49 protein-coding genes and 1 tRNA gene are annotated in these 55,167 nt (G+C 48.1%); 12 read left to right on the top strand and 38 right to left on the bottom strand.

All coding sequences use genetic code 11. From position 1 onward, the window contains the following. The 12 genes from AAGC78_RS02035 to AAGC78_RS01980 all read right to left on the bottom strand — a co-directional run. The coding region (locus AAGC78_RS02035) for a sialate O-acetylesterase (RefSeq protein WP_435782360.1) at positions 1–2,026 on the bottom strand (2,026 nt) is incomplete at its 3' end. Between the two features lie 188 nt (positions 2,027–2,214). Further along, positions 2,215–2,520, bottom strand: coding sequence for a DUF3144 domain-containing protein (locus tag AAGC78_RS02030; RefSeq protein ID WP_435782359.1), 306 nt, complete (start codon positions 2,518–2,520; stop codon positions 2,215–2,217). 93 nt (positions 2,521–2,613) lie between these two features. Further along, positions 2,614–5,457, bottom strand: coding sequence for an insulinase family protein (locus AAGC78_RS02025; RefSeq protein ID WP_435782358.1), 2,844 nt, complete (start codon positions 5,455–5,457; stop codon positions 2,614–2,616). Between the two features lie 176 nt (positions 5,458–5,633). After that, a complete protein-coding gene (locus tag AAGC78_RS02020; RefSeq protein WP_435782357.1) occupies positions 5,634–6,530 on the bottom strand; it encodes a hypothetical protein in 897 nt (298 codons plus the stop codon). A gap of 276 nt (positions 6,531–6,806) precedes the next feature. Further along, positions 6,807–7,736 (bottom strand): hypothetical protein, encoded by a 930-nt coding sequence (locus tag AAGC78_RS02015; protein ID WP_435782356.1) that lies wholly within the window; start codon positions 7,734–7,736, stop codon positions 6,807–6,809. Further along, a complete protein-coding gene (locus tag AAGC78_RS02010) occupies positions 7,736–8,614 on the bottom strand; it encodes an ABC transporter ATP-binding protein (protein ID WP_435782355.1) in 879 nt (292 codons plus the stop codon). The genes AAGC78_RS02015 and AAGC78_RS02010 overlap by 1 nt, the downstream gene beginning before the upstream one ends. Before the next feature lies 1 nt (position 8,615). Then, positions 8,616–8,978 carry a GntR family transcriptional regulator gene (locus AAGC78_RS02005; protein ID WP_435782354.1) on the bottom strand — a complete coding sequence of 121 codons (363 nt, stop codon included), beginning with the start codon at positions 8,976–8,978 and terminating at the stop codon, positions 8,616–8,618. Positions 8,979–9,064: 86 nt separating this feature from the next. Beyond that, a complete protein-coding gene (locus AAGC78_RS02000) occupies positions 9,065–9,751 on the bottom strand; it encodes a DUF4386 domain-containing protein (protein WP_435782353.1) in 687 nt (228 codons plus the stop codon). 15 nt (positions 9,752–9,766) lie between these two features. Continuing rightward, on the bottom strand, positions 9,767–10,174 hold the full coding sequence (locus AAGC78_RS01995) for a hypothetical protein (protein WP_435782352.1): 408 nt from the start codon (positions 10,172–10,174) through the stop codon (positions 9,767–9,769). Positions 10,175–10,353: 179 nt separating this feature from the next. Then, positions 10,354–13,371: a TonB-dependent receptor gene (locus AAGC78_RS01990; RefSeq protein WP_435782351.1), complete on the bottom strand. Its 3,018-nt coding sequence runs from the start codon at positions 13,369–13,371 to the stop codon at positions 10,354–10,356. A gap of 562 nt (positions 13,372–13,933) precedes the next feature. Continuing rightward, positions 13,934–14,704, bottom strand: a complete 771-nt coding sequence (locus AAGC78_RS01985) for a GIN domain-containing protein (protein ID WP_435782350.1) — start codon at positions 14,702–14,704, stop codon at positions 13,934–13,936. Between the two features lie 60 nt (positions 14,705–14,764). Beyond that, positions 14,765–15,568: a DUF2884 family protein gene (locus AAGC78_RS01980; protein ID WP_435782349.1), complete on the bottom strand. Its 804-nt coding sequence runs from the start codon at positions 15,566–15,568 to the stop codon at positions 14,765–14,767. A 252-nt stretch (positions 15,569–15,820) separates the two neighbouring features. On the opposite strand from AAGC78_RS01980, the gene AAGC78_RS01975 reads away from it, so the two are divergent. The 4 genes from AAGC78_RS01975 (at position 15,821) to AAGC78_RS01960 (ending at position 22,197) form a co-directional block, all read left to right on the top strand. Further along, positions 15,821–18,151, top strand: coding sequence for a Tex family protein (locus tag AAGC78_RS01975; RefSeq protein WP_435782348.1), 2,331 nt, complete (start codon positions 15,821–15,823; stop codon positions 18,149–18,151). Positions 18,152–18,311: 160 nt separating this feature from the next. Next, on the top strand, positions 18,312–18,653 hold the full coding sequence (locus AAGC78_RS01970) for a zinc ribbon domain-containing protein YjdM (protein ID WP_435782347.1): 342 nt from the start codon (positions 18,312–18,314) through the stop codon (positions 18,651–18,653). A 105-nt stretch (positions 18,654–18,758) separates the two neighbouring features. Continuing rightward, the gene (locus tag AAGC78_RS01965) at positions 18,759–21,614 is read left to right on the top strand and encodes a DUF748 domain-containing protein (RefSeq protein ID WP_435782346.1); all 2,856 of its coding nucleotides are present in this window, start codon (positions 18,759–18,761) and stop codon (positions 21,612–21,614) included. 139 nt (positions 21,615–21,753) lie between these two features. Then, positions 21,754–22,197 carry a hypothetical protein gene (locus AAGC78_RS01960; RefSeq protein ID WP_435782345.1) on the top strand — a complete coding sequence of 148 codons (444 nt, stop codon included), beginning with the start codon at positions 21,754–21,756 and terminating at the stop codon, positions 22,195–22,197. Between the two features lie 89 nt (positions 22,198–22,286). Here the strand turns inward: AAGC78_RS01960 and AAGC78_RS01955 are convergent, their stop codons facing one another. The 4 genes from AAGC78_RS01955 to AAGC78_RS01940 all read right to left on the bottom strand — a co-directional run bounded on the left by AAGC78_RS01955 (position 22,287) and on the right by AAGC78_RS01940 (position 24,741). Beyond that, complete coding sequence (locus AAGC78_RS01955; RefSeq protein ID WP_435782344.1) at positions 22,287–22,811, bottom strand: porin family protein; 525 nt, start codon at positions 22,809–22,811, stop codon at positions 22,287–22,289. A gap of 119 nt (positions 22,812–22,930) precedes the next feature. Continuing rightward, entirely contained in the window at positions 22,931–23,695 is a 765-nt protein-coding gene (locus AAGC78_RS01950) for a sulfite exporter TauE/SafE family protein (RefSeq protein ID WP_435782343.1), read from the bottom strand. A 107-nt stretch (positions 23,696–23,802) separates the two neighbouring features. Then, a complete protein-coding gene (locus tag AAGC78_RS01945; protein ID WP_435782342.1) occupies positions 23,803–24,333 on the bottom strand; it encodes a hypothetical protein in 531 nt (176 codons plus the stop codon). 102 nt (positions 24,334–24,435) lie between these two features. Beyond that, positions 24,436–24,741 carry a hypothetical protein gene (locus tag AAGC78_RS01940; protein ID WP_435782341.1) on the bottom strand — a complete coding sequence of 102 codons (306 nt, stop codon included), beginning with the start codon at positions 24,739–24,741 and terminating at the stop codon, positions 24,436–24,438. A 262-nt stretch (positions 24,742–25,003) separates the two neighbouring features. On the opposite strand from AAGC78_RS01940, the gene AAGC78_RS01935 reads away from it, so the two are divergent. Both AAGC78_RS01935 and AAGC78_RS01930 read left to right on the top strand, forming a co-directional pair. Continuing rightward, a complete protein-coding gene (locus AAGC78_RS01935) occupies positions 25,004–25,474 on the top strand; it encodes a nuclear transport factor 2 family protein (protein ID WP_435782340.1) in 471 nt (156 codons plus the stop codon). Between the two features lie 21 nt (positions 25,475–25,495). Beyond that, a complete protein-coding gene (locus tag AAGC78_RS01930) occupies positions 25,496–26,056 on the top strand; it encodes a glutathione S-transferase (RefSeq protein WP_435782339.1) in 561 nt (186 codons plus the stop codon). Between the two features lie 71 nt (positions 26,057–26,127). Here AAGC78_RS01930 and AAGC78_RS01925 read toward each other — a convergent pair whose 3' ends face one another. From AAGC78_RS01925 to AAGC78_RS01895, 7 genes are read right to left on the bottom strand one after another with little or no spacing between them, the layout of a single operon-like run. Then, positions 26,128–27,324 (bottom strand): ABC transporter permease, encoded by a 1,197-nt coding sequence (locus tag AAGC78_RS01925; protein ID WP_435782338.1) that lies wholly within the window; start codon positions 27,322–27,324, stop codon positions 26,128–26,130. Further along, positions 27,317–28,108, bottom strand: a complete 792-nt coding sequence (locus tag AAGC78_RS01920) for an ABC transporter ATP-binding protein (protein WP_435782337.1) — start codon at positions 28,106–28,108, stop codon at positions 27,317–27,319. The genes AAGC78_RS01925 and AAGC78_RS01920 overlap by 8 nt, the downstream gene beginning before the upstream one ends. Next, on the bottom strand, positions 28,105–29,661 hold the full coding sequence (locus AAGC78_RS01915; RefSeq protein ID WP_435782336.1) for an alpha/beta hydrolase: 1,557 nt from the start codon (positions 29,659–29,661) through the stop codon (positions 28,105–28,107). Before AAGC78_RS01915 ends, AAGC78_RS01920 begins: the two co-directional genes overlap by 4 nt. A 45-nt stretch (positions 29,662–29,706) precedes the next feature. Further along, positions 29,707–30,081, bottom strand: a complete 375-nt coding sequence (locus AAGC78_RS01910) for a GntR family transcriptional regulator (RefSeq protein WP_435782335.1) — start codon at positions 30,079–30,081, stop codon at positions 29,707–29,709. Continuing rightward, positions 30,081–31,493 carry a hypothetical protein gene (locus tag AAGC78_RS01905; RefSeq protein WP_435782334.1) on the bottom strand — a complete coding sequence of 471 codons (1,413 nt, stop codon included), beginning with the start codon at positions 31,491–31,493 and terminating at the stop codon, positions 30,081–30,083. The genes AAGC78_RS01910 and AAGC78_RS01905 overlap by 1 nt, the downstream gene beginning before the upstream one ends. Next, the gene (locus AAGC78_RS01900) at positions 31,490–32,365 is read right to left on the bottom strand and encodes an ABC transporter ATP-binding protein (RefSeq protein ID WP_435782333.1); all 876 of its coding nucleotides are present in this window, start codon (positions 32,363–32,365) and stop codon (positions 31,490–31,492) included. The genes AAGC78_RS01905 and AAGC78_RS01900 overlap by 4 nt, the downstream gene beginning before the upstream one ends. Positions 32,366–32,393: 28 nt before the next feature. Further along, the gene (locus AAGC78_RS01895; protein WP_435782332.1) at positions 32,394–33,272 is read right to left on the bottom strand and encodes a TraB/GumN family protein; all 879 of its coding nucleotides are present in this window, start codon (positions 33,270–33,272) and stop codon (positions 32,394–32,396) included. Positions 33,273–33,522: 250 nt separating this feature from the next. Here AAGC78_RS01895 and AAGC78_RS01890 point away from each other — a divergent pair, with 250 nt between their 5' ends. Both AAGC78_RS01890 and AAGC78_RS01885 read left to right on the top strand, forming a co-directional pair. Next, positions 33,523–34,101, top strand: coding sequence for a sigma-70 family RNA polymerase sigma factor (locus tag AAGC78_RS01890; protein ID WP_435782331.1), 579 nt, complete (start codon positions 33,523–33,525; stop codon positions 34,099–34,101). Then, the gene (locus AAGC78_RS01885; protein WP_435782330.1) at positions 34,098–34,766 is read left to right on the top strand and encodes a ChrR family anti-sigma-E factor; all 669 of its coding nucleotides are present in this window, start codon (positions 34,098–34,100) and stop codon (positions 34,764–34,766) included. Before AAGC78_RS01890 ends, AAGC78_RS01885 begins: the two co-directional genes overlap by 4 nt. A gap of 64 nt (positions 34,767–34,830) precedes the next feature. On the opposite strand, the gene pnp is transcribed toward AAGC78_RS01885, so the two are convergent. The 15 genes from pnp to bioB all read right to left on the bottom strand — a co-directional run bounded on the left by pnp (position 34,831) and on the right by bioB (position 51,268). After that, positions 34,831–36,948 carry a polyribonucleotide nucleotidyltransferase gene (gene pnp, locus AAGC78_RS01880; RefSeq protein ID WP_435782329.1) on the bottom strand — a complete coding sequence of 706 codons (2,118 nt, stop codon included), beginning with the start codon at positions 36,946–36,948 and terminating at the stop codon, positions 34,831–34,833. Positions 36,949–37,195: 247 nt separating this feature from the next. Beyond that, positions 37,196–37,465 carry a 30S ribosomal protein S15 gene (gene rpsO, locus AAGC78_RS01875; protein ID WP_133679621.1) on the bottom strand — a complete coding sequence of 90 codons (270 nt, stop codon included), beginning with the start codon at positions 37,463–37,465 and terminating at the stop codon, positions 37,196–37,198. 185 nt (positions 37,466–37,650) lie between these two features. Next, a complete protein-coding gene (gene truB / locus AAGC78_RS01870) occupies positions 37,651–38,640 on the bottom strand; it encodes a tRNA pseudouridine(55) synthase TruB (RefSeq protein ID WP_435782328.1) in 990 nt (329 codons plus the stop codon). Next, positions 38,640–39,059: a 30S ribosome-binding factor RbfA gene (rbfA, locus tag AAGC78_RS01865; protein ID WP_435782327.1), complete on the bottom strand. Its 420-nt coding sequence runs from the start codon at positions 39,057–39,059 to the stop codon at positions 38,640–38,642. Before rbfA ends, truB begins: the two co-directional genes overlap by 1 nt. 74 nt (positions 39,060–39,133) lie before the next feature. Continuing rightward, positions 39,134–41,905 (bottom strand): translation initiation factor IF-2, encoded by a 2,772-nt coding sequence (infB, locus tag AAGC78_RS01860; RefSeq protein ID WP_435782326.1) that lies wholly within the window; start codon positions 41,903–41,905, stop codon positions 39,134–39,136. Between the two features lie 60 nt (positions 41,906–41,965). Further along, positions 41,966–43,447: a transcription termination factor NusA gene (gene nusA / locus AAGC78_RS01855; protein ID WP_435782325.1), complete on the bottom strand. Its 1,482-nt coding sequence runs from the start codon at positions 43,445–43,447 to the stop codon at positions 41,966–41,968. Between the two features lie 114 nt (positions 43,448–43,561). Beyond that, entirely contained in the window at positions 43,562–44,056 is a 495-nt protein-coding gene (rimP, locus tag AAGC78_RS01850) for a ribosome maturation factor RimP (protein ID WP_435782324.1), read from the bottom strand. 301 nt (positions 44,057–44,357) lie between these two features. Next, positions 44,358–44,434, bottom strand: a tRNA-Met gene (locus tag AAGC78_RS01845). Positions 44,435–44,633: 199 nt separating this feature from the next. Next, a complete protein-coding gene (locus AAGC78_RS01840) occupies positions 44,634–45,566 on the bottom strand; it encodes a putative metalloprotease CJM1_0395 family protein (RefSeq protein WP_435782323.1) in 933 nt (310 codons plus the stop codon). 31 nt (positions 45,567–45,597) lie between these two features. Further along, entirely contained in the window at positions 45,598–45,840 is a 243-nt protein-coding gene (locus tag AAGC78_RS01835; RefSeq protein WP_435782322.1) for a hypothetical protein, read from the bottom strand. Between the two features lie 178 nt (positions 45,841–46,018). Beyond that, on the bottom strand, positions 46,019–46,642 hold the full coding sequence (locus AAGC78_RS01830) for a DUF2459 domain-containing protein (RefSeq protein WP_435782321.1): 624 nt from the start codon (positions 46,640–46,642) through the stop codon (positions 46,019–46,021). A gap of 94 nt (positions 46,643–46,736) precedes the next feature. Then, positions 46,737–47,432 carry a dethiobiotin synthase gene (gene bioD, locus AAGC78_RS01825; protein ID WP_435782320.1) on the bottom strand — a complete coding sequence of 232 codons (696 nt, stop codon included), beginning with the start codon at positions 47,430–47,432 and terminating at the stop codon, positions 46,737–46,739. Further along, on the bottom strand, positions 47,425–48,963 hold the full coding sequence (gene bioC, locus AAGC78_RS01820; protein WP_435782319.1) for a malonyl-ACP O-methyltransferase BioC: 1,539 nt from the start codon (positions 48,961–48,963) through the stop codon (positions 47,425–47,427). The genes bioD and bioC overlap by 8 nt, the downstream gene beginning before the upstream one ends. Then, positions 48,956–50,149, bottom strand: coding sequence for an 8-amino-7-oxononanoate synthase (gene bioF, locus AAGC78_RS01815; protein ID WP_435782318.1), 1,194 nt, complete (start codon positions 50,147–50,149; stop codon positions 48,956–48,958). Before bioF ends, bioC begins: the two co-directional genes overlap by 8 nt. A 60-nt stretch (positions 50,150–50,209) precedes the next feature. Then, a complete protein-coding gene (bioB, locus tag AAGC78_RS01810; protein ID WP_435782317.1) occupies positions 50,210–51,268 on the bottom strand; it encodes a biotin synthase BioB in 1,059 nt (352 codons plus the stop codon). 160 nt (positions 51,269–51,428) lie between these two features. Between bioB and AAGC78_RS01805 the strand changes: the two genes are divergently transcribed. The 4 genes from AAGC78_RS01805 to AAGC78_RS01790 form a co-directional block, all read left to right on the top strand. After that, entirely contained in the window at positions 51,429–52,154 is a 726-nt protein-coding gene (locus AAGC78_RS01805; RefSeq protein WP_435782316.1) for a ComF family protein, read from the top strand. A gap of 169 nt (positions 52,155–52,323) precedes the next feature. After that, positions 52,324–53,775, top strand: a complete 1,452-nt coding sequence (locus AAGC78_RS01800; protein WP_435782315.1) for a S1 family peptidase — start codon at positions 52,324–52,326, stop codon at positions 53,773–53,775. Beyond that, the gene (locus AAGC78_RS01795; RefSeq protein WP_435782314.1) at positions 53,772–54,830 is read left to right on the top strand and encodes an FHA domain-containing protein; all 1,059 of its coding nucleotides are present in this window, start codon (positions 53,772–53,774) and stop codon (positions 54,828–54,830) included. The genes AAGC78_RS01800 and AAGC78_RS01795 overlap by 4 nt, the downstream gene beginning before the upstream one ends. Positions 54,831–54,900: 70 nt before the next feature. After that, the coding region (locus AAGC78_RS01790) for a YbhB/YbcL family Raf kinase inhibitor-like protein (protein WP_435782313.1) at positions 54,901–55,167 on the top strand (267 nt) is incomplete at its 3' end.

Genomic DNA, 55,167 nt, shown 5'->3' with positions numbered 1-55,167 from the left:
CACTGGCCTCAAACGGCGATGCAGGCAGACCGGCGCTATTATACAGATTTGCCCCCTCAGGGTTATCAGCCCATGCATAACGCACCCATTTAGGCTCAGCAACCGAATCAGCCCGCACCACCAGCTTGTTCTTCTTCACTTCCGCCTTGGCCCAGACAAACTTTTTATCCGCACCAGCAACCGCAATCGGCTTCAACTCACCACCGCGAATATCCAACCCCTGCCCCACATCCGTAAATACCAACTCCAAAGCACCATCTTTTGCTTTGATTTTCTGCAATGTAGGTCCCGATGCAAGCAAAGACTTTTTCCCGAATGCCACCTTCATTGCTCCCAGCGCCAAACGCTCGCCCACAGCCTGCTTATTCAAGGGGTGAATATCATTCCACTCACCAACATCAATCGCCACCGCCATGGCCGTATTTTTTACCGCAAGCGCTTGCCGCTGCGCCTCACGCACTTGCGCCCACTTACTTTCAACTGGCTGTGAATTAGCAGGCAGGAAATTCGCTAATTGCACATAAATAAATGGCAGATTGGACTGCTTGAATTGCCCGCGCCAATCGCTAATTAAATCCTCCAATAGATAGCGATATTCCGAGGTCACCGCCGCACAGGTTTTATCAGCACATTGACCGGCGGGTTCACGATGCACGCCATCAGCATCTGCACGATCCACATTGGATTCGCCTTGATACCACAACACGCCTTTCACCTGCAGCGGCAATGCGGGAGCCAACTTCGCATTAAATAAAGAAGCCGGAATGTAATGCAAGGTAGTCGTTGGTAACATATTGCGCATGCGCGCTGCGACTTGATACTGCCATTCACCGCGCAACGAAATTTCTTCATCACCGGAATATCCGGCCCCAAACGCTGAATCACCGAGCATCAATGCATAGCGTTTATCTTCCACAAATCCGGGATCGCTGGAGTAACTTGTGAGACGGATAGCAATAGAGTTTTTGCCCGCTTTTAACAGGCCAGCAGGTACAGTATAAATACGCGGAGGATATTGATACCCCGTTTGCCCAACGGATTGTCCATTCACGAATACCTCATCACCATTAACGATTGCACCTAGCCAAAGCACTGCTTTTTTTGCAGCCTGCGCTTGCGTCAATTCAATCGTCTTACGCACCCAGACTGCGCCTTTGGTAAAATCACTGCCCTGCGCTTTCAGAAAACCAGGAACCTGTAACGTTTTCCACTGCGCAGTATCAAGCGTAGCTTGCGACCATTTATTTTTTAAACCAACGTCTGCCGCATTTAAATCGCTATACCACTGGTCACTGTTCGCTTTGTCTTTCACGATGGTATTTTTTACGTGGTTATCATCCTTAAACGGTTGGAGCTGCGCCAAATAATGCGGATATTTTTGCAGCGCAGACTCACTCATCCAGGCCTCAATTGGCGAGCCGCCAACAGGAATAGTAACCAGCCCAACCGGTACATTGGTTTGTGCATAAATTTTTTGCGCAAAGAAAAAACCTACCGCAGAAAAGTTCTCGAGATTATCCGGCGTAGCGGTTTTCCATTGCCCCTGAGTGTAGTCCTCAAGCGGTCCTTTAAATGCGTAAACCACAGGAACATTAAACTCGCGGATATTTGGCAGTCGGGTAGACTCGATCAAACCGGGATATTGGTACTTCACCCGCTTGAGCGGCAATTCCATATTGGATTGCCCCGCCGCAATCCACAGATCGCCGAGCAATATACCGGTGCGGGTAATTTGATTTTTACCGCTAACCTTTAATTCATAAGGGCCACCTGCCTTGCGCGCAGGAAAAGTTACTTTCCATTTGCCATCGACTGCAGATGTTGATTTCTCTTTGCCCGCAAAATTGACAGTAACTTTTTCCCCCTCATCCGCCCAGCCCCAAATCATAAGGGGTTTATCGCGCTGGAGAATCGCACCATCACTCAACAAGCGAGGCAGAGTTACATCGGCAAGCGCAGGGAGGGCAAGGAACGGCAAGCAAATAAGAAGTAATAATTGCTGATTGAATCGTCTGGAGTTTTTCATAGCAGATTAGCTTTTATCGTTATTAATCGGATTTGAGCAAAACAATATACTTGTATACTAGACAAAAAATAAACTCCTTTTTGACGAAAACCCATACGCTTTACAGTTATTTATTAAGCGCGGGAAATGCGAGTTAATAAAAAAAGCAGCCGTAGCTGCTTTTTTATTAACTCGATTCGAGAGGCTATCTACTCCTCTGGTAGCTCCCGGTTACCAATCAGGGTGGTGTAATTCTCGCTGTAGTCTTCCATATGCTCTTTCAAAAAGTCGCGATACCGACCAGACAGGTAATTAGTAGTACCTTCCACATCTTCCGCAAACTCATTTTTATCGAGCGAGCTTTGGGCAACAACATAGGCATTGAACCGTGCCGCTGCGTTCATCAATGCCGCACTGACAATCCCCGGATCAGCGTCATCACAGGCATCGTTAGCCTGATCGAGAAACTTTTCCACCAATCCCCAGAACAGATCGTCATCACTTTGTTCGCTCATGGCTCACCTACTCGCAATCTATAAGACCAGAAATAAGACGGTTATTTTAAACCAGTGAGCCCTCGCAAATACACAGCAAAGGCTCACTCTCACTTATTTTGCCGGCGCAAATGGCTTAGCTTTGAAGTTGGTACCGCGCAATTGCAGTAGTGCTTTGCCAGATTTGTCATTCAGCAGCAACTGTTGATAAATCTTGACCAGATCCTCTTTGGTCACTTTTTGCAGTGCTGCCAGATAGCGGTCGCGACCATCAAATTTATATTTGGCATTCCAAAACTCACCGGTATACAGGCCTGCTTCCGCGTAAAAATCCGTTGGCTTTTGCAATACGTTAGCGATCATTGCCTGTTTTGCCTGTTCAATTTCTGCCGCGTCCGTTGCCTTCAATGTAGCGAGATAATCTAGACGGAATTTATCCATGCGATTTTTTATTCCCGGCAAATCGGTATTGGAACTTTGCACTAACATAACAAAACCAGGAATATCGTCGACCGGATAATTAAAGCTGGTCACCACATAACCCAATTGCTCGTGGGTGCGCAGCTGCATAAAAAAGGCATTGCCAAACAACGCATTTAACACCGCCAGCTGTGCCTGCTCATCATCCGATTTTTTGTTACCAAACCAAGCTTGCAACACGGCGCTATCTGCTAATTCAACATCATCGCTAAAATTAGTTGCCTTACCTGGTGCAGGCGTTACGTAGCTATTGATCTTACGTTTTTCTGGTGTACGAGTACCCGGTAGTACCTTGGCAGCGGCGAGAGACATCTCTTTCACTTGCGCTTCGGTGTAATTACCCACCGCAAAAATGCGTAACAACGGATCGCGTTTTATTGCTGCGTGATAGGCCACTACATCTGCCTTGGAAATCTTTTGCGCAGCTGCGGCCAAATCTTTTTCCTGCCACTGCACAGTGCCAGTCAACCGCTTGGCATGACCAAACAATTGGCGATATACGTGATTCTTTTTGCTGTTAGCCAAGGCTTCCTGATAGCTATCCAAAGCCTCATGGAAGGCTTTATCGGTGATATCCAAAGCCACAAACTCTTCCAACATTTTTTGTAGCAACTGCGGATGCTTGGTGGTGTAGCCAGAAACAAACACTCCTTGGGAGTGGGCATCCATCACAGTGGTAGAAACACCAAGCGAAGCACGTGCAGCGCGATCCGATAAGGTCATAGTTTGCTTGTTGTAGATATCGTTTACCAAATGAGACAACACGATTTCTTTAGGTGATTTTTCAGCAAAGTCCACGTTGATCTGCACCGCAAATTGGCCTTTGTCTTCACGATAAAATTCCGGGTGTGTCAGATAAGCCTCAACACCTGGCTGGCTCACCACCTGATGTGGTTTTAAATAAAGGTTATCGACAATTGGCGCGGGCTTATCGGTAAATAAATCATTAAGCGGCGGCAAATTAAAAGTGTGCTTACTCGCCAGCGAATCCCAGCGAGCAAACTCTTCGGCTGTGATATCGCGGATAGAATATTTACCATCAAAGAAAGGAATGGGAGTATCGGCTTTCTCACCGGGACTCACATACCAGACACGCGCATTGCGCTCATCGAGCTGCGCAAGCAAATCGCTGATTGCTTTCGCATCGTAACGTTCGTACACATATCCGGCATTCAGTAGATTTTCAATCGGCAGATCGAATTGCAATGTAGTCAGTTCTACCGCTTGATCCAATGGCTCAGGTTTGGATGCATTCGCAAAATCTTTAGCGCGCATTGCCTGAAGCTCGCGGTAATAATTTGGATTCAATCCATCGCGCTTGATCAAATCAATGTAAGAAAAAATAGCGGCAAGAATTTCATCTTGTTGCTTCAAACCTGCATCGGTTAATTCTGCTTGTACACGCAAAATCCCATCGGGGCCATAACCTTCCGCATCAACGTAGGCGGTGACCATTTTCACCAACCCTTTACTACGCAATTGTTCACCCAAAGTGCCCTGCTCTTCCGAGGTAATTAAGTTGCGTACATATTCGTTAGGTTTCAAACGCCACTGCTGCTTGTTGGATTTCACAGGAAAATCTACATAGAGCACTTTTAAATCTTTGATAGGTTTGTAATGAATACTTTTGCCCATTTGCGCTTTGGTTAGACCCGGCACAGTAACTTCAGGCAAGGTGACATTTTTATTCGGGATAGATGAGAAATGTTTTTCAGCCAGCGCTTTTAATTCCGGCAGGGTTTGTTTTCCTACCAACGTTAGCTTCATGATATTGGCTGAATAGTAGCGATCATAAAATGCTTTCAGCTCATCCTGTAATACGGAGCCAGGTTTATCTTGCAATGTATCCAGATTCCCAATATTAAATTTTGCACTCGGGTTTTCCGGGTTTGCAGTAAAACCTTGCAACGCAAATAAATTCCAACCGTCCTGTGCTTTTTGCAGCGACCACTCGTTATTTACTGCATTGCGTTCCTTATCACTGAAATGCGGATCAAAGGTTGGCTTTTTAAAATAATCGCTAAAACGATCCAGCGCCTCATCAAATTTTCCGGCGTTGATTTGGAACAGATAATTGGTTTTATCATAAGCCGTAAAAGCGTTAGTCATACCGCCGTTGGCTTGGGTATATTTCATAAAGCCATCTGGCTCGGGAAATTTCTCGGTGCCTAAAAACAACATGTGCTCAAGATAGTGCGCCAACCCCAGTTGCTCTTTTGGATTGTGTGCGCTGCCAACACCAACCGCAATCGACGCGGCAGAATTCTCCAGAGTAGGATCAGAAACCAGCACGACCTGCAAACCATTGGGTAATAGCAGCGCCGCATATTGGCGATCATCATTCGGGCTTTTGATGATGGTGACTTGTTCGGGATTTTGTGCCACCGGTTTAGGGCTGGTAGTGGACTCGCAGCCCACCAAAGTGATTCCGCCTAGCAACAGTAAACTGAAAGCATAGGACGAGTAGCGCTTTAACATAGCGTAGTTCCCTTTAAGAGTTAGAGTTGGTTCTGATGTGGGGCAAAGCCTAGCAGAATTTGGCGTTATCCGCACAAGCTGACGCAGGGCGAATGCGAAGGATTAAAGCGGAATTAGCAAGAGCCGCCAGATCTGGCGATTATGACCGAATAAGCAGCGGGAGGTTCCGCTGTTGATTATTTAGCAGTAGGAGAAACTGCCACCGGGGTTACAGTAGAGGTGAAATGGCGCCGACTTTGCATCGTTGTGCCGGAGGTTGCTTCTTTTACATCACGCGTCGCCACAAGCAAATGACCAGCCTGCTGCTGATACTCAGTGTAACTTTCATTTTCAAATTGAAAGCTGATCACGATAAACACGCGACCCGATCCTTTCTCGATCATTTGGCTGGCTAGGGGTACGCCATTTTCGTCAACCCAAACCAACAAATGGTTTTTATATTTTTTAATGTATTTACGATATTTTTTATCAATCTTATCGTGCGGCATACTGAATTTTAATCGACGCACCTGTTTTCCATTTCGCTCATCGACTTTTTCTTCAATAAATTGAGAGCGAGCCAAAGCCAGCTCCAATTGTGCGGCAGGATAAAGCAGCTCACGCCACTCCCAATATTCAAATTGCCCTACTGCGTTGAGTGCCGAATTTTTTACATTTTCATCTTCAACCTTGGCCAGCTCTTCGGCGTGTAATTGTGCAATCAATTGGGGAGAATAAATAGCACGCAACCCATCAGCACCATCCTCAAGGCGTAAATTAATGACGCCTTCGTGCTCTATCAAATCGTCATGATCGCCACTGCTACCAACCAGCTTAAATTGCGCGTTAACCGCTATAGGTTTGGTTGACTGTAATTGCTTTAGCGCATTGCGAAGATCAGCTTGCCCATCCGCCAACACCCGAGGGGATAATATCAGCGCACAACAAACAATAACTTGCCCGCAACACACGGAAAAGCGTTTGATCATTGATATTCCCCTCTTCTTATCGAGCCATATGCGGATTAAGATGTCGCCCCGTCGTGGTAGCGCAATACTTCGACAACAAACAATACCTAATGTTGCAATACACACCAACTCAACACGAGGCAAGCCAGTCCTCATGAGTAAGCCGAAACGATTAAAAAGTCGCGATAATTAGCTAACGGACGTGCCACTAGAAAGGATTAAATATGACGCGACCATAATCCCATAACTGCACCAGAAATCCCCAGTGCCAATGCTTTAGTGCCCGGTATTGGCGTATCCGCTTGATAATTGCTTGTAATATCCCTCATATTTCTCTTCTTAAAGGTTTATTATTTTTTCCAAAATTAACTTCTATTAAAGGGTGATGAAATAAATGGGAGATTAAATTTCGTAGCGATTGTTGCGCAGCCATATCATCGCACCAAGCAAGACAGCCACAATCACACCATAGATAGCAACATCAGCAGAGTAGTTAAACGCAAAACTCACATAACCATTACCGGCATCGCCAAACGACATATGCATAACATCAGCAATAGTATGAAAGTAGGCTTTTACCAATTCATAAACATGAATATTGATTCCCATAAAACTGTTAAGAAAACGGTCGGCAAATAACAGGATCAACGGAATAAAAGTCGCCGCTAAAAAGGGCGATTTTTTAGTGTAGGCCGAAGTCAGCATTGCCCAGGCAAACACAGGCAGTATTAGCGGCACCAACCCGACACTTCCGAGAAAGTAACTGCCCAGCATTGATAGCGATTTCAACGCTGCAGCAAATTGACTCAGGTCACCTAGCCATGTGCAAACCACCAGTAGCAGCAACATGCTCGTTAGCGTATTCATCAACAAGGTCAACAGGGGGACACTCGCCGTTGCCACAACCAACTTAATCAAAACATTAAAAGATTCACTTACAGGCATGGAGCGCCAAAATAAAATATCGCGACTTTTGCGATCAGCAAACAAACATGATGAGCAGTAATACAGGGTTAAAAACACACTGACGGCAGTGAAAAACCACCACCCCATAAATTGCTGCAAGGCAATGATAAAACCAACTACTTTTTTACTTTCGAAATTGACTTTATATTCATTTGTTGATGGATCGAGCCTTAAAATTTCCTGAATCTGAGGATCAAGCACGTTGATACTTGAGCCCCTTGGCTGCGAAATGGATGGGTCGCTGATAACCGCCAACACCCAAAAACCGGCCACTAACAACACACAAACTAAAGGCAACAATAAAAATAGGCCACGATGCTCCCAGTATTCACGCTGCAACTGTACTGCCAAACGTGCTCCAAACATCACGCAATCTCCTTCGCTATATGTTGTGGTTTTATTTTTGCTACAAATAATTCACTTAAGCTCGGCGTAGTGATCTTACCCAACTGCGCCAGTGATTCACGCTGTTGCTCATTAGGTTCAAACAACATGCTGAAACCACCTAATAAGCGACGACTGTGAATCGGGTTGTGTACCAACGCATGCTCTTTGTAATTGGCGTCAACGTGCAGCTCCACATATTGCGCGGCGACTTGTTCCATACTTGCATCCAGCACAATATTGCCTTGGTTGATAAATACCAGATCCGTCAGGATAGTTTCGATTTCTTCTACTTGATGCGTGGTAATCAAAATAGTTTTTTGCGCATCGTAATAGTCATTTAGCAAGTTTTCATAAAACTGTTTGCGGTAGAGAATATCCAAGCCCAAAGTCGGCTCATCCAATACCAGCAATTCACTATCAATCGACATAATCAAGGCGAGATGTAGTTGAGTAACCATACCTTTGGAGAGCGATCTGACTTTATCGGTCAATGTAATGGAGGTCTCTGCGAGATATTTTAAACATTGGATGCGGCTAAAACGCGGATGTACACCTTCAGTATAAGCAATTAACTCTCGCACGCTAATCCACTGCGGCAAGGTAGCGGTATCGGCAATAAAAGAAACGCGCTCCAATAACTTTACTCGATCGCGCTGGGGATTCATGCCCAGCACTGTTAATTCACCATCTACCGGAGCCAGTCCCAAGATCCCCTTCAACAGAGTCGTTTTACCCGCACCATTAGGGCCAATTAAACCGACAACCTTTCCTGCTCCGATTTGCAAATCAATATTATCCAACGCGACTTTTTTGCCGTAGCGCTTGCTCACACTTTTTGCACTGATTAGGTAATCCACATTATTCTCCTTGTGCAGCCTGTAGGGCGGCGATCAATTCTTTTTTGCTAATGCCTAGCTGGCGCATACGCACCAATAATGCCGGCACTTCGGTGGAAATAAATTTCTCTTTTTCCATGTTGTGCAATTTTTGTTGCGCATCGGGCAATACATACATTCCCATTCCACGCCGCGCCTCTACCAAGCCCATATCCACTAACTCCTGATACGCCTTACTAACCGTAATGTGATTGATTTGATAATCACTGGCGACTTGCCGCACTGAGGGCAAGGTTTCACCTTCCTTAAATGTACCCGACAATATCAGCGCAACAATCTTTTCGCGCAGCTGTCGGTAGATAGGCTGATCATCATTCCAATTCATTTAAATTTACATCTCACGTTGCAACTTGCGGGTGTACGCTAATAATGTAAAACCAAAACCCATCAAAAAGATTAAGTTTTCGTTTATTAACTCACTTTTTCAAGAGCACTTCTGTTCAAGCCTCTTGCCAACAACCAACAGCCAAAGACAAGTTCAAACAGTGCACCGGGATACATAAGCAGCTTCATTTGTTCAGGGGGATTGGACACCATGATTTTTGTTAACCCAAAGATAACCATGGAGCCATAGGTAAAAAAGCCCCACAACAAAAGCCACTTGGGGAAGTATTTTGATACATAAAATAAATACAAAAAAATTAACGCACCAACGCCCATTAATACAAAAAGAATGTTCCACATTGCACCGCTAAGTTTCATAAACATCGCAGCAAGTGTACGCAATTGGTCAGCACCAAATGCAGGCCAGGCAGCATCGTCTTTCAGTAATATTAATGGCATTAAAATAACCATTCCCGCCACACACCCCAGAAGGCCTTCACCAAACCTAAAAAGAAATGCGAGCAATGCGATGTCTTTGTTCACAACCCTGGCTATTAAATAGGATGCCCAAGAGGCCGCAATAACCACGCAATACATTATTAAATCCAGCGCTTGGGCTATTCTGAAGCGGTCAACTGTATCGATAAAATTTTCAACATTATAAATGCCGGGTTTCAGCAAAAAGGTATTCATCAACCCAATTAATGTGTATGTCAAATATGCCAAACCTAAATATTTTACGTAGGTTTGGATATTTTTATTTAGGTCATCCATCTTGGCTTTTCCCGATTAAATTCTTATTAGACGATTTCGCGAGAAAACATAACGCCAAGGAATAACAAGCGGTGTTAACACAACTCCCATACCACAGGCAAACAAAACACCAGTGGCATATTCATCAAGCCCGCCGCCCAACCACACTGGCAGCGCAAATACCAACACCCATAAGGTTTTCCAAATCAATTCAAACAATAGAATCGGGAGCATTTGCAGCGGATAGCGTACGCCCACCAGGGAGAGCAAAGAAAAGGCAACCAATATAGATTGAATAACGGAATGCGGATCGGCCACTCGCACTTCCGGGGAGATGACCAATGGCCAAATCGTTAACCCCAATCCAACCGCAATCAATAAATACATAGCGCGCAACAAATGCAGCTGCCATTTCGCCACCGCATAACCACGATCATCAACCATCTTCCCACCCTCCTTAAGCTTATATTGGTAATGCCACACTGTTATAGACAACTATAACACCATAACAACTTAACGCAATCCCCCAAAATTGCGTCCGCCATAAATAAAAATGCCGCAGACATTTTCATGTCTGCGGCATTTTTTACCTTTAACCACTAATCCAATGCGATAACCCTGAATTAGAAAGTGGTACGAGCTCCCAAGGACCAACGCGCTTCGTAGATATTCTGGAAGGCTTTTTGGTCTTTGTGTTCCAGATAGGTTTGTTGGAACTCTTCAGTGATGTTGGCACCGTTCAAGTACAGATCCACGTTCTCGGTTACGCTCCAGGTGACGTTCAGGTCGAGCTGACCGTAATCATCCTGATACAGATTTTGATAACCAAGTTCGTAGCCACCACGCGCAATCAAACGCGGAGAACGGAAGTTGTAAGCAAGGCGCGCAGAGATGGTGTCATTCTCGAACCAGCCAACCAGGTTGTAGGTGTGCTTGGAGTTGTTCGGGAATGGCAGATCGCGTTCACCCTCACCAACACCATCCTGCGAACTTTCAGACAGGGTGTAGTTTACGTCCGCACCGAAGTTCGCCAGGAAGCCATCGGTGAAATCAGCAAACGCAACCTTGGCCGCCAATTCCAGACCTTCAACTTTTCCGCCTTCACCTTGTACGGGTGACGTGAATGGATGAGGACCTCGGTTAACGCCATCCTCATCCGGTTCGTCCATCATGACGCGACCTGAAGAGAGGAAGCTGTCGATGTTGATGTTAAACAATCCAGCGCTCAACACCGAGCTATTACCCACATACCACTCAATAGAGAGATCAGTGTTGTCCGCGCGCGTTGGATCAAGCTCGGGGTTGCCCGACAAGCTGCCGTAGAGTACGCGCATACACTGGCACTCTTCGTTAAATACGCGACCTACCGTTTTACCGCCACCCCATGAGAGCAGATTAAGTGGCTGCATAGTTTCACCGTAACCAAAACGCACTTTCAAATCATCGGTAAGATCGTAAGAAAGGTTCAGCGCTGGCAATACATCGGTATAGCTACGCTTGGTTATTTCGTCACCGATATCATAGCTGGCACCCGAGTGTGGAACCGATCCACCTACGATGTTTTGCTTCACATAGAGATCAGTTTCAACAACCTTCACACCCAAATTACCGGTGAGATCACCCGCCGCGAAATTCACCTGACCAAAATAGCTCAGCTCATCTAGGCCGACGTCATAGGAAGAACCTGGATGGATAACTTCACGCTGCGGCCCAAAAATGGTGGCCAGGAAGGCTTTGGTGTTATCGAAAATGCGCGGGTTTGCCACCCACACCCCCGGGATACCTTTGGCTGGGCCGAAATCATCCACCCAAATCACATCGTTGTATTGATCACTGCGCATTGGCGGCATCAATGAGTAATTTTCAAACTCGCCGTTGACCATCTCACCCTGCGGCAAATTGGGGTCACACTCGGCCGTGCCCGCGAATTGATCCACTGCGTTATACAAGGCTGAACAGCCTGTATCGGCGTAATCACTGAATAGGTCATAGACCTGGTGATCAACTTTACGCTCGCTGTAACGCGCACCGAAATCTACGCTGGTGATAAACGGCGCATCATCAAACGCGTAGTTCCATTTAGTGCTTAAAGTACTCAGCTCACCTTCATCGCGAGTGTTGCCTTCAGAGGCGAACGCACCCACATGATAGGAATCAATGCTCGCCATGTATTCCGCAACAGTTTTATTGCCCTGACCACCAGTCACAACCTGATCAAAGCCGCCAAATACCGGATGCTTGCCAGAGGCGTCGTAAGACAAAATAAAATCAGGGTCCTCGATACCACCAGGAGAGAAAGCAGCATAGCAACCACCAAGGTCACCGACGGCCACATCATTTTCACCGCAATATTTGGACGCAACCAAACCACCAGGCCCAGTGACCAATGAACCCTTGTCGATACTCAACATATCGCCTTCGGTGTAACCGTGAAGCATTTGCGCGGAAGCGGTTGCGTGAGTTGCACGCACTTGGCCGGTAAGCGCCTCACCGTTATCAAAATTCAATTCGATATTGGTGTTCTCTGACTCTTCAAGGTTTACGTTGGTTTGCGAGAAAGATTGCAAGCGATAAGGATTCACCTCAAACGCGTTAGCGGTGCGCCAGTTTTGCACCTCACCGTCATCGCCAATCATGGTGAATTCTTCATCCAGGAATTTTCCATCCGGCACGTACAAGTAATCGCTAAATGTTTGCCAGCGGTTGTTCATCGAGAAACCGGCGCGGCGGTTGTAACGCTCTTGATCGCTATAGAAATAATCAACAACCAATTCAATACCGTCAGTCAATTGCGCCTGGAAAGATGCATTTATACCATCGCGCTGACGCTCTTCCACTTTGTGGAATGCACCAAAACCTTGTGGAGAAACGTGATAAATATCAGCATTTACTGGTGGAGTTCCAGAATAATGATTGTTAAATGTTGCACCTATGCCGCCATTTTCAGATGAATCAAAATAACCATTGTAATTGGATGCGAGATTTTTCTCGGTGGTAACAGCACTCAACACAAATCCGAAGTCTGCATTATTCCAACCAATCAAACCACTTACGGTTGGATCTGATTCTTTGCTGATGGAGCCTTGGTCAACCTCTGCCGAACCGGAAAAAGTCCAACCTTGTTCAAGGTCAAATGGGCGACGGGTTTTTAATTCAACTGTACCGGCAATACCCAAGGTGGTGAGCGTCGCGAGCGGAGATTTGTATACATCTGCACCAGAGAATAATTGCGATGGCAAATCACCAAAATCTGCCCCCGAGCTGTCGATGGTCGTTGCGCTCAGATACGTCTCACCATTTAACGAGGTCGCCACGTTCGCGAGGCCGCGGATCTGTACCGGACCACCTTCCCCTGCCGTACGCTCCACCTGAATACCAGGGATACGCTGCAATGAATCAGAAATAGTTACATCGGGAAGCTTGCCAATATCCTGCGCGGAAATGCCATCCACTACAGATGCCGCATCACGCTTGGTGTTAACCGCACTAGCCTGAGCCGCACGCACACCTTGAACAACAACTTCTTCCAACTCTTCCTGGGCAAATGCGTGCCCACCCATAACCAGCAAAGTTGCTGCTGATCCATAAACTATGGCCGCTTTATTAGCGACTCTTATTGCACTGCGAAGCTTATTAAACATGAGGTGCCCCTTGAAATAAAAACAACCATAGATGAAATAAAATCACCGATAGACAACGTTGTCCGGCGTGCACAATAGAGATTCATCATTAATGCTGTCAAACGCAGAGGGGATGGCACCAAGACAATGCAAGGCAGAATTTTCTTCTGTAATTTCAGCAGGTTAAAACCTACAAATATTATTTTTTAATCAATAAAAATACATTTCATTAACGCAATTTACATATCTTAAAATTTACTCAATTTTTTAGCACCAATTGTGATCAAAATAATTCCATCGTTCACAATAGTGAACGCATGTGAGGCACGAAAAATAAACCCACCAACTCCATTTTTGTGCAAAATCAGCAATTCATGCACCACAATATTACTCACCACTGATTTAACATGATCAAAAATCAAATAGCACGGAGGAATGGGGCAAGAAAAAGACCAAAACAAAATGCTGCACATTTTCTCGTCAATTAAAAATGTGCAGCGTCATATTTTTAAACCAATAATTCCATTTCACTAAACTGTTATTGGTGCCCTTACTGCAACTGATGCAGTAAGTTTTAATTCACTTACTTGGCATTTACATGGCTGGCGCCGCTTGAATCCGTTTTTGCTTTTGGGTTGCCGTAATAATCAACACTGGATGCGCCACTTGCATTCGCATTCAACGTTTCAGTTACGGCAGCTTCAACATGGGATGCGCCGCTGGCTTCGAGGTCTGCATTTTTGGCAGTGAGTTTTTTGCCACGGAAATTACTGGCACCGCTTGCACTCACGCGCAGCTTTTGGCTGCTGCTAGCAGATTTGATATTAGTATTGGAAGCGCCGGATAAATCGAAATTTTGCGACTGACTATTTACGCTGTCGATGCGCACATTCGCTGCACCGGACAAATCTGCTTTAAAATCAGCTGCATTCAACTTGGTAAAATCAACATTACCTGCTCCGCTGACATTGAGATGGAATTTTTCTCCTTGCAGATCACCCACTTTCGCGTGTGAACCGCCAGATATTTCCAGATAATCCAATTGTTTTACGCGCAAAGTAACGCGCACCGGATCATTGCCGTGTCCAAACCAACCAAAAAAATTTCCTTCACTCTTCACCCACACACTCACACGATTACCGGTTTGATCCACCTTCACCCGTTTCATCACTTCTGCATCGGCTTCAACGCGCAAATATTCACTGCCATCCTGAATAATATCGACCGTGGTATTGCCACCAGATACAAACTCGGTAAAGTTTTTTACCGGGTAAGTTTTGGCAATGGTTTCAGCCAATGTAACCGGTGCAAGCAGCGAAACAAAAGCTATCGTTGTTACAGCGCGAATAAACATAACAATCTCCTGAATATCTAACTCAATAAATTAAAGAAAACCTATGAATACAGGTAATGATTAGTGATTATTTACTTGATGGGCCAGATGCATTTCCTGCTCACTTACCTTAATCACATTAAATGACTCAAGCTCGGTAATAGAACGTTTTAATTGCTCTTCAATGCTATCTATCTCCACCATCGCATTGCACAATTTTTCGCCGCGCGCTTCCATCTGTACTGCGCGCGCATTCATTTGCAATTCCATTTCTTCACCGAATCTTTCCATACGGCGCTCGAAGGCATCCATGTTGCCACCCGATGACAAAAACTCTTTGCCAACCGCCAACATCAAACTGCCAATTGATTCCTGCACTGAGGTTTCCACAATGCGTTCCAAGCGGGTTTCAAATTGTTTGCCCAACAAGTCAGTCGTGTTATCGCCTTCTTTGCGATTAAAACTGATCGCCGCACCCGAGTTAAAATGACGATTGATATCGCCCTTCAAATTGGTCAGCTCGGTCGTTAGCTGCGCAGAGACTTTATTTTTCTCCCCCAACAAACCATCAAAAACCAACACCACACCTTCAATCGCCAGATCAATCCCATCCAGCGCCAAGCCCTTCACTTCAGGAATTGCTGCGCGAATATGGTTTGCGTAATTTGCAACCAAGGATTGCTGCGCGCTGGTGAGCTTTTGTATTTTTCCTCTTACTTCCAGATGCTTGTCGTCAACGATTTTATAAATCGATCGATCATCCTCATAAAACTCGATGGCATTCTCAGTAATACGCAAGCCGCCATTCAGATCGAGATTGCACGAGTTGTGCGCGGCCGCAGAGCCGGCCATTAGCAATACCACCAAGCCTGTTAATAATTTCATGTCCAGCTCCCTTCCAGAGTTAAATGCGTTCGTGAAAAAACATCCGTTAATATCGATGAATCGCGGTATTCATCAGCTCAGTCACCGCGCCGTTATTGGGTCAGACGCAAGTGAGGCGGAAACAGATTCACCGAGGGCAAAATATTCTTTTTCCGCTCATAAACACCGGCTAAAAACAAGTCTGGCAGGCGCCCTCATTTTGGGGATAATGGTGCCCTTTCCGATTCAAGCCGCAACACGAGCATTTCTTCTATGACCAGCTTACCCAGTATTGCCAAACGCATTGCCGACGAATTAAACGTTCAGGAACAACAAGTTAGCGCCGCCGTAGGGCTGCTGGATGAAGGTGCGACCGTGCCCTTTATCTCCCGCTACCGTAAAGAAGTGACTGGCGGGCTGGACGATAGCCAAATGCGTACCCTGGAAGAGCGCCTGCGTTATCTGCGGGAATTGGAAGAGCGCCGCGCGGCGATCCTCAAATCTATCGCCGAACAGGACAAGCTCAGCCCGGAATTGGAGCGCGAAATCCAGATCGCCGATACCAAAAACCGTCTGGAAGACTTGTATCTCCCCTACAAACCCAAGCGTCGCACCAAGGGCCAAATTGCCCGCGAGGCAGGCCTTGAGCCATTGGCTGAAGCGCTGTTGGCTGATCCAACTCTCGCACCGGAAGTGGAAGCAGCAAAATACTTCAACGCCGAGCACAGCATTAATGATGCGAAATCTGCACTCGACGGTGCTAAATACATATTGATGGAAAAATTCAGTGAAGATGCTGAGTTGCTCGGTCGCCTGCGTCATTTCTTAACGCAAGAAGCCACCTTTACTGCACGCGTTGCCACCGGAAAAGAAACTGATACCTCACAAGAAGTACAAAAATTCCGCGATTATTTTGAACACGATGAACCACTTAAATCCGTTCCATCCCATCGCGCGCTGGCAATGTTCCGCGGGCGCAATGAAGGTGTACTGAGTATCACCATTAAAGTGGGCGATGAAGAATCCAAGGTAGGGCATCCCTGCGAAACCATGATCGCCGATCACTGGCAAGTGAAAGACAAAGGCCGCGCTGCTGATGGTTGGCTGGCTGAGGTAGTGCGTTGGACTTGGCGAGTAAAACTGCTCACCCATTTGGAAACTGATCTGCTCGGCGAGCTGCGTGAAAAAGCCGAAGAAGAAGCGATTAAAGTATTTGCATCCAATTTAAAAGATTTGCTGCTCGCAGCACCTGCAGGGCAAAAAGCCACTATCGGCCTCGACCCTGGTATGCGTACCGGAGTAAAAGTTGCCGTAGTTGATGCGACCGGTAAAGTGCTCGATCACTGTGTGATGTATCCAACTCCACCACTGAGTAAAATTGCAGAATCTGAAGCAATTTTGGTACACCTATGCAACAAACATAACGTCGGTTTGATTGCGATTGGTAACGGTACAGCATCGCGCGAAACTGAAAAATTTGCCAAAGATGTATTGAAAAGACACACCGATATTAAAGCCAGCACTGTGATTGTCAGCGAAGCAGGCGCATCGGTTTATTCAGCATCAGAATTTGCTGCAAAAGAATTTCCGGATCTGGATGTAACTATTCGCGGCGCGATTTCAATTGCACGCCGTCTGCAAGATCCACTCGCCGAATTGGTAAAAATCGATCCAAAATCTATTGGTGTCGGCCAATATCAGCACGACGTTTCCCAATCGCAATTGGCTCGTTCGCTCGACGCTGTAGTTGAGGATTGTGTGAACGCGGTGGGAGTGGAAGTTAATACCGCTTCGGCAGCGCTGCTTGCGCGCGTATCCGGATTGAACACCACCCTTGCGAATAATATCGTTGAGTTCCGCAACCAGAACGGTGTTTTTAGTTCGCGTGCTGCGCTGAAAAAAGTCCCACGTTTTGGCGAAAAAACCTTTGAACAGGCGGCGGGATTTTTGCGCGTCGCTGGCGGTGATAATCCTCTCGATGCCTCCGCGGTTCACCCGGAATCCTATTCCGTGGTAGAAAAAATCGCACAGAAAAACACCCGTGAACTTAAAGGCTTGATTGGCGACTCATCATTCCTGCGCGGATTAAAAGCGGCAGACTACACCGATGAAAAATTTGGTGTGCCTACTGTGACCGACATCATCAAAGAATTGGATAAACCCGGCCGCGACCCACGCCCGGAATTCAAGACTGCGCAATTCCAGGAAGGTGTGGAAGAAATTACCGATTTGGTTCCCGGTATGATTCTGGAAGGCACTGTCACCAACGTTACCAACTTCGGTGCGTTTGTGGATATCGGCGTGCATCAGGATGGTTTGGTACACATCTCCGCGCTCTCGCACAACTTTATTAAAGATCCGCGCGAAGCAGTAAAAGCGGGTGACATCGTCAAAGCCAAAGTGATGGAAGTAGATGTACCGCGCAAGCGTATCGCTCTGTCATTGCGTTTGGATGATACGCCGGGTGAGAAAGTAGAAGGAAAGAAAGGCGGCGAGCGTCCACAATCGCAAAACCAACAACGCGCCGCGCAGAAAAACAACCCGGCTCCATCAGCAATGGGCAGCATGGGCGCCCTGCTGCAACAGGCGATGAAAAAGAAATAGCAACACCACCTCTTTTACTCCCCCATCGACGGATGGGGGAGTAAAAGAACTCGTTTTTACCAGCTACAATTTATTACTGATCAACCTTCCGCAACACTTACCCTGTACACTTTCCGGCACACAGAAAGCGACACAATTCCTCTAATCAAAAGATGTATTTATGAGCACACTTCCCGCCTGCCCCAAATGTAAATCCGAATATACCTACGAAGACGGCGACTTAATTATTTGCCCGGAATGCGCACATGAATGGTCAAAAAATGCATCTGCGACAGAGAGTGAAGATGCCCTTATCGTGCGCGATGCCAACGGTAATTTGTTAGCCGATGGCGACTTTGTGACGCTGATAAAAGATCTGAAAGTTAAAGGCTCCTCCTCGGTGCTGAAAGTGGGAACCAAAGTAAAAATTAACCGTCTGGTAGAAGGCGACCACGACATCGACTGCAAAGTGGATGGCATAGGCGCAATGATGCTGAAGTCGGAATTTGTGAAAAAGGCCTAAGCTGAAAATTTAGCGCGCATGCCAGACAGATTAGCCTCGCACCACCAGTAAGTGTGCTAGATTCCCCATCTAGCACCGGAACAATCAAGCATTGAAGGAGATAGGATGAAAGCGTTCATCAGGCCGCTTTTCCAGCATCGGTTTATCCGCTTGGCCAGCTACACATATCTCGCTTACCTACTGGTTTGTGTATTGGTAATCAGCCCTCTGCTCACCTGGGGTTTAGGGAAGCTTTACCAGCAACAGACCGGACGCAACCTTGAACATGGGCTGGTCAGCCTCAACCCGTTTAACCTCGCAATTACCGCGCGCAATCTGCAGGACAATAACCCAGACGGCAGCCTGCTCTGGTCAACCGATCGCCTAACACTGAACCTTTCGCTCCTGCAATCACTCGCGCACCTATCCTACACCCTGGATGAGATAGCGATTGATAAGTTATTCCTGCATCCGCAAATTGTTAAAAACGGAAAGTGGAATTTTGAAGATATTTTACAACACCAAAAAACGCTCGCTTCGACCACAACAAAACCATCAACACCTGCCGAAAAACCAATTGCAGTAGCGATCAATAACATTGCACTCAGCTCGGCTACATTTGAGTTTAGCGACTTACAACAATCGACAGCATTTCACTCGCGCCTGGAAAATATTCAATTCACACTCAACAATTTTTCTACTGCCACCAATCAAAACCAAACCTACAATTTCCACGCAGGAAAAACCGAGACAGGCGAGCTGACGATTACCGGCCAGCTGCATGCAGACAATACCCAAGGCGAGTTATTGCTCTCCAATATCAACCTACTGCCGGTATGGCAATATTTTAAAAGCGATCTGAATTTCACATTGGAAGCAGCAAAACTCAATGGTAAAAGCCAATTTGATTTGCAATGGAAAGACAATTTCAATTGGTCGATTAAACAAGCCGAATTATCACTAACCAATACCAAATTACGCAGCGGCAAAAAAGACGCGCGCAATGCAGAGCTATCACTCGCGAAACTGCAAGTAAAAAATGTATCTGCAGCGAGCCGCAATCAATTAATTAGCATTGCCAACGTTCAGCTAGACGGATTGCAATTAGGCAGCTGGAATCAAGGCGGCGATACTGGTCTCGCACGCGCGTTCGCACTTAAGAACACAACACCATCAAGCGACGCCAGCCCACCTTGGGAGTTTGCAATAAACACCCTAACCGTCAATAACGCTGCCGTTGATTGGAAGGCGGGGGAATTAAATAATCACCCCTTTAAGGTTCGTAAGTTAAATCTATCAGCAAATAAAATTGATAGCCGCAGCACAACACCGGCTCCGCTAAAGGCCTCAGCAACTATTGACGAAACATCCACCTTATCAGTTGATGGCAGCTTCAATATGAATTCGCTGGATGGTGATTTCTCCTCCAGTTTACAGGCCTTTCCAATCGACACACTAAAACCACTGACCGCGCCCTACCTAAAAGCCGATATATTTACTGGCCAGATGGCAACTAATGCTGAATGGAAAGTTCGCAACGCAGAATTAGTACAAATTATCAGCCAGGGAACAGTTACGGATCTTAAGGTTGGACCACTCGCAGACGCCCAGGAAATATTAACCGGCAACAGCCTTACCTGGAGCGATGCGCAGATCGATATCGTTGAGCAAACTATTGATGTTCCACTACTCGAAGCGAGCGGATTAGATAGTCGATTTATTATCACCAGCGAAGGGAAAACCAATTTTGAAACGCTTATTCCAGTCACTGTTGCTACACCGGATGCCGCACAACTAACACCCGCAGCAGAGGAAAAGCCCTGGGCATTTGCCCTGCATAAATTTATTCTGAAAGAATCATCATTCCGCTTTCACGATGAATCCTTAATGCCTAACTTTGTCGCCGTGGTACAAAACTTTGGCGGCACCCTGAACGAACTCTCCTCCGACAATAGCAAACCAGCACAATTTAAATTCAATGGTGATGTGGATGGTTATGCACCGGTTAGCTTGCAAGGCAAAACTCAACCCTTTCTTGCACAGCCACAATTGGATGCCCAACTGAATTTTGAAAATATCGACCTGGGTAATTTCAGCGGTTACTCAAGCACTTATGCCGGCTGGAAAATTGAACGCGGTTTGCTGAGCGCTAATTTGCACTATCGCCTGAATAAAGGTTTGATTGTCGGTGACAACCATATTGAAATGGATCAACTGCAGTTGGGCGACCGCGTAGAAAACGCCAACACCATGGATGTACCTTTGCGCTTAGCCCTGGCATTAATTACGGATGCCAATGGCGTGGCCACCCTCGACATCAATGTCAGCGGCAACCCAAATGATCCCAACTTTGATATGGGCAAAATTGTGCGCGCGGCGTTTTCCAACACGCTGAATAAAATTATTAAATCCCCATTCAAGCTGCTCGCCAATCTTGTCGGAAGCAAAGAAGATTTAGGCTACTTGCCATTCAACTCTGGCTCACCTCGGTTACTTGCTACCGCTACCCGCAAACTCAATGCGCTAAATGAAGCGATGATCAAACGGCCAGAGTTGCGTATCGAATTGCGCGGTTTTTACGATCAGAAAACCGACTATCGCGGCATACAGGTGGAGCACATCAAGCCCATCTTGTTAGAGAGCGGGCTGAGCAACGCTGATATCAAAGCCAAGAACGAGCAATGGCAGGATGTTATTGATGAGCATTATAAAAAACTGGATATCGAACATAACCGCAACGCATCGGCAGATGAAAAATATGAGCGCTGGCTGCAAACAGTAGAGGTCACCGAGGACGATCTAGCCAAACTCGCCGCCGCCCGCAGCCTCAACGCCAAACAATTTCTGGTGCAACATTTAAAAATAGATAGCAGCCGCGTCCTGATCAACTCAAATCTGGATTGTAGCAAAGCAGAGATGTGTAGCCGCCGTATTGTGAAACTGGAATTATCTGATTCAAACCAAATGTTGCCATCACCCTAACCATTTCGTGTTTGGTCGGCAGGGCGAGGTTAATGGTTGATAGGCTAAAAATTAGTCGCGTGTTTTTGTATTTTGTGACGCAAGTCAGTAACATAAGCGCCAACTCCCAGGATTTACTTTGCTTACAGGAGAAAGCGTAATGGAATTAGGAGTAAAGGCAGTTGTTGGCGGCGCCGCACTATTCGTGCTAGGTGGTATATCGGTTTATCTTCTCACCAGTGCCCCATCCAATGCAGTACCACCAGAATCAGCATCAGAGACTGTATTAACTACATCATCCGCGCCAACAGTGGAAATCAACAGCAGCGCGACCAATGCAGAATCATTTTACGCAGCAGCAGAAGCACGTCGCGAACAACAGTTAATAGAGAAGTCTGAAGCAGATAGACTAACGAAACTAAGAAAGATCAAAGAGAACAGCACTGAATGTAAATTTTGGAAACAGCAGAACAAAACGTCCAGTGCAGCAGCGAAAATCGAGGAAAAAATCACCCAGTACTGCACACTACCAATCAGCAGCGCAAGCAGTGAGAGCAGTTCAAGTGCATCATCTGGAGAGGGGACAACTAACGTCGCTGGATAAGTGGACTTCGCAGAAGAGCAAAAAACGAACTATGTGATGGGTCTGGTTTCCAAAGCGGAAATCCAGACCAATCACAAGTGGTGCAGATATTAGAAGCGGTAATCTACATTAATGGATACACCACTTAACTCAATTCCCTCTTTATCACCATCATATTTAGAGTCGCCATTCAAAATCATGCGATACTCCAAGTTGAAATTCAGCTGAGGAGTGACCGAGAAACCCACACCTGCACCGTAAGAAAAACCATTCAAGTCAACAGTGTCGTCTTCACCTGACTCAGCATCCAGCTTAATCACACCAAAGGTGTAACCCAATAAAAGATAGGTTTTAGCTGTGTCATTTGAGCTTTCAGTGCGGTAGTACAAAGAGTTATAGATCAGATCAAGGCCATCCTCAGAACCGTACCCGAGCCGCGCCTCACCTCCGACGTAAGGGTTAAGTTTGTAGCCGCCAAGCAGCTCACCCGTAGTCCAATCAAGAGAACCACCGCCGTCAAAGCGCATTTTCACATCTGCTGCACCGCCGCCCAAATAGAAACCGCCTGTCGCGTTATCACCTGCAACCGCGACCATAGGTAAACTTAATGCAACAGCAGCTAACCAATTTTTCATTTTTGAATCCTTTAATAGATTGTTGTGTTCACGGTGATCCTGTCTACATCCCAAGTTGATCGCCCCGCAACTAGCGTCTGCATAATACCCAATTTGCACGCAAATTCCAGCCAACTGGTTCATCCGAACAAGCCCAACCCGCCTTCATAGGTTAGCTTGATACCCGCAAAAAACAAAAAACCGTAGCTAACCCAATAAAAAACCTTATCCGATACCCGATGATGTAAATACACGCCCAGCAATACCCCCAAAGGTGCAAACGGCAGAAGCGCCAGCGAGGTATAAAAAGAACCGCTGCTGATCTGACCAAGCCACACGTAAGGGATTAATTTAATAAAGTTGATGATGGCAAAAAATAAAATTGTTGTGCCCGCGAGTACAGACTTCGATAAATGCTGCGGCAATAAATAAATCGCGATGGGGGGACCGCCGGCATGGGCGATGTAACTCACATAACCGGCAATGCTGCCCCAAAAACTACCTGCAATTTTATTGGGCGCGCGCTGTTCCAGTTGCTCTAAAAAATGCTTACCCCATAAATAATGGGCAACAAAATAAATCGACAATAACCCAATGATCAAGCGCACCCAATCGGCGTTAGTCATTTCAAATGTCAGTGCACCAGCAATAGTCCCAAGCAAGGCTCCCGGCAACAGGATTTTTAAATTGAGTTTGTCCCAAGTGCCACGGAAGCTCCACAAGCTCACAGCATCCATACTGCACAAAATTGGCAATAAGATTGCGGCTGCAAGGCGAGGATCAATCATCAGCGCCAACAACGGAACGGCCAGGGTACCAAAACCACCGCCAAATCCACCTTTGGACATACCAACTAAAATCACTACAGGAATGGCAAGGAGATAAAAAGAGAGATCACTAATCATGAAAAATTACTGCGTAGGAAAAACAGCAGCATGATCATTTAGGCAGGATTTTTCCAGCGCTATCCTTGCGCATGGATAAAATTTTACGCGATTTCAGCAGAGGTGAATTATTCCAGAGTTACCGGATAATAATCGTATTCGCAGTAATTGGAGTTGATATCGCAAATCTCAATAAACAGATAAACCTTTTGCGGTACCTTGTTAATTAACGAATAAATATCAACCTCACGCGATGAACCTTCGCACGACATATAAAAATCATTCGTATATTCACACACCCAACCACCCGCTTGGTCACACGGGCGACCAGCACCGCAGGTTTGAGTATAGATTGGCAAGCTGCCCGCAATATTAGTGCGATCATTAATGCGCAAGGTAACGCGATAATCTTCAAGGCTATCTACATCCCAAAAAATTTCGTATAGGCCATCATATAAATACGGACTCAACGCCAGTGGAGGATGATTGGGATTTGCGGTATCGACATCGTAACTATCGATAATATCGAAAGCGCGTAATTCAGGAACAAAGTTATCGTGCGGGTCTTCCACCACCACAGTGCCGCCGCCCCCACCACCGCAAGCGGACAAGGAAATAGAGAGGATAAACACCAACGCAGCGGACAGCATCTTGATCATGGCGGAACTCCGTAGAGGATACGAAGTTCATGCTAGGATCAAACCACTGAATCCTGCCTGAATAATTCGCACAGCAATTAGAATTCGATGCAGCAGCGTTTGTTAATGACGCAAAGTAATCGGGGGCTTTAAATTTACTGAACCGTCGCCTTCCAATTGCGCGTGCTGGGTCGATTCTGCATTGCTGACAATGACAATCGATTCCATAAACAAAGGCCGCCGCACAAACCACAACTGCCAACCAAAACTTTCCAGGCTGTGTAGGGCGAGCAATTGGGATTCATTGAGGTAGCGCCCCAAGTCAATAGGCACTGCTTTTTGCGCGCCGCGCCGGTCATCAACAATGTGTTGCAAACGCTCGGCGAGACTGGATTTGAGGGGTAATTTTGTGGTTCTAAGTTCCCGCATACTGCAACTCCCTTGATTCGTTTAACCAACCCTAAGGCTATCGACATGAAAACATGTGACACCCTTCACACTCAGTGTCGCGAGAATTAGCACTATTGTCAAAAACCGTGTTGGAATATCCAGATTGGCCATCAGCATGCTTTTATATAATTAGCCTATATGGCTCACCAATTAGACGCTAGAATCACCCTATTACAACAAGCCTGACCTCGGCACACGCAACATAACTCGGTCGCCCTATCCACATACCAAGGGTTTTCCTATGAATCACACTGCACGCAAAAAACCATTTATCACCCGCCTTTTACTTATCGCCAGCCTGTGCATCAGTCCTGTGTCATTTGCAGACAACAAAGCTGATGTCCAACTCGTCAGCAAAAAAGTAGAGCAACTGAGCAAGGCCATGATCGATGCCGATGGCAAAGCACTTAAACAACTATCTTCGCCCTTATTGAGTTACGGCCATTCCGGTGGACACATTGAAGACCAGAGTGCGTTTATTGAAAAAATTGTCAGCGGAAAATCCGATTTCGTCACCATAGAGCTGGCCGACCAAACAATTGCTATCTCCGGCGATGTAGCACTGGTGCGCCACAATCTCAATGCCGATATTAAAGACGGTGGTGTGCCCAATAAAATTCACTTGGGTATATTGCTGGTATGGCAAAAACAAGCAGGAGAGTGGAAATTGCTCGCACGCCAAGCATTTAAATATCCACCGCAAGCGCAATAACAATTCACCCGGAACATCGTTATGAAACTTTACGGCAGCTACACATCACCTTTTGTTCGCCATGTACGTATTGTGTTATTGGAAACCAACCAAGCTTGCGACTTTGTTGAAACAGACCAAGCAAGTAGCGCAGTTAAGTCACCCACACAGCGCGTACCTTTTCTGGAGGATGGAGAAACATTTTTAACCGACTCAGCGTCGATTGTTAAATACTTGCGAGAAAAGGCAGGACAAACTTACTGCAACACCGCAAAAGAATTGGATGATGTCTGTTTGGTTAATACAGTGCTGGATACCACAGCAAACCTGTTTTTCATCAAGCGAGATGGAGTGGATGTGAATGCAATTCCCTATTTACAGCGTCAAGCTGCGCGCATTCACTCAACGTTAGCCGAATTAAACCAATCCGCCCTGCCGACAAGCGCGCCCTATAACGAGGCTCAGCTCAGATTGGCTTGCTATATTGGTTGGGCAAAGTTTCGTAACCTGGTGGACTTTTCTGTATTTGAAAATCTGGAAAAATTTTATAGCGGAATAAATCACTACGATCATTTTGTAGCGACAAAACCACCGCAAAGCTAAGCCATTTTTCATTTTGCAACATTCTGGATAATAAAAAAGGCGCCTGTGCGCCTTTTTTATTATCAACATCGCTACGAAACCCCGTAGACAATTTTAGGTTTGCGCAACTGTCGAATGGTGTAGATCAAAAAGCTGGCCACAATAACACCAGACACTAACCATACCTGCAAAAAATGCGTGACCGTAATTGTGCCACCCAATAATAAATCCTTAATCAATACCTGATGCCCCAACACCGGCACCCAACGGAACCACTCAGCATACGCACTTGGATTAAATAACGTGTAGAACAGCGGCACCATCGGAATAAATACCATCAACCCCATGTAGGTTTGTGCATCTTTAAAGCTGCGGGCAAATAATGAAATCAAAAACTGTAGCCCGGTTGCCAATAGTGCGAGCGATGCCAGCACAACAAAAACGCCCGCCAATTCCAGCGGAGAAACATCCACACGCAACCCCAGCTCCTTAAACGGAACATAGGCAAATGCACCAATCAACAGCACCACTTCAACCAGTAAAATAGTCAGTGTCAGAGAAAAACTATTCAGCCATTTACCCAATACTAGTGCAACTGAAGATACCGGTGTTATTAATAAGGATTCCAATGAGCGACGCTCGCGCTCGCCTGCGGTCATATCTGCACTGAAGCCGACGCTGCCCATAAACGCCGTGAGTATTAATAACATGGGCAAACTGGCCATTACAAAAAAGCCCATTTTTTCATCGCTGGCAACGTTGAGGTCGCGAATATAAACCGGATTGGCAACGCTGGGAGAAATACCGCGCGACAATAGTCGCAAACTCCCCATACGCGCATTCCAGCTCCAGATTTGCTGCCGCACAAAATGGATTGCACCTTGCAATTTATTATCCGTTGCATCAAAAACCAATGCGAGTTCAATTGACTCACCGGTTGAGAATTTTTCGCGCGCGTCATCTGGAATAATCAACGCATAACCCAACTGTCCCTGTTCAACTTGTTGATAGGCATCATCGCCTACTGCATCAACTTGCACGCCGCGCTCTTGCAGCCATTCAACCAAATGAGGCAACTGCTCTGCACCTACAACCGATAATTTGATAGGCTCATTATTGGTCGCCTTGGATTGATTGCTCATATGGATAATAAACATGGAGGACGCAACAAAAACCCCGACAAAATAAATTGGCATAAGCAATGTCATGCGCAGGCTTTTTTTATCGCGTAGCGAATCCCTCCACTCTTTGCGAAACACTATCGCAATTTTATTGAATAGCTCACCCATGTTGCAGCTCCTGTTGCGACTGAACCAGATTGACAAACGCATCCTCCAGATTATGTGACTTGCCCGCATCCAGAATTGCATCAAGATTGCCATCGGCTAAAATTTTTCCGTGCGAAATTACAATAAGCCGATCACACAAACCGCTAACCTCATGCATTAAATGACTGGAGAAAATAACACAGCGCCCTTGCTGTTTTAATTCGTGCAACAAACGCCGCACAGCGCGGGTGGTGATTACATCCAAACCATTGGTAGGCTCATCCAATAAAACATGTTGCGGTTGATGCACAATGGCGCGAGCCAATGCCGTCTTCATTCTTTCGCCTAGTGAGAACCCTTCCGCGCGACGTTCCGCAATGGATTCCATGCCCAACCAACCGATCAATTGATTGACAGAGTTTTCTAACACATCGCCTTTCAGCCCCTGCAATTCGCCGAAATAACGAATATTTTCGCGCGCGGTTAAACGTTTATACAACCCGGTATCATCAGGCAACACACCTAATTGCTGGCGCGCTGCATTAGGATTTTTACTGACTTGATGCTCGTTGACCCACACATCGCCCGCACTCGGTTGCAGCAAGCCGTATATCAAGCGCATCAAGGTTGATTTGCCTGCACCATTCAAGCCTAGCAATCCGGTGATCTCCCCATCATTCAGCGTGAAGCTGACATCATCTAACGCCGTAATAACTGAAGGTGTTGTATCTGATTTTTTTGAAAAGGCAAATCCGCTGCGTTTTTTTATCGCAAAGGTTTTACTGAGATGTTCCACTCGAATCATGGCTGCTCACTCCCTGTCGACAGCATATTATCTGCAGCCGAAGCCGGTGTTTTCTTTTGATTTGCCCCCAACACTAGCGGCAGCGGTTTTATATTATTTACGCAATCGGATTTCACATTCTGCATGGAAGCGCGTTCAATGAACTGCGCAATTAATTGCGGAACACAGCCTTCGGAAGAAATAGAATGGTTACCGCCAGCCGCGCTTAGCAAAGTCGCATTTGGTAAATGCGCCGCCACCTCTTTAGCCCATGCTTCAGGTGTAACCGGGTCGTGTTTTCCAGAGAGCAATAACGCAGGTATGCCACTTTTAATTGGTTGCCAATAATCAGCAGGTAATTCAGCTTTTGGCCAGAGCGCACAAACAGGTTGTATCTCTTTTACAAAGGAATAGCCCAAAAACGGTTTGCTCTGCTCAATATCAGTTTGCGAAACCAACGGCCAATCTTCATTGCAGATAACGCTGTAACGCATGCCCTCGGTAATATTCATCAATTCTGATTGCTCACCAGACAACGCAAATACCGCCGCCAGTAAACGATAATCTTCTTTTTCTGCATTGCTAATTGCACGCGGCAACAACACCGTCAAATCGCGCGAATAAAGCGACATAAAAATCAGTGATGAAAATATCCTCGGCGTTAGCTGGAGTGTTTCCGTTAATTGATTGCGTGGGTGTTCATAAGAAACACTGAGTGTTTCGCCTTTCTCTTGCAGTGACTTCAACCGCTGCAATACCAATTCTGCTTTTTGTACTATATCGCCATACTCTGCCGCGCAATCAGCTTGCGCCAGACACTCATTGCTCACTGCACTCAATGCCGCCATCGCATCGCGAGAAAAGTATTTAGGCAGGGCAATATTCACTGGCGCCACACCATCTAAAACAATCGTGCGCGCTTGCTGCGGAAACCGCCGTGCATACTCAAGTGCAACTCTCGTCCCGTAGGAGCCGCCCCAAAGATTAATCTTGCTGTAGCCTAATGCAGCACGCACCGCGTCCAAATCCTGCACTGCATAATTAGTGGTATAGAAAGCAGAATTATTGCGATACTTTTCTGCGCAACTTTTCATTAAGGACAAATATTTTTCGGTTTGTGCCGCTTCCGGTAAGGTCAACTCTTCAGGCTTGATTTGCTCACACGCCAACGGATTGGATTTGCCAGTGCCGCGTTGATCCACAAAAACCAGATCACGATTTTTACGCACATCCGCAAAAAAAGTATGTATTTGATTGGCCATATCAATTGAGGAACCGCCTGGGCCGCCCTGAATTAGAAAGAGCGGATCGGCATCTGCGACAGGACTAATGGCGGGCAAGCGCAAAATGGCCAAGCGAATATCAGCGCTATTTGGATCTGCGGGATTTTCTTTTACAGTTAACTCGCCACACTCCGCCCGATACACCAGCGGGGATTTACCCGTTTCAACAAAACCGGGGCAAGCCTTCATAATCGTATTTGTCGCAAGTTGATTTTCTGCTTGCGGACTACACGCCGGTAAAGCACCGAGCGCCGCAAGACCGGCACACCGGATTAACCAATATGTTTTCATCCTTAGTTCCTTAATTAACGCCATATCTATCGATAACGGTTAGATTTATTTATCGCCCAATAATTCGCGCAGATTCGCCAGCAGCACTTTATCGGGAATTTCTAATTGGCGAGCAGCAAGAATTAATTGTTCCAATTGCGGCTGCAAATGTTGCAAGCGCTCCTGCTCGGAATTTTGCGGCGCACTCTGCGCGGCAATTTGCATCGGTTTACCACGCTGCCGCACGAGTAAACCTTCCACTTCCAATAAACTGTAGGCTTTGGAGATCGTCATAGGATTTACTGCATGCGCCACTGCAAGTTCACGCACAGAAGGTAATTCATCGCCCGCTTTTAATTGGCCGCCGGCCACCATGCGGCGCACTTGTTCGACTAACTGACGATAAATGGGAATGCCCGACTGGGGATCTAATCTGAACATCAGTGAGCTCTCCGCGAAAAGTTTATTCTCAAACTCGCGGCCTGAGCGATGGGACGCAACGCCAGTCCGAACAATAGAAAGCCGAGGACAAGTATCATTACCAAACTCTCAGGAGACTGCCCATTTTTTTCCACCAACCACCAACAACAACCCGCCAGCATCAACTGTCCGATCACATATAAAAACACGGCAAAATTCCACCATTGAACGCTGCCATGCGTCCGGCAATACACCAGCCAAGCACATTGAAAGTAAAACCACCAAAAGCTCAACACCAATACAAAATAATAGGCGCCCCGTAACAATGATGATCTATCCAAATAAAGATCCGGATAGATCAATTGCACCACCAAGAATCCTGCTACACAGAACAATAGCGCGTCCAGTAACAAGACTTGCAGATAACGCCGCTCAATCGCTTTAAATAGCGCAGCACGACTGCCAGGAAAATAGAGCCAGGTACGCCCGAGGTTGTGATACATCCACATGATGAACCCCAAGCCAGCACCGCCCAGAAATCCCCACACACAAATAACAGCCGCCACTTGAGCTAGATCCTGAAGTACATTCGAAATACCAAAGATACGGCATAGCGAAAAAACCAGCATCAAGATCACTAACGCAACTAACCAGTTAACCAAGCGCGCTAACCGACTGCCCGCACCTCCCATCAACAAATAGATATAAGCATCTTGCGGCGATGCATTTTTTGCGGGGAAAAACCTTAGCCAGCGTTGCGCTACACCTACCAAAATTCCCTGACCACCCGAAGCGTTTTGACTGCGCTGCTGCAAGGTTTCCCATGTAGCGACCATAAAGGGATTGCTGATTCGTTTCTCAGGCAGCCACCGCAACCACCAACGGATATATACCCACCATGCTATTACCGCAACGCAGCTGTAACACCACAAGGGAATCCAGAGCGGCCATATCAATCGGTAAAATCCCCAACTGAATAACCACAGCAGCAATAATCCATATTGTGGCGAGAAAACCAGACTGGCAATAAAACCAAACGACAACAAAGAGCAGAGCGTCCAACTGCCTATTACGCTGGCAGCAAGTGCTTCCCCTTTCATAAATTGCAACAAGGTCAGTGCTACGGATATCAAAATTATTATCGCGAAATGGATAACCAGCGCGCGCTGCCGCACATTGGGTAATAAATTGAGACTGCGATTAGACGCTAGCACCAACAGCTGCCCATGAATAACTAATGCGGCATTAAAAAACCAGATACCAAACAAAACAGGCGCGGGAATCCAAAACCACGCATAACCCAATACACTTCCCACTGCGCCCAACAACACGCAGCCAAGGCTACCGATAAGTATCCAGAACTGGTAACGCGCAGGCATCGTCAGCAAACGGAACAACTGCCAATATGCACTCACTATCCGCGGGGCACTCATGGATTTAACTCCATGAAAATATCCTCCAGCCCCAAATATTCCACATCCACTTTCGCGTTATGGATAGCAGCTAACTGTGGCACCAAGGATTCTTGCCACGAATTGAATACCAACTGCGCTTGCTTACCCTGAATTTTTTGTCGGCAGAGACCGGGATACTCCAGTCGCGGCGGTAAGGTTTCAGACGCATGGAGATAGACACGCGCGAAGGATTCTTTGAGCGCATCCAACTCGCCTTGATAAGCCAATGCTCCGTCGCGCATCATCCACACCTGATTAGCCACTCGCTCTACATCGCCGACGATGTGAGTAGAAAAAATCACCGAGCGCGAGCTATCTGCAGCTATATCCACCAGTTGCTGTAAAAATTGACGGCGAGCAATGGGATCAAGACTTGCGACAGGTTCATCCAGTACCAGAAGCTCGGGATCATGGGCAATCGCCAGGAGAATGGAGAGTTTTTGGCGCTGCCCCAACGACATCTTTCCTACAATACTATCCATAGGAATAAGCCACTCAGCTATCAGCTTATCAACCAACATCTGATTCCAATTGGGGTAATACGCCTTAAACAACGCAAGGTGCTCCCACCCATTCAGGCTCTGCATTAATTCATCTTGCTGCGGCACAAAACCAAGGCGCGGTTTTGTAGCGCAATCAATATCAGTCGCGGCAACACCCCAGAGTTTTGCATCACCCGCAGTGGGAAAACCAAACCCCAAAATAGTTTCCAACAAGGTGGTTTTGCCTGCGCCATTTTTACCAAGTAATGCAACTACTTGACCGGGCAATACTTGCGCGCTAATCCCTTTTAATACCGTGACGCCACCTAAATTACGCTGTACATTGTTTAACGATACCGGCGCTGTCATAGAAATCCCTCGCAAAAAAACCTAAAAATTATTTTATTAATTGATACGCTTTTATTTTGTAACCACGCTTTTCCAATTGCGCGAGCAAACCTTCTTCACTACTGAGATGTAGGCTACCGACCAATACCAATTCAATCTCGGGGGATTGGAACATTTTTTCAATTTTGGGTAGCCAAGCTTGATTGCGGGCAATAAGCAAATTCTCATAAATTTCCGGAGCTTCTTTGCGCATATCGGCGGCCATTTCTTTATCTAATTTTTCCAATTCACCGGCACGCCAATAATTCACCGACTTACCCAATACCTGATCCATTTTGCGTATATCGCGCAGCGTCGATTTGATCACCAGATTTGCATCCATATCGGCAAGCGATACTAATTGCCCTAACACTTCACTCGTTGTTTCCAACTCTTGCGTTGCTTTTCCATCGAGGATGGCTTTTTGATAAAAAAATGTATCGACGCCCTGTGCTACGCCATAGCCTTTGCGCTGCATCTCGGTCATCGATAACGACAGGCTGACAAACATCGCTTTAAACACACTCATCTGCTCAAGCGGAAACTGGCTTTGCTGCGCAACGGCCTGCAACTCTTGCCAGAGTTTTGGTTGCAAATCCTGGGATAATTTTTTGCCATCGCTATACATAAACGCCTGCGCCATTTGCTGACCAAATTCAGGCGAACTCGCCTTTTTCATATCGGTTTCCAGCACGAGCACATCTGATTTTTCATATGCCTGCTCAAATTCTGCAGGTAGTGGATAGTCGCTAGCGCGCAACACATGGATGGTGCCGCCAAGATAAATCTTTTGCGCCCCCTTGCTGACTTCATAAAGGCTGGTATCTGCATTGGCAGCAACACTGGCGAAAGCCAACAACGCGACGATGATGTTAAAGCGAGATCCCATAGTGAATTCCCTGTTATGGATAAACTTGGACTAGTTTAAATTGATGTGTATTACTACACTAATACACAAAGGTGAATCTGGCAAGCTCCGAGCGGATCTTTAGGGGTATCGATAAAGACATCTACACGCCATTACCCAGCCAATACTGATCCAGACGAAGCTAAATAACGTAAAAGGAGGCTATAGACTGTCAAAAACTAACCAGTAGGCGATAATGAGACTTCACTTGACGACGAAAAAGGCTGTGTCAATGACTGACTCTACCGCCGCACCTGATATGCCGGATTGGGGTGCATTGCTAGCACGAGTCGCCGAGAGCGACGATAAACTGGCTTTCCGTGCGATATACCAGCACTTTGCGCCGCGCATCAAAGCCTATGCAATCAATCAGGGGTTTAGCCAACACGCTGAAGTGCTGGTGCAGGAAGTGATGACCAGTGTGTGGCGCAATGCCGACAAATATTCAGAATCGCTTGCGTCTGTGTCCACCTGGATTTTCACCATCACCCGTAACCAACGTATCGACCTGTTGCGCAAATTGAATCGCAGCCGCGCGGAGATAGTGATCGAGACCGAAGACCTGTGGCAGATCCCCACTGAAGATACGACCATTTTTTCTATCCAGAATTTATCGACCGAAAAATTTGTGAAAGCCGCGCTCGATAAATTGCCGGAAGAGCAGATGATCGCATTGCGCAAAGTGTATTACGAAGGAAAAACCCACGAAGAAGTTGCAGAGGAATTGGACATTCCGCTGGGTACAGTGAAGGGGCGCTTGCGTCTGTCATTACAGAAATTACGCGTGATGTTTGAGGCAAAAGAAATATGAACGGCAGCCATCCTGATGAAATGACACTGATGGATTACGCCGCGGGCAGCTTAAGCATCCCGCAGGCATTGGCAGTCTCTGTGCATATGTGTTTTTGTCACGAGTGCCGCAGTCTTGTGAAAAATTTTAACCATCTCGGTGGCGCACTACTGGAAACACTCAAACCTGCCAGTGCCGATGACAGCGTTTTTGATGCGCTAATGGCATCGCTGGAAGCACGACCATCAGCAGCAAGAGCAAAGAAAAATACCACACACCTTGAAGAAAAAAGTGTGCCTCATTTTACCAATCCATTATTGCGTTATTTACCAACCTCCATCGACAAGCTGCCATGGCAACGCCAAACAAAAGAAATCGGTCAATTTGATTTAACTCCGCTGGTCAATGTGAAAGGCTTTCGCGTTGCGCTGCAAAAAATCAAAGCCGGTGCAAAAATTCCTACACACACTCACAAAGGCATTGAATATACAGTGCTGTTAAGCGGTGCATTCTCCGACGAAATGGGTGTTTACCAAGCAGGTGATTTTATCGCACGCGATGCAAGCCATCACCACAGCCCGGTCGCACTGCAAAATGAAGATTGTATTTGTCTAACCGTGTTGAGCGCGCCGCTGAAATTTACCGGCTGGTATAGGATTTTAAATCCGTTTATGTCGTGGCGATAAGTATTTTTCCATAAACAAAAACGCCCGCATAAGCGGGCGTTTTTTATTGCGTAGCTAACTGAAATTATTCTTCAGCTGCAGGTGCTGCACCTGACTCTTCTGCCAAAGCTTCTTTGATAGAGAGTTTGATACGGCCGCGTTGGTCTACATCGAGGCATTTTACTTTAACAACCTGACCTTCTTTCAAATAATCGCTCACGCTGTTTACGCGCTCGTCAGCAATTTGAGAGATGTGTACCAAGCCATCTTTGCCTGGCAGGAAGTTTACGAATGCGCCGAAGTCTACGATACGCACAACAGTACCTTCGTAGATTGCACCGATTTCTGCTTCCGCAACTATACCTTGTACGCGCAAAATTGCCGCGTTAAGTGCTTCTGCGTTGTCGGCATAAATCTTCACGGTACCGTCATCATCGATATCGATTGAAGATTGGGTTTCTTCAGTAATTGCACGAATAGTCGCGCCGCCTTTACCGATGATGTCGCGAATCTTGTCAGGATGGATTTTGATGGTTTCAAAACGCGGTGCATTTTCGCTAACTACTGAACGCGAAGTGGCGAGCACTTTGTTCATCTCGGCGAGAATGTGCAAACGCGCAGCCAGAGCTTGCTCCAGTGCGATTTCCATAATCTCTTCGGTGATACCTTCGATTTTGATATCCATTTGCAGTGCAGTTACACCGCTAGTGGTACCAGCAACTTTAAAGTCCATATCGCCGAGGTGATCTTCGTCGCCGAGGATGTCGGTCAATACTGCAAAGCCGTTAGCCTCTTTCACCAAGCCCATTGCGATACCCGCAACTGGCGCTTTGAGTGGAACACCGGCATCCATCAACGCCAATGAAGAACCACACACAGACGCCATTGAGCTTGAACCGTTTGATTCAGTAATTTCGCTCACTACACGCAGTGTGTAAGGGAAATCCGCTTCAGCAGGAAGAACAGCTGCAACACCGCGACGAGCCAAACGGCCGTGACCGATTTCGCGACGACCGGTTGCCCCCATACGACCACACTCACCTACCGAAAATGGTGGGAAGTTGTAGTGCAGCATGAATGCATCTTTTTTGGAGCCTTCGAGGAAGTCGATGATTTGTGCATCGCGCGCGTTACCCAAAGTCGCAACTACAAGAGCTTGAGTTTCACCACGGGTAAACAATGCAGAACCGTGGGCTTTGCCCAACACGCCAACTTCAACTTGAATTGGACGAACGGTTTTGTTGTCGCGGCCATCGATACGTGGCTCGCCCGCTACGATGCGCGAACGCACCAAACGGTATTCAACCATGCCGAATTCTGCTTTGATTTCATCAGCAGAGAAGCCAGTCGCTTCAGTTGCCAATTCTGCAACTGCTTGATTGCGCAATTCGCCCAGACGGTCGTAACGCTTGGCTTTATCGGTGATGCGGTAAGCCATACCGATTGAATCGCCAAAATCTTTTACCAATGCATCAGTCAATGCGCTGTTCGCTGGAGCTGGCTGCCAATCCCAACGCGGCTTGCCCGCATCGCGCGCCAATTCAGCACAAGCTTGCACAACGGCTTGCATTTCTTGATGAGCATAAAGTACTGCGCCGAGCATGATGTCTTCCGGCAATTCTTTTGCTTCAGATTCCACCATCAACACAGCGTCTTTAGTACCAGCAACAACCATGTCCAACTCGGAAGTGGCAAGTTGCTCGTAGCTTGGGTTGAGGATGTAACCTTCTTCCTGGGTGTAGGCAACACGTGCGCCACCAACAGGACCATTAAATGGAATACCGGAAATTGCCAAAGCAGCAGAAGTACCGATCATTGCAACGATATCGGGATCGTATTGTTTGTCGGTTGATACAACGGTACAAACAACTTGTACTTCGTTGAGGAAGCCTTCCGGGAACAGTGGACGAATTGGACGATCGATCAAACGAGAGGTCAGGGTTTCTTTTTCAGAAGGACGGCCTTCACGCTTCAAATAACCACCGGGGATACGGCCAGCGGCGTAGCTTTTTTCCTGGTAATGCACAGACAGCGGAAAGAAATCCTGTCCGGCTTTAGCTTCTTTGGAACCCACTACAGTACAAAGTACGCTGACTTCGCCCATGGTGGCCAATACTGCGCCGGTTGCTTGACGAGCAATGCGGCCAGTTTCGAGGGTTACGGTTTGGTTGCCGTATTGAAATTTCTTAATTATCGGATTCACTCTTTTATCCTTTGTATTCACTAAAAATCAATTGCGTTAATTGTTACGCGTCTTAAGTTTGTTTGTTTTTATCGATGCAGAATCTATACGGGATCAATAAAAATCAGTACAAACGATGCATCCTGCCCGAGCGCCAACTTTTTCTCTCATCAGCGCAAATCCCTACTTTCTTTCTGCAATTAAAAACTAAAAGCAACTTTTCTCACGGGGAGAAAAAAAGTGCCCGCAGAGCGGGCACTGGACAAACTTAACGGCGCAGACCTAATTTTTGAATCAGAGCAACGTAACGAGAAGCGTCTTTACCTTTTAGGTAGTCCAACAATTTACGACGCGCGTTTACCATACGGATCAAACCGCGGCGAGAATGGTGGTCAGCCTTGTGGTCAGCGAAGTGGCCTTGCAGCTTGTTGATGTTGATAGTCAACAAAGCAACTTGGACTTCGGGTGAGCCAGTGTCACCTTCAGCTTGTTTGTATTCGTTTACGATTGCAGCTTTTTCAGAAGCACTCAGTGCCATGATGTTTTCCTCAGTTAATATGCGATTCAATTACAGCCCGCCCGTGCATATTTACAGGTGGGTTGTTGCGGTGATTATCCAGTCCTTGAAGAACGATGGATGTCATCCGCGGCTTTTTACCCGGGCAAGCATAGCTTACGGATAAATTCTTGCGGCTTATTGCTCGTCTCTTACTGTTCGCCTATTTACTGCTCAGTAGACGAGCGGTTCGCCAAAATTCGTTTGGGAGCCACGCCACCTTCATCGGTGATAGTTCCCAGCCCCAAAAATGCACGGGGTGATTGTTCGGTTTCTGCACAAAAGACGCGCACAATAGCACCTTGCTCACCAAATCGGTAGACCTTGGACACCATCACCGGGTTGCCCAAGCGGAAGTAATAAGCACTATTGGCAGGTAGCTCTACGGCGGGCAAGCTGGCGACGGGGGCATCGGCGCTGAGCAAATAAGTATCCAGCGCTGCGTAGGCCGCTTCGTCACCTTCAGCTGCTTGCACATCGGCAAAGCGCGCCTCAAGTTCCTCGAAGGTCACGCATTGGGTTTCACTGAATAACCCGGCCAATGAGCGATGCAAAGTTTTAACGTGGCCGCCGCAGCCCAAAGCAACACCCAAATCTACCGCGATAGAACGGATGTAAGTGCCTTTGGTGCAGCGGATGTCTAATTCGACTTCAGCCGCTTCACCCGCACGGAAGGCGAGGATATCAATGCTATGGATAGTCACCGGACGCGGTGCGCGCTCCACCTCAACGCCCTGACGCGCCATCTTGTAGAGCGGCTGACCATTGAGCTTGAGCGCGGAATACATGGGTGGAACTTGCAAGATATCGCCGATCAGCGGCTTGAGTGCCGCTTCGACTTGCGCAAGCGTGATACCCGCCGTGGATTTTTGCTCAAGGATTTCGCCGTCGGCATCGCAGGTATCAGTAGTCGCACCCAAGCGAATACAGGTGCGATAGCCTTTGTCAGCATCGAGCAAAAACTGCGAGAACTTGGTCGCCTCACCAAAACACAGCGGCAATACACCGGTTGCCAATGGATCAAGCGCGCCGGTATGACCGGCCTTTTCCACAAAGAACAAACGCTTGGCGCGCTGCAATGCGTGGTTGGAGGTCATGCCGGCAGGTTTGTGCAACAACAATACACCGTCAACGGGACGGCCTTTTCTACGCGCCATCAGTGCTGCTCGCCCTTGGGATCATCTTCTGCAGAAGGCTCATCGTCGTGCTGATGCAGACTGTCTTCTTTTAGTGCGCGCTCAATCAAGGTCGACAATGCCTGGCCTTTGACCGAGGTTTTGTCGTAGATAAACTGCAGCTTGGGCACAGTGCGCATGCTCAATTCTTTAGCTAAAAAGGTACGCAAAAAGCCGCTCGCCTTATTCAGGATCGCCGCCGCTGCAACACTTTCTTTTTCATCATCAACGCCGACAAAGGTCACATAGACTTTGGCATAGGCCATGTCACGGGTGACGGTGACTTCATTGATATTGACCAAACCAATACGCGGATCGCGGACTTCATTGGGAATCACCTGCCCCAGCAAACGCTGGATAGCATCGGATACGCGGTCTGAACGGGTAAATTCTCTTGGCATGCGCCACTCAACCTCTTAAAAATAACAAAGCCCCACTCCCATGACAGGAGTGGGGCGCAGGTATTGCGCCTCGCTTAGAGCTGGCGCGCGACCTCTTTCACTTCGTAAACTTCGATCTGATCACCGACTTTAACGTCGTAGTTCTTCACGCCGATACCACACTCGAAACCGTTGCGAACTTCACTTACGTCGTCTTTGAAGCGACGCAGGGATTCAAGCTCACCGGTGAAGATCACCACGTTATCGCGCAATACGCGGATCGGCTTGTTACGCGAAACAGTACCTTCAATCACCATACAACCAGCAACCTGGCCGAACTTCGGCGAGTTGAACACTTCACGCACGTTAGCGATACCAACGATGGTTTCAACACGCTCTGGGTCAAGCATACCGCTGAGCGCCGCTTTCACTTCGTCCAGCAATTGGTAAATGATGCTGTAGTAGCGGATATCTACGCCTTCGCCTTCCGCCAAACGGCGGGTCGCGCTATCGGCACGCACGTTAAAGCCAACAATGATCGCGCCGGTAGTAATCGCCAGATTCACGTCATTTTCGGTGATGCCGCCAATGCCGGAAGAGATAATGTTCACTTGCACTTCATCGTTACCGATGTCGTTGAGTGACGCCATAATCGCTTCAAGCGAGCCGCGCACGTCCGCCTTCACAACCACGGTCAACGTCTTCTTCTGACCAGCTTCCATATTGGAGAACATGTTTTCCAACTTGGATGCCTGGAAGCGCGCCAATTTCTCTTTACGCTCTTTCTCGGCACGGAACTGGGCAACTTCGCGCGCTTTACGCTCGTCGGTCAGAACCACAAAGTCATCGCCAGCGCTAGGTGCAGTATCCAGACCCAGAATTTCTACCGGAGTAGATGGGCCAGCTTCATGCACTTGCTGTCCGCGCTCGTTGCTCATCGCACGCACACGGCCATAGCTTTGGCCAGCAAGGATCAAATCGCCCTGCTTCAAAGTACCTTGTTGAACAAGGATGGTAGCAACTGTACCGCGGCCTTTATCAACACGCGCTTCAATCACCACACCTTTCGCTGCCGCGTTAGGCACAGCGGTCAATTCCAATACTTCTGCCTGCAATGAAATCGCCTCAAGCAATTCATCAATACCTTGGCCGGTATGGGCAGATACCTGGATAAACTGGGTATCACCACCGTAAGCTTCAGGAATTACACCTTTCGCCACCAGCTCGTTAGTAACACGATCAGGATCAGCAGAGTGCTTATCGCACTTGTTGATCGCGACTACGATAGGCACTTCCGCCGCACGTGCGTGGAGGATCGCCTCTTCGGTTTGCGGCATTACACCGTCATCCGCAGCGACTACCAGAATTACCACGTCGGTTGCTTTCGCGCCGCGGGCACGCATTGCGGTAAACGCGGCGTGACCTGGAGTATCGAGGAAGGTAATTTCACCGCGTGAGGTTGTCACACGATAAGCACCGATATGCTGGGTAATACCACCGGCTTCGCCAGCGGCCACTTTAGCTTCGCGGATGTAATCGAGCAGCGAGGTTTTACCGTGATCAACGTGACCCATTACGGTTACAACCGGCGCGCGATGCACCAAATCACCTTCGGTTTCCAGCGAGCGCTCCAACGCATGCTCGATGTCGTTTTCGCTAACCAATACTGCCTGATGCCCCATCTCTTCAACCAGCAACACCGCAGTGTCCTGATCGATAGATTCGTTCATCGACGCCATTACACCCATCTTCATCAAGCGCTTGATCACTTCGCCCACTTTAACGGTGAGACGCTGTGCCAATTCAGAAACAGCAATAGTCTCTGGAATATTCACTTCATGAACAATTTTGGTGGTCGGCTTTTTAAAGGCGTGTTTGTTGTGCTTTTTGTGGCTCGCACGCAAGTGGCTGCGACGCGCTAATACATCGCTGTCTTCACCATCTTCTGCAACGAAATCCAGCAAATCGACTTTAGGCGATTTTTTAGAGCCAGGCGCGCCTTTCTTAACGGCTTTGCCAGCACCACGCTTGTTACGTGAATCCTGATCATCGCCATCATCTTCATCGCGCTTGTGGGTTTTCTTATGGCCGTGGCCATGTTTGGTATCTTCTTTGTCTGCAGGCGGAGCAATAACCGCAACCGCAGGCTTACCTTTCACCGGTGGACGAGCATCAGGGCGTGCAGTTTTAGCAGGCGCTTGTCCAGCAGGCTTGTCGGCCGGTTTTTCCGTGCGCGCAGGTGCGCGTTTTGCTTCTTCAGCTGCACGTTTTGCATCATCGCGCGCTTTGGCTTCTGCTACACGCGCAGCTTCTTCAGCCTGGCGGCGCTCAATCGCAGCACGACGCTTCTCTTCGATACCATCGGTGAAAGAGATACGGTGAGATGGCGCTTCTGCAGCAGGAGCTTCAGATTCTTGTGGCTCAACCACTTCTGGCTCAGCAACTTCGGCGATAACAACAGGCTCAGGAGTAGGCTCCACCTGCGCCACTTCCGGCTCAGGTGCCACTTCGATTTCCGGCTCAAAATCCGGTTCCTGCTGTTCTGCAACGGCGGACTCTGCCACTTCATCCTCACGCTTAACGTAGGTGCGCTTTTTACGCACTTCAACATTTACCGTTTTGCGTGCATTACCCGTACCGGTTTTAATGGTCGTAGTCGTTTTACGTTGCAAGGTGATTTTCTTGGGCTCCAGCGCGGCTTCGCCATGGCTGCTCTTTAAAAAGTTGAGCAGGCGCTGTTTCTCATCGTCAGAAACTTTCGCCTCGGCGCTTTTGTGCTGCAAACCAGCCTCTTGCATTTGCTTAAGCAAACGCTCGACCGGTGCACCTATCGATTTGGCGAGTTCATTTACGGTTACTTCTGCCATTGTTTTTCCTCAGGGATTGTTCGTTGCCTACAGGGTTTCGCTCACTAGAGTGGCTCACACTCAGGCAAACCAGGGCTCGCGCGCTTTCATAATCAGTGCGGCGGCACGAGTCGCGTCAACACCTTCAATTTCCAACAATTCATCAATTGATTGCTCAGCCAAATCTTCCATGGTCACTATGCCGCGACGCGCAAGATTTGCAGCCAATGCATCGTCCATACCTTCCATAGTCAACAGGTCTTCTGCTGGAGCAACACCTTCGATGCGCTCTTCTGTTGCCAAGGCTTGCGTCAAGAGTGCATCTTTCGCACGCGCACGCAATTCTTCCGCAACGTCTTCATCAAAGCCGTCAATCGCCAGCATTTCTTCCAGCGGCACATAAGCAACTTCTTCGAGTGTGGTGAAACCTTCTTCAACCAATACACCCGCGATGTCTTCATCAACATCCAGCGCGCTCATAAACATATTGATGTAGCTGCCAGATTCCGCTTCCTGCTTGGACTGCCATTCAGCGATGCTCATCACGTTGATGTTCCAGCCAGTCAATTCGCACGCAAGACGCACGTTCTGACCGCCACGGCCAATTGCCATCGCCAGATTTTCTTCGTTAACCGCCAAGTCCATCGACGCAGCATCTTCATCAACTACAATCGATTCAATTTCTGCTGGTGACATAGCGTTGATAACAAATTGCGCCGGATTATCGTCCCACAACACGATATCAACACGCTCGCCGCCTAATTCATTAGACACGGCTTGCACACGCGAACCTCGCATACCAACACAAGCACCAACAGGATCAATACGGCCGTCGTTAGTTTTTACCGCGATTTTTGCGCGCAAACCTGGATCGCGTGCAGCACCTTTAATTTCGATAACTTCTTCAGCGATTTCCGGAACTTCAATTTTGAACAATTCAACCAACACTTGTGGGTTAGAACGGCTCAACAATAATTGCGGACCACGCGCTTCAGTGCGCACTTCCAGCAAGAGCGCGCGAATGCGATCGCCCATGCGGAAAATTTCACGACCGATCAATTGATCGCGCGGCAAAACACCTTCAGCGTTATTACCCAGATCAACAATAATGCTGTCACGGGTTACTTTTTTCACGGTACCGCTAATCAAATCGCCCATGCGATCGCGATACTCATCAACCATTTGTGCGCGCTCAGCTTCACGTACTTTTTGCACAATAACTTGTTTTGCAGTTTGTGCAGCAATACGACCAAACTCGGCGTTTTCAATTTTTTCGCGGTAGGTATCACCCACTTTCAGCGATGCATCTTTATCACCGGCTTCATCAAGATAAAGTTGGGTTCCCAACTCAGCCATTACATCGTCAGCAACCAATTCCCAACTGCGCCAGGTTTCGTAATCGCCAGTAGTACGATTGATAATAACCTCGATGGTTGAGTCTTCATCGAAACGTTTTTTAGTGGCGGTAGCGAGTGCAGTTTCAATCGCCTGGAAAATTAATTCTTTATCGACGCCTTTCTCATTGGATACCGCATCAGCGACCAGCAAAATTTCTTTGTTCATTGGTTTGCCTCTGTTAACTCCTCAAGCCAGTGCGATGCACACACCAGATAATTACGTTTTCCATCCCGGTCGCCGCATTTTTTGCAGCAACCGCCTCATTCAAATCGTTGCCAATTATTCTTTATCATCAAGATTGTGTTGACGCATCAAATCATCGTAACGCGGCTCCACATTTGCCTTGTCGATCACATCAACCGGCAATTGCACTTCCTTATTATCTACTTGCAAAAATACATCACCGTTTTCTACTTTGGTGATAACGCCTTTAAAGCGACGACGGCCATCGTGCGCGATACGCAAACGCACACTAATGGTCTCGCCAACATAACGCGCGTATTGCGCTTCGTTATACAACGGGCGATCCATTCCCGGTGAAGACACTTCCAGCGTGTACTCACCATCAATCGGATCTTCTACATCAAATACAGCACTTACCTGACGGCTAACACGCTCGCAATCATCGAGCGAAACGCCGTTAGGGCCATCGATAAAAATGCGCACAGTGGTGTAGCGCCCTTGAGTCAAATACTCCAACCCCCACAACTCACAACCCAAGGCCGTGGCGACAGGAGCGACCATTTGCTCTAACAATTCTTGCTTGGAAGCCATGCTTTATTCCGCATTAAATCCAGCCCTGCAAAAAGCAGAGGCCCAAAAAACAAAAATGGGCACAAGGCCCATTCGAACGATTACAACATTCATCGCACTGGCCGGTACGATGGGGGCAAAGCCCGCAAAAAACAAATACAAAAAAGCCCCAAAAAGGGGCTTCTCGACCTGAATCTGCTTTAGATGGAAGCAAATTCACTACTGCTAACATCGGCGAGAACCGGGGAATCCCTCATCTCTACCCGCATCTTGTTGTAAATCACGCTAACCGGTGAAAAAGCTACAACAAAATACAAAATTTTGGTTGCGGGGGCAGGATTTGAACCTACGACCTTCGGGTTATGAGCCCGACGAGCTACCAAGCTGCTCCACCCCGCGACTGAAACTCACATTTGCTAACTGCTCAAGTGAGGCCGCGAATTATAGGGAGGCAAACCATGTCGGTCAAGGGAAAATCTGCATTCATTCTGAATAAACAGCGGATCGGTTTGCTTATTAAACGATGCGTTCAAAAACAGGACACCCAAAACACCCGCACCACTAATTTATGCATCACTGATTGCAGTTTTATTAAGGATCAAGCCCTTCCATCGAGAAAACTGCCAATATCGGAGCCAGAATTGACCACACCGATTTCGATCAGGCGCCGATTGATATCAATATTGCGGCGGGTATTTTCATTGAACAGCTCTGAGCGCGCCTGCCGCTGATCGAGTAGCCGCTGCTCAGCCTCAAACTGCTCTTGCTCAGCACGCAGCTTGGCTTCCTCTTCAGCTAATCGCTGTTTTTCTAGCTCAGTGTTTTCTTGCGCGCGAGCATCATCCTGTGCAGCACCGACCTGCTGACTGTCATCGGCCTCGCCGCCTTCCCGGCGTTGCTCAGCCTCGATCGCCCGCTGCTCATTCAGCTCGGCGCGCGCCTGCTGCTCCATTTGTGCAGCTTGTGCAGCCACGCTGCTGTCCTGACCTGATGGTTCGGCGGGCGCATTGGCCGCACGGCGCAACTGCTGCGCTTTGCGCAAGGTCGCTTCCGGATCACCGGGAATAGGCGAGGTATCGATTTTAACTTCACCACCGACGGCATAGCTCACGCCATCAGGACCGCGCACAAACGAATAGGTTGGGCTGCTGCCGTACTGCCCAGCGACAGCGGCATGCGCCTGTTCGTGGGAGCGCACTTCGCGGTCACGCGCAGCCAGTTCCTGAATTTGATCGCGTACAGCATCCTGATTTTCTTTCTCAATCCGCTGTTTCGCTGCAGCTTCTTGCGCCGCAGGATCACTAGCTACCGCAGATTGTGCGCCGCGCTCTACACGATCGCGCTCGACATCATCGTTGGGGCGCTCATCGGGGAAACGACGATTTAATCCACGCCCCGACTCGGCCATCTGCTCGGTAGGGCGAAAGGTAGACGACTTGAGATCGGTGGTTTCCTGACTAACAGGCGCACGACCGACGGGCGCATAAGGCGCTACGGTATTGGCAAAGTTAGACGGAATATTGTTGATCACTCAAATCACCTCAATGTGCATGAATGGCCGATCAGGCCTTAACATCCAATAGCGTACCAATAGTTTCTTCAGCCGATTTCACCACTTTTGCCGAGCTATCAAACACCTGGCTTTGGGCACGCAGATTAACCAGCGATTCAGTGACATCATTTGCCTGTGGATTATCGCGCCGGGTCGTTCCCGCCTGCGCGATTTGCTGGGCAGACTGAAGCATGGATGCCTGGCTTTTTTGCATCCCGATCAAGCCTTGGTTGACTACAGAACCTACGTCCATCAGCTTTTCCCCCAGATAAGAATTGGAAAATAACCTCAAAGGAAAGACAGAAAAAACACTTTCCCACACTTATTAATAGTTTACGCCGGGGGGAGACTAAAAAACAGGCTGTTTTGCCGCTGAAATTGCCGCTTTTAAGATAAGTTTGATGTAAGAATCGACTTGATATAACCCTGCATTATTCACTTTTGGCAGGTAAGGCCGCGATCAGCCCCCGATTTTGCTGGTAATCGGATATAAAGCTCGCCTGCTCAAACACGCTCTGGGCAGTTAGTTGCAGACTGCTGCGCACAGGCAATCCTGCAGCCTGCAACGCCCGCCCACTCCAGGTGTTACAGTTGCTAAACACACTGTAATGCCCACTGGCGCGGTAAAAATTCCCGGCATCGGTGACATAGGCTTGCAAAGGGATAGGCTGGCCGGACTCATCCAGCGCAAATGATTCATCGAGGTAGCGAATTAGCTCACGCATACCTTTATCCGTAATCGCGATGGGCACCAGCGTATCCGCAGGGATTGATGCAAACGGTGGCTGGCGATACGTAATAACCTGCAACGCCGAATGACTCGACGCAATCAAGGCTTTCGTCGCAGCACCGAAGGTTTTGCTTTTGCCGGTGAAGTAATTGCCATCACCCCAGCCGATGCGAATGTAGCGCTGATCCTGCGCCTCTTGCTGTAAATGGCGACTGTGGAGCGCGACAGTTTTTGCATCGAGCAAAACACTCGTATGCCAATCGCGGTAAATAAAATAAATAGTGTGCGATGTATCGGCGACGGGAATTTTTTGTTTTGCGGGCATAGATGTGCAACCTGTCAGCGCCGACAAGATCACTATGCTGAAAACAAAACGCCACCAATAAATAGCCATAATTCGATTCAATATGATTTAAAAATCACGCGGAAAAAAGTTGGGCTAACACTTCAGCATCCAACGCCGCCGCAACCGACTCAGGCACAGCTTTATCTAACCAGGGCACCACACCCAAACAGGGGGCAGGTATGCGCGCGGCAAGACTGTGGATATTCTCTTGCAGCACCGGCATATCCGCATCAATACAATTAGCGACCCAACCCGCCAACTGCAAACCGTCGTTGCGAATTGCCTCTACCGTCAAGAGCGCATGATTGATACAACCCAAGCGCACCCCCACCACTAAAATAACAGGCAAGCGTAAAATTTTTGCGACATCCGCAAGCGTCTCCTGCGGATTTAACGGCACACGCCAACCGCCCGCACCTTCTACCAAAGTGAAATCCGCCTGATTCAAACTGCCGCGGCAAAAGCCCGCGATGCGATCAGCCGATAACACCCGCTTCTCTTGCTGTGCAGCAATATGCGGCGCAATTGCAGACTCAAGCGAGACAGGGTTTATTTGTTCATACACTAACGGCTGCGTGATAACCGACTGCAATAAAAGTGCATCAGCGTTGCGCAAACCGGATTCAGTTTTTTCACAACCCGCAGCAAGCGGCTTTAATGCAGCAGTGGTTAAACCATGATTTTTTGCCGCAACCAGAAGTCCGGCTGCTACCAGGGTTTTGCCAACGTCGGTATCAGTACCTGCAATAAAAAACGTTTTCCTAGCCATGATTTTTGTGCGCTGCCTCTTTGTATGCCTTCAAGTAAATAACATCGTAGGTTGCTGGCAATCCTTGCGCACCGCGAAATTGTTCGTACGCCGTTTTGAATGCAAGCATCCGCGCCCGCCCGGTTAAACCTTCCGGTTTACCGCTATTCATATTGTGCGCACCGAGCGCTTTTAGTTCGCGTGTCAGTTCGTTTAAACGATCATAGTAAAGCGTGCGATTCTCCTGCTTTATTTCACCGAGCGTTAGTTGCGCAGATTGGAGCGCGGCAACAAGACTTTGCGATGACTGAAAGCGATTCACATGTACATAATTATCCACTTGCTGCCAAGCCGATTTTAATTCATGCAAGGTATCCGGACCGAGGGTTGCTATGTGCAATTGGCCACCCGGTTTAAGTACGCGGGCAAGCTCAGCCATTAATTGCGGAAGATTGTGACACCACTGGATCGCAAGACTGGAAAAAATAATATCGACACTGCTGTCGGCGAGCGGCAGCGATTCCGCATCCGCACACAACCAATTGATTCCCTGTTGCGCAGCAGATGAGTAACACAGCATGCCTTCGGCAATATCCAAACCAATAATATGGGATTCACGATATTGCGCCGCTAATTGACGGGTGAAAAATCCGGTACCCGAACCAATATCCAATAATGTTGATTGTGCCGATAAAGCAGCAGGTAATTCGGAAAATAATTGTGTGCCTATATCGCGCTGCAATTGTGCGACTGAATCGTAAGTTGCTGCAGCGCGACTAAACGATTGCGCGACTTTTTTCTTATCCAATACCGCAACCGAATCTGTTTGCGCATTGATAAAATGGGCGATGCAATCAATCACCGCTTGCGGTTTGCTCCAATGGATTGCATGCGCGGTATTTTCAAACACTTTGACCTGCTGCTGCGGATTAATTTGCCGCATAAGCTCTGCCGCCGCTACCGGCACCAACGCATCTTGGTCCGCAAGCAAATGCAAACCCGGCTGCACAAGTTGCGCAAAAGCGCTGCGATTATCCAACTCAGTCAATAGCTGCAATGCGTGCAGCCAATTATCTGTCACCGCACTTGAATCAGCGCGACGTAATTGTTTTAACAATGCACGCTCATCCGCATCGCCTTGTGCCAGCAAACCACCAAACAATTTCAATGTCGCCTGTGGATCTTGCGCAAAACCCTGATTAAATTGGCGATTGATTGCGCGCGGCATAGCAGTTGGGTAATCCGGTGCAGCGACAAACTTTACATTCGCAGCCAGCGTAACTAACGCGCGAATACGCAGGGGAAAGCGCGCCGCCAATTGTACAGCGAGCATACCACCGAGCGACCAGCCGACAAGAATTGCATCCTGCGGAATTTGCGCTGCGATCTTGTCGAGCACTGCATCGAGCGTAAATTCCGGTAATTCAGGGCTTGCGCCGAAGCCAGGTAAATCGATCAAGGTAACCGATGCAAATTGTTGCAATGATTCCAGCAGCGGCTGCCAGGTGCGGCTATCGCAACCCCAGCCGTGGATTAACACCAGATTAGTCATGCACAACCTCGAGCCTAACTTCCTGCATGACGTCTGCCAGTGCGGTTAACAACCGATCCACCTGTTCGATGCTGTGCTCGGCCGAAAACGTAATGCGTAACCGAGAACTGCCCACTGGAACTGTAGGTGGGCGGATCGCAATAATTAAAATTCCGCGCGCGGCAAGCTGCTCGGCAATTGCCAGCGTTTTTGCTTCATCGCCAATCACAATCGGTTGGATGGGCGAAAACGAATCCATCAATTGCAAATTGAGCGCTTGGGCACCCGCGCGAAAATGCGCAATTAATGTAGCAAGATGTTCGCGCCGCCATTGCTCAGTTTGGATTAAACGCAAACTCGCGCGCGTTGCCGCCGCCACTGCAGGCGGCATAGCCGTGGTGTAAATATAAGGGCGCGCAAACTGGATCAACGTTTCGATCAAGGTTTCACTACCTGCGACAAACGCGCCGAAGCTGCCTGCCGCTTTACCCAATGTGCCCATTAAAATCGGCAACTGGTCTTGCGTTAAACCAAAATGCTCTGCGCAGCCTGCACCGGCTTTGCCTAAGCATCCAAACCCGTGGGCGTCATCCACCATTAACCAGGCATTATTTTTTTGCGCGAGAGACGCGAGCTCAGGCAGGGGCGCACAATCACCATCCATACTGAACACACCATCAACCACAATTAATTTTCGCTGCGCATCACTTTTATCCAAGCGGCTTTGCAAGTTATCCAAATCATTGTGCAAAAAACGCTGGAAGCGCGCGCCGCTTAATAAACCGGCATCCAATAAACTCGCGTGATTTAAACGATCCTCAAATACCGCATCACCTTGGCCAACTAACGCCGTAATCGCGCCCATATTCGCCATGTAGCCGGTAGAAAATAACAGCGCGCGTTCGCGCCCGGTAAATGCAGCCAGTTCTTCTTCCAACGCGTGATGCTCGCTTGAATGCCCCGCCACCAAATGCGATGCACCGCTACCTACACCAAAGTTTTCAGTGGCTTTTTGCAAAGCTGCAATAACATCGGGGTGATTAGCCAAACCTAAATAATCGTTGCTACAAAACGCGAGATAGTTTTTGCCGTCGACAACAACCTGTGGTGTTTGCGGCGATTGCAATAATTTTCGCGTGCGATACAAATGTGCAGCGCGGCGTTCAGCGAGAGCAGGCGAAAGAGTTTGATCGAGATGAGAGGGCATGGAGGAGACACACGTAAGGCAGCGCCAAAACCGACGCTGCCATATGGACGATCACGGAAATTATTTTGCAGCGTTGTAGAACATTGAATCCATTGCAGCTTCTTGCAACTGATGCACGATGGACGCTTCCTGTTCGCTTTCATCTTCATGCACTTCGTAAGCTTCGGGTTTGATGCCGAGCTTTTTGAACAGTTGCATATCTTTGTTGGCTTCAGGGTTTGGTGTGGTCAGCAATTTTTCGCCGTAGAAAATTGAATTAGCGCCTGCGAGGAATGCCATCGCCTGGGTTTGCTCGTTCATTTGTTCGCGACCAGCGGACAAACGCACATGGGATTGCGGCATCAAGATGCGCGCAACCGCGATAGTGCGGAGAAAATCAAATGGATCGAGATCGGCTTCATTTTCGAGTGGAGTGCCACCGACTTTTACCAGCATGTTAATGGGCACTGATTCAGGATGATCCGGCATATTGGCGAGTTGTTGCAGCAAACCAGCGCGATCACTTTCCTCTTCGCCCATACCGACGATACCGCCGCAGCAAACTTTCATGCCCGCTTTGCGCACATTAGCGAGAGTCGCCAAACGGTCTTGGTAGGTACGGGTGGTGATAATTTCGCCGTAGTATTCAGGCGAGGTATCCAAGTTGTGGTTGTAGTAATCCAGACCGGCATCAGCCAGCTCTTGCGCTTGCGCTTCGTCGAGCATTCCGAGGGTCATACAGGTTTCAAGACCAAGCGACTTAACACCCTGCACCATAGTAGTCACGTAAGGCATATCGCGGTTTTTCGGCGAACGCCATGCCGCGCCCATACAGAAACGGGTCGCACCCGATGCTTTGGCCGCGCGCGCTTCCTCAATAACCTTTTCTACCGCCATCAACTTTTCGCGCTCAAGGCCAGTGTCGTAACGGGCGGATTGCGGACAGTAGGCGCAATCTTCCGGGCAGGCACCGGTTTTGATCGAACAGAGGGTGCTGACTTGCACTTCATTGGGATTGAAATGGGCGCGGTGCACAGTTTGCGCCTGGAACATCAGGTCGCTGAATGGCAGGGCAAACAGCGCAGTGATTTCGGCGCGGGTCCAATCGTGTCTGAGAGCGGGAGCTAAACTGGCATTCATAATCGGTATTCCGTAGATTTTGTAGGGCTATGCCGCATCTTAACCGAGCCAAAAAAGCTGTCAACCAAAAAGTCTATTACAGGTTTACAGCCCCGCTTTGACAAAACACCCACAGCTGCCGAGAATGCAGCCTCAAGGATTGCACCTATAAAGGATTTATATGCTGCGCTTTACCGCCCTGGTCGCCGCCCGCACGCTCAATCACATACTACCCGCCCCCTGCCTTATCTGCGGGCTCACGGATTCCGGGCATCCACTGCTCTGCCCCACATGCAACACAGCCTTGCCCCGCCTGAACCGGGAGCCACATTTATGTAAGTGCTGCGCACTACCGTTAGCCAGCGATGCGCCTTTGTGCGGCAAGTGCCTGCAGAAAAAACCGGCCTTTAGCCAATCCTGTATCGCCTTTAATTACACACATCCACTCGACTTTCTAATCCAGCAATTCAAATATCGCCGCCAATTAAGCAGCGGCAAGTTGCTGGCACAGCTATTGAGCGAAACCTGCAGCACGGCGGAGCGACCAGATATTCTCGTGCCCGTTCCTATCCACTGGCGCAAACGCTGGCAGCGCGGCTTTAACCAAAGTGAGTTGATTGCCTATTGGATCAGTAAAAATTTTGATATTCCGGTGCTATCTGCCTGCCAACAAACTCGCCATCACCATTCACAAAAAGGCTTGGGGCGCGCCGAGCGCTATAAAAACCTGCGTCAGTCGTTCGCTATCAACACCAGCATCAAGGCAAAACTGCACGGAGCCCATATCGCCCTGATTGATGATGTGGTCACCACAACGGCAACCGCCCGCACCCTGAGTGAACTATTACTAAAAAACGGCGCCCAACGAGTGGATATTTGGGCACTGGCGCGCACGCCGGATCATTAAACCCTGCATGAGTGATACGCAGTCCGCTGCGGGCTGCGCATTACTCAACATTCGGCGCAAGTGATACAAATCTTTTTACCGCCACCGGAAAATAGCCGCTAATATCCTTCTACGATCAAGCCTAATGATCAACCGTTCACCTCTATCGTAAATTGCCGCAAGGATTTTCATGAGATTTCCCTATCGTCTGCTGACCGGCGCTATCGCCTTGGCCGCCAGCCTGAGCTTGCCAGCCTTGGCACAAACAACTCCGACTCCGCCATTGCCCTCCTCTGCCGCGCAGCAACTTTATGCATCGGCACAGCAGGATCTTTTGCAATTGCGTGTGCTACTGAAAAACGGCAACAGTCAATCGTCCGTGGGATCAGGATTCTTAATCGGCAACTCCAATTTGGTGGTGACCAATTTCCATGTGGTCTCGCAAATTGCGCTTGAGCCCGAAACTTATTTTGGCGAATACAAAGATACCCAAGGCAAAAGCGGCGCTATCGAATTACTGGCGGTGGATGTGCTGCACGATTTGGCAGTAGTACGCGTTGCGCGCAACGGCACCGGCTTTTTTAAAGTGCCGCATACGCCTGCAAGTGACGAGCAACCGGCGCTGGTGAAATTGAATCAAGGCCAACATTTGTATTCACTCGGCAATCCGCTGGATTTGGGTTTTACCATTTCCGAAGGTACTTATAACGGTATCAGCGCGCGCGGATTTTCCGATCAACTGATGTTTACCGGCGCGGTGAACGCCGGTATGAGCGGCGGCCCGAACGTCACTGCCGACGGTCAGGTCGCGGGCGTGAATGTTGCGCATCGGCTCGATGGTGAATTGGTGAGTTTTTTGGTTCCCGTACGCTATGTGCAGGCGCTGCTTGCGCGCGTCACCCACGACATGACACCACCTGCCGATTTCAAACCCATCATCGGTGAGCAATTGCTTGAGCATCAATCAGTGATGGTGGATAAATTATTGGAGAAACCATTCAGCATTAAAGAGCTCGGCCCTTATCGCGTACCGGTGCGCGAATCGGATCAAGTCCGCTGCTGGGGCAATACCGATAGCTCTGCCAAAAAGCCCTACACTATCGCGAGCATTAATTGCTCAATGGAGTCATCGATCTTCGTATCTGGAGAATTGCAAACCGGTCACGTCAGCATGCATCACAAATACGCGCACAACAAAAAACTCAACGCGATGCAATTTTCAAAACTCGCCAGCAATATGTTTAATGGCCAGGTCTATAGCACGGCTAAAAGCGACACCATTACGCCAGCGTCTTGCACTGAAAATTTTATCAAGCACAATAATATTTCGCTGCGCGCACTCGTCTGCGCTGAGGCTTACCACAAATTTAAAGGGCTTTATGATTTCACCTTGATCACCGCGAGCACAGATGATAGCCAGAAGAGCTTGCAAAGCATGATTAATATGCAGGGTGTTTCCTACAGCAACGGTATGAAACTGGTTGAACAGTTTTTGCAGGGGATTGATCGCGCAGCAACGGATGCAGGCGAAACTGATGCCGATCCGGATGCAGCGCTCGACAACAATGAGAAGCAACCACTCACCCAAGAGCAAGAAGCCGCACCGCAAACCAGCAGCAAAAATGTGGAGGCCGCACAATGAGCCAGCCAATTTTTGTTGAACAATTAACACCCGATGGCGAAGTTATTCATCGCTCCAAGATTAACCATCTACCTATTCGTATTGGTCGCGCTTACGACAACGATATTATTCTTGATGATCCGCATACCGCCGCGCATCACGCGCAGATTGAATTGAGCCAGCTGGATGAATTAGTAATTTCCGATCTGGGCAGTTACAACGGCATCACTCATGCGAATGCAAAAGAAAATTTCTTTGTCATCGATGGCGATAAAGTTTATCGCCTTGGTCATACACGCCTGCGCATTCGCACCGCGGATTACCAGGTCGCCGCTGAAATAACTGACTATACCAATCATCGTTGGGAAGGTTGGTTACCCGCCGTGATTGGTTTGGTGTTGTTATCCATCACCGGATTATTGAGCACTTGGGTCGCCGATTTAAATCAGGGCACGCTGAGTAAATATTTGCTCGAATTAGTCAGTGTGCTGGGCTTTGCGATCGGCTGGAGCGGAATATGGGCATTGTTCAGCCGCTTGTTTAATGGCCACGCGCGTTTTGGTCGCCATTTATTTATTGCCAGCGCCGGTATCGCGGGCATGGAATTATGGGAACATCTCAGCGGCGTCATCGCTTACGCATTTAGTTGGGAAGCGCTGGTGACATTCACCACTGCACCAGTAGTAGTCATCTGCGCGCTGGTGTTGTATTTCCATATGATTACCGTGGGCAACAAACGTCCCGGCCGCTTGAAATTATATTTGGCCGCGCTGGCGATTTTGGTTATTGCGATCACCACTACCAAAAAATATCAGGCAAGCAATCATTTTGCCGATGAGTTGTACATGGGCAATATTTATCCACCAGCAATACGTATTAGCAGCGACCATAGCATCGCCGATTTCATGGATGACATGCAGTCCCTGCAAGCGACAGTTGATGAGGCGCGCAAGGAAAATCCGGATAAAGATGACAGCGAAAAAGTGATCAAGAAATCGCCCAAACCTGAACCACAACCGGCTCCGGAATCAACACCGGAAACGGAGCAGGAATTGAAACCAGAGGCAGCGGAATAAACTGATCCGCTGCACAAATACCAAGAAACAGATCAGAAAATACAGAGAAACAAATCAGAAGGAGCAAATTATGTTTAACAAAAAATTAATCATGGGGTTCATTGGTGGCTTGGCATTTAGCGGTATCGCCACTGCGGCGGATTTTCAATTGTCCAGCCCGACCATTAAGCCCGAAGCAACACTGACAATTGATCAGGTATTTAGTGGATTTGGTTGCACCGGTAAAAATATTTCGCCGGAGTTGGTGTGGAGCAATGCCCCTGCGGGCACCAAAAGTTTTGCCCTGACTGTTTATGATCCGGATGCTCCAACCGGCTCCGGCTGGTGGCACTGGGTG

Source organism: Cellvibrio sp. (genome assembly GCF_039207905.1).
In the GTDB taxonomy this organism is placed as follows: Bacteria; Pseudomonadota; Gammaproteobacteria; order Pseudomonadales; family Cellvibrionaceae; genus Cellvibrio.
The sequence above is the reverse complement of the archived record's forward strand: the minus strand, read 5'-3'. Positions and strand labels throughout refer to the sequence as shown.

What these genes read in the sequence shown, in the direction of transcription:
- AAGC78_RS01970 (WP_435782347.1), top strand. Translation starts at nt 18,312, where the DNA reads ATGAGCACACTTCCCGCCTGCCCCAAATGTAAATCCGAATATACCTAC.
- AAGC78_RS01985 (WP_435782350.1), bottom strand. Translation starts at nt 14,704, where the DNA reads ATGTTTATTCGCGCTGTAACAACGATAGCTTTTGTTTCGCTGCTTGCA.
- AAGC78_RS01805 (WP_435782316.1), top strand. Translation starts at nt 51,429, where the DNA reads ATGCTGCGCTTTACCGCCCTGGTCGCCGCCCGCACGCTCAATCACATA.
- rpsO (WP_133679621.1), bottom strand. Translation starts at nt 37,465, where the DNA reads ATGGCACTGAGTGCTTCTGAAAAAGCTGCAATCGTAAACGAATACAAA.
- truB (WP_435782328.1), bottom strand. Translation starts at nt 38,640, where the DNA reads ATGGCGCGTAGAAAAGGCCGTCCCGTTGACGGTGTATTGTTGTTGCAC.
- AAGC78_RS01920 (WP_435782337.1), bottom strand. Translation starts at nt 28,108, where the DNA reads ATGATTCGAGTGGAACATCTCAGTAAAACCTTTGCGATAAAAAAACGC.
- AAGC78_RS01940 (WP_435782341.1), bottom strand. Translation starts at nt 24,741, where the DNA reads ATGCGGGAACTTAGAACCACAAAATTACCCCTCAAATCCAGTCTCGCC.
- AAGC78_RS01800 (WP_435782315.1), top strand. Translation starts at nt 52,324, where the DNA reads ATGAGATTTCCCTATCGTCTGCTGACCGGCGCTATCGCCTTGGCCGCC.
- bioB (WP_435782317.1), bottom strand. Translation starts at nt 51,268, where the DNA reads ATGAATGCCAGTTTAGCTCCCGCTCTCAGACACGATTGGACCCGCGCC.
- AAGC78_RS01995 (WP_435782352.1), bottom strand. Translation starts at nt 10,174, where the DNA reads ATGGTTGATGATCGTGGTTATGCGGTGGCGAAATGGCAGCTGCATTTG.
- AAGC78_RS02000 (WP_435782353.1), bottom strand. Translation starts at nt 9,751, where the DNA reads ATGGATGACCTAAATAAAAATATCCAAACCTACGTAAAATATTTAGGT.
- AAGC78_RS01905 (WP_435782334.1), bottom strand. Translation starts at nt 31,493, where the DNA reads ATGAGTGCCCCGCGGATAGTGAGTGCATATTGGCAGTTGTTCCGTTTG.
- AAGC78_RS01980 (WP_435782349.1), bottom strand. Translation starts at nt 15,568, where the DNA reads ATGAAATTATTAACAGGCTTGGTGGTATTGCTAATGGCCGGCTCTGCG.
- AAGC78_RS01965 (WP_435782346.1), top strand. Translation starts at nt 18,759, where the DNA reads ATGAAAGCGTTCATCAGGCCGCTTTTCCAGCATCGGTTTATCCGCTTG.
- AAGC78_RS02005 (WP_435782354.1), bottom strand. Translation starts at nt 8,978, where the DNA reads ATGAATTGGAATGATGATCAGCCTATCTACCGACAGCTGCGCGAAAAG.
- AAGC78_RS01930 (WP_435782339.1), top strand. Translation starts at nt 25,496, where the DNA reads ATGAAACTTTACGGCAGCTACACATCACCTTTTGTTCGCCATGTACGT.
- AAGC78_RS01830 (WP_435782321.1), bottom strand. Translation starts at nt 46,642, where the DNA reads ATGCCCGCAAAACAAAAAATTCCCGTCGCCGATACATCGCACACTATT.
- bioF (WP_435782318.1), bottom strand. Translation starts at nt 50,149, where the DNA reads ATGCCCTCTCATCTCGATCAAACTCTTTCGCCTGCTCTCGCTGAACGC.
- rimP (WP_435782324.1), bottom strand. Translation starts at nt 44,056, where the DNA reads ATGGCTTCCAAGCAAGAATTGTTAGAGCAAATGGTCGCTCCTGTCGCC.
- AAGC78_RS02025 (WP_435782358.1), bottom strand. Translation starts at nt 5,457, where the DNA reads ATGTTAAAGCGCTACTCGTCCTATGCTTTCAGTTTACTGTTGCTAGGC.
- AAGC78_RS01915 (WP_435782336.1), bottom strand. Translation starts at nt 29,661, where the DNA reads ATGAAAACATATTGGTTAATCCGGTGTGCCGGTCTTGCGGCGCTCGGT.
- nusA (WP_435782325.1), bottom strand. Translation starts at nt 43,447, where the DNA reads ATGAACAAAGAAATTTTGCTGGTCGCTGATGCGGTATCCAATGAGAAA.
- AAGC78_RS01955 (WP_435782344.1), bottom strand. Translation starts at nt 22,811, where the DNA reads ATGAAAAATTGGTTAGCTGCTGTTGCATTAAGTTTACCTATGGTCGCG.
- AAGC78_RS01935 (WP_435782340.1), top strand. Translation starts at nt 25,004, where the DNA reads ATGAATCACACTGCACGCAAAAAACCATTTATCACCCGCCTTTTACTT.
- AAGC78_RS01960 (WP_435782345.1), top strand. Translation starts at nt 21,754, where the DNA reads ATGGAATTAGGAGTAAAGGCAGTTGTTGGCGGCGCCGCACTATTCGTG.
- infB (WP_435782326.1), bottom strand. Translation starts at nt 41,905, where the DNA reads ATGGCAGAAGTAACCGTAAATGAACTCGCCAAATCGATAGGTGCACCG.
- AAGC78_RS01925 (WP_435782338.1), bottom strand. Translation starts at nt 27,324, where the DNA reads ATGGGTGAGCTATTCAATAAAATTGCGATAGTGTTTCGCAAAGAGTGG.
- AAGC78_RS02015 (WP_435782356.1), bottom strand. Translation starts at nt 7,736, where the DNA reads ATGTTTGGAGCACGTTTGGCAGTACAGTTGCAGCGTGAATACTGGGAG.
- AAGC78_RS02030 (WP_435782359.1), bottom strand. Translation starts at nt 2,520, where the DNA reads ATGAGCGAACAAAGTGATGACGATCTGTTCTGGGGATTGGTGGAAAAG.
- AAGC78_RS01950 (WP_435782343.1), bottom strand. Translation starts at nt 23,695, where the DNA reads ATGATTAGTGATCTCTCTTTTTATCTCCTTGCCATTCCTGTAGTGATT.
- AAGC78_RS01835 (WP_435782322.1), bottom strand. Translation starts at nt 45,840, where the DNA reads ATGGACGTAGGTTCTGTAGTCAACCAAGGCTTGATCGGGATGCAAAAA.
- AAGC78_RS01945 (WP_435782342.1), bottom strand. Translation starts at nt 24,333, where the DNA reads ATGATCAAGATGCTGTCCGCTGCGTTGGTGTTTATCCTCTCTATTTCC.
- AAGC78_RS01975 (WP_435782348.1), top strand. Translation starts at nt 15,821, where the DNA reads ATGACCAGCTTACCCAGTATTGCCAAACGCATTGCCGACGAATTAAAC.
- AAGC78_RS01910 (WP_435782335.1), bottom strand. Translation starts at nt 30,081, where the DNA reads ATGTTCAGATTAGATCCCCAGTCGGGCATTCCCATTTATCGTCAGTTA.
- AAGC78_RS01890 (WP_435782331.1), top strand. Translation starts at nt 33,523, where the DNA reads ATGACTGACTCTACCGCCGCACCTGATATGCCGGATTGGGGTGCATTG.
- bioC (WP_435782319.1), bottom strand. Translation starts at nt 48,963, where the DNA reads ATGACTAATCTGGTGTTAATCCACGGCTGGGGTTGCGATAGCCGCACC.
- AAGC78_RS01895 (WP_435782332.1), bottom strand. Translation starts at nt 33,272, where the DNA reads ATGGGATCTCGCTTTAACATCATCGTCGCGTTGTTGGCTTTCGCCAGT.
- rbfA (WP_435782327.1), bottom strand. Translation starts at nt 39,059, where the DNA reads ATGCCAAGAGAATTTACCCGTTCAGACCGCGTATCCGATGCTATCCAG.
- bioD (WP_435782320.1), bottom strand. Translation starts at nt 47,432, where the DNA reads ATGGCTAGGAAAACGTTTTTTATTGCAGGTACTGATACCGACGTTGGC.
- AAGC78_RS01990 (WP_435782351.1), bottom strand. Translation starts at nt 13,371, where the DNA reads ATGTTTAATAAGCTTCGCAGTGCAATAAGAGTCGCTAATAAAGCGGCC.
- AAGC78_RS01900 (WP_435782333.1), bottom strand. Translation starts at nt 32,365, where the DNA reads ATGACAGCGCCGGTATCGTTAAACAATGTACAGCGTAATTTAGGTGGC.
- AAGC78_RS01795 (WP_435782314.1), top strand. Translation starts at nt 53,772, where the DNA reads ATGAGCCAGCCAATTTTTGTTGAACAATTAACACCCGATGGCGAAGTT.
- AAGC78_RS01885 (WP_435782330.1), top strand. Translation starts at nt 34,098, where the DNA reads ATGAACGGCAGCCATCCTGATGAAATGACACTGATGGATTACGCCGCG.